The organism is Arsenicicoccus cauae, assembly GCF_009707125.1.
Lineage (GTDB): Bacteria > Actinomycetota > Actinomycetes > Actinomycetales > Dermatophilaceae > Arsenicicoccus > Arsenicicoccus cauae.
In genome coordinates this window covers 1-56,151 of the sequence record NZ_WLVL01000028.1, presented here as the reverse complement: position 1 = coordinate 56,151, position 56,151 = coordinate 1, and the positions used below count along the sequence as shown (strand labels likewise).

The window sequence follows — 56,151 nt, the reverse complement described above, 5'->3', positions numbered from 1 at the left end:
TCGCGGTCGACGTGCCGGAGCACCAGGCCTCGCCGCCACCGTTGAGGCTGGGGTAGTGCCCGGCGTGCACCATCTGGCTGTAGGTCGGCACCGCGAGGACGACGCCGCGCGCGCCGCCGACCGGGCTCACCGGGACGCTCACCGTCGATCCGGTCGGCACGGCCGAGGACATGACGTTGGCCGCCGTGACGGTGGGGGTGGCGGTGGTGCCCGCGGGGCGGTTGAGGGTGATGCGGAGCCGCCAGCTCCGGAACGCGTAGCCGGCCTTGGCGCGGAGCGTGTCCGTCGCGACGTTCGCGTAGGCGTCGGCCTGCCCGTTCACGGTCATGCGGTAGGGCGAGCCGGGCTGGATGTCGGACCAGCGGCCGAGCGAGAACCACTGCGTGGTGGCGCCGCTCGTCGTGGTCGCCTGGACCCACACGGAGATCCACGTGCCGCCGGGGGTGATCGCCCGCCACGACGGGATGACCTGCGTCATCGCGAACTCCGGCGTGTACCAACCGGTGGTCCAGGTGCCGTGGTCGTAGGTCCGGGTCGTGCGGGGGCCGTAGGGGTCGGTGTAGGTGAGCCGTCCCTGCGGGACGCCCATGACGATCGTGCCGGCGGCGTAGCGCGTGCCCGTGTGGTAACCGCCGCTGAGGGCGGAGCCGAGGCAGCGCCAGAGGCGGACGTTGCGAACCGCCGCGGCCTGCGCGGAGGGGCTGCCGAGCGGGAGGGCGAGGGCCGTGGCCGCCGCGCCGGCGCCGGCGAGCACGGTCCGACGCGAGGGGGAGAAGTCGGTCATGCGGGGACTGTATGACGCACAGTCACCATCCGTCACGCAAAGTATTGCGCGTTCACCCGGTTACATCGTGGATCGCGCCCTGGCCGACCCGCACCAGCGCGTATGGCGCCCGCCCGGCGCGGTTCAGGCGGGGGTGCGGCGGCGCCAGGCGGCGATCCCGGCCAGCAGTGCACCCACCGCGAGGAACGGCAGGCCGTAGCGCCAGGTCTCCGCATCCACCCGCGTCGCCAGCAGCAGGCACGAGAGCAGTCCGAGCACGGGCAGGACCACCGGCGCGCGGAAGTGACGCTGCGAGACCTCGTCGCGGCGCAGCACGAGCACCGCGAGGTTCACGGCGGAGAAGACCACGAGCAGCAGCAGGACCATCGTGCTGGCCAGCACCTCGATCGTGCCCGTCAGCGCGAGCAGCAGCGACAGCGCCGTGGTGGCCAGGATCGCGACCCACGGGGTGCGGCGCTGCGGCAGCACCCGCTGGAGCGCCGAGGGCAGCAGGCCGTCGCGCGCCATGCCATAGGCGAGGCGCGAGGACATGATGCCGGTGAGCAGGGCACCGTTGGCGACGGCGACCAGCGCGATGACCGAGAACAGCACCGGGGGTATGCCGCCCGCCGCCTTCACGATCTCCAGCAGGGGAGCGCTCGAGGACGCCAGCTGGTCGGTGGGCACGATCGCGCTGGCGGCGATGCCGACGCCGGCATAAACCAGCCCTGCGACCACGAGGGCCCCGAACAACGCCCGCGGGTAGGACCGGGCGGGGTCCTTGGTCTCCTCGGCGACGTTCGCGCTGGTCTCGAAGCCGGCGTAGGCGTAGAACGCCAGCACGCTGCCCGCCAGCACGGCGCTGATCGGAGAGTGCTCCGCGGTGCCGAGCTGGGTCAGCCGGCTGAGGTCGCCGTCGCCGCGCGCGATGACGACGATCCCGAGGATCACGATGAGCACGAGGCCGCCGACCTCGATGATCGTGGCGACGGCGTTGGCGCCCATTGACTCGGAGATGCCACGCGCGTTCAGCGCCGCCAGCAGGGCAAGGAAGACGACCACGACGCCCACCGTCGGCAGCGTCACGAAGGCCGCCAGGTAGTCGCCCGCGAAGCCCAGCGCCAGCGCACCGACCGAGACGATGCCGGCCGCGAGCATGCAGAAACCGACCAGGAAGCCGACGAACGGCCCGAACGCGCGCGTGGCGTAGTGCGACGAGCCGCCCGCGCGCGGGTACTTCGTGGCGAGCTCGGCGTAGGACGCCGCGGTGAGCAGCGCCAGCAGCAGGGCCACCACCAGCGGCACCCAGACGGCGCCTCCCGCGGTGCCGGCGATCTTGCCGGCGAGGACGTAGACGCCCGCCCCCAGCACTTCGCCGAGGATGAACAGGAACAGGCCGGTCGTCGTGACGGCACGGCGCAGCGTGGGGTTCCCCGAGGACGTGGCCTCGAGGGCGTTCTGGGTGGGCATGCGGTCACCGTACGTGCGCGGCGACGCGCGGAACGCGTTGCCGCGCACCGGAGCCGCGGCGCCTGCCCCGCCGTGCCCCCGCAGCACCCCGCCAGGCCCCGCCACGCCTGGTGCGCGGGGCGAACGTCATACGGCATCTCCCTGCCGCAGGACCGGCCGCCGCACAATGGTCAGCACCGGGGCCACCCACCGGCGCGCACCCGCCGCCGAGACCGGCTCCTCCGTCGAGAGGCACCGACATGAGCGACACGACCGGTCAGCGCGCGACCAACGACGAGGACCTCCGCGACGAGGATCGACGCGACCGGCCGATCGGCGGATCCGACGACACGGCGGGCGACGACGGGGGCCAGGTGTCCGAGACCGGTCTCGGCAGGACGGCTCCCGACGGCGGCGCCGACGCCGTGCCGAGCGAGCACACCACCCCCGGCCAGGACGGAGCCGATGTCTGACGGGCGGGTGACGACGGTCCTGCAGCGCCGCATCGGGGAGGCGGTCCGCGAGAAGGTCGCCGGCGCCGACGCCGTGGCCGCCCACGACCGCATCTGGGGCACGCCGGGCGAGCGGTGGTTCACCGAGGACGACCCGATCTGGCGCGTGCACGGCGACGCGTCGATGTTCGCCGCCGGGATCACGGCCCTGCTGCTCCAGTCCCTGCACCCCTCCGCCATGGCCGGGGTCGCGGGGCACAGCGGCTACCGCGGCGACCCCTGGGGGCGGCTGCAGCGCACCAGCCACTACCTCGCGACCACGACCTTCGGCACGATCGAGCACGCGGAGCAGGCCATCGCCACCGTCCGCAGCGTCCACGAGCGGGTCCGGGGCAAGGATGACCTCGGCCGGCCCTACCGCGCGAGCGATCCGCACCTGCTGCGCTGGGTGCACGTCGCCGAGGTCTGGTCCTTCATGACCGGGCACCAGCGCCACGGGTCGCGACCCCTCACCCCGGCCGAGGCCGACACGTATGTCGCCCAGACCGCCATCCCCGCCGCCCGCCTCGGTGCCGCGGGCCTGCCCGCGACCGTCCGCGAGCTCGAGGAGGCGTTGGCCAGCTACCGGCCCGAGCTGCGGGTGACCCCGGCTGCCCGGGACGCCGCCGACTTCCTGCTGCGCGAGCCGCCGCTGCCGCGTCCGGCGCGTCCCGGCTATCAGCTGCTGGCCCGAGGCGCTGTCGACCTGCTGCCGGGATGGGCCCGCGACGAGCTGGGCCTCGCCCGCCCCGCGCTCGCCGCACCCGCCGGTGCATTGGGCACCCGGCTCGTCCGCTGGGGCCTCAGCGCCGTCGGCTGACCCCCGCCTCACCCTCCTCGCCCCGCACTTGCACCCGCACCAGCCCCGCACCCGCCTCGCTCGGCACAGCCCACCAGACGCCATGGGTCACCAATCACGTCCGAGCCGCCCTTGTGAACGATCCAAAACGTCACTGGTGACCAATGGCGTCGGGGCCTGGGCGGTCTTCGACCACTCTGGTCACCGTCAGGGACTCACCCCAGGCGCTCGGCCGGAGCAGCCGCCGTCGCCACGAAGTGCTGCGGGGCGCCCAGCCCCGCCCGCGCGAACGCCCGGGCCACGGCGGCGGCCACCTGGTCCCCGGTCCCGCGGCGCACCAGCGCGATGGCTGAGCCGCCGAAGCCGCCGCCCGTCATACGCGCTCCCAGGGCACCCTCGGCGCGGGCGGTGTCGGCGACCAGGTCGAGCTCGGCCCCGGTGACCTCGTAGTCGTGGCGCAGCGACGCGTGCGACTCGTCGAACAACCGCCCCACCTCGGTGAAGTCGCCCGCCGCGAGCGCGGCCACGCAGTCGCGCACGCGCTGGATCTCGGTGACCACGTGGCGGACTCGTCGGCGCTGCACCTCGTCGTCGAGCCGCGCCAGCGTCGGCTCCAGCTCCGAGGGCGCGATCTCGCGCAGCGAGGCGATCCCGAGGGTGCGGGCGGCGGCCTCGCAGGCGCTGCGGCGCTCGCCGTACTGCCCGTCGGTGAGGGCATGCGTGGCCCGCGTGTCGACGACGAGCAGCTCGAGGTCGTGCGCGTCGAGGTCGAAGGGCACGAGGCGCGTCGCCCCGTCGCGGCAGTCGAGCAGCAGCGCGTGGCCCTCGGCGCAGCGCAGGGCAGCAGCCTGGTCGAGCCCGCCGGTGGGGGCCTCGGCGATGACGTTCTCGGCGCGCATGCAGACCTGGGCGAGCCGTGACCGACCCTCGTCGGAGTCGAGCAGCCCGAGGCCGAGCAGGTCGGAGGCGGCCGCGCCGACGCAGCCCTCGAGCGCCGCCGAGGAGGACAGGCCCGCGCCGATGGGCACGTCCGAGGCCACGGCGACATCCAGGCCGTGCACCTCGTGCCCCGCCTCGCGCAGCGCCCACAGCACCCCGGCGGCATAGGACGCCCATCCTCCCGGTGTTCCGGGGGCGATCTCGGTGAGCTCGACCTCCACCCGGCCGTCCGGTATGTCGGCGGACACCAGCACGAGCCGGTCGTCACCACGCCGTCGGGCTGCGGCACACGCCCGGTGGGGGAGCGCGATGGGCAGGCACAGCCCGTCGTTGTAGTCGGTGTGCTCGCCGATGAGGTTGACCCGCCCGGGCGCGGCCCACACCCCCTCGGGCTCGGCCCCGAAGGTCTCGCGGAAGGTCTCCTCGGCGCGGTCGCGGACGCTGCTCACGGTGCTCTCCTCACTGGGCGATGCTCATCTCGGGGGTGGGCGGCGGGATCACGAGTCCCGTCGTGATCGTCGCGGTCAGCGCGGTCCGACCGGCGCCACGACCACGTCGGGGACGTGCTCGGACAGGGCGGCCCGGTCCTGATCGGCGAGCAGCGAGTCGGTGACCACGACGTCGGCGCGGCTGAGGGGGACCACGCCGGCCAGCGCCACGACCCCCGCCTTGGTGTGGTCGACGAGCACGACGAGGCTGCGCCCGCAGTCGATCATCGCCTGGGCCGTGGCGACCTCGGCGAGGTTGGGGCAGGTGAACCCGGCCTTCGGGTCGAAGCCGTGGAAGCCGTGGAAGACCAGGTCCACGTGCAGGCTCCGCAGCGCCGAGATCGCGACCGGTCCGACGAGGGCGTGCGAGCGGGTGCGCACGCCGCCGGTGACGACGACCTGGCTGGAGCGGGGCAGCGCGTCGAAGAGCAGGTCGGCGGTGTCCGTGCTGTTGGTCACCACGGTGAGGTCCTCGACGTCCGTCACCGTCGCGGCGAAGGCATAGGTCGTGGTCCCCGCCGAGATGGCGATGGTCATGCCGGGCCGCACGAGCTCGCGGGCGGCCTGGGCGATGGCCTGCTTGGCCGCGAGCTCGCGGGTCGCCTTGGCGGCGAAGCCCGGCTCGTCGCTGGCTCCGGGGCCGAGCGAGGTGGCTCCGCCGTGCACGCGTCGCACGAGGCCGAGCCGGTCCAGCTCCTCGAGGTCGCGGCGGATGGTCATCTCCGAGACCCCGAGCGCGTCCGCGACGTCGACGACCCGGACGGCGCCCGACGCCTGCACCTCCTTGAGGAGGGTGTCCCTGCGCTGATGGGGGAGCACGGCGCTCAGCCCCTCGGGGCGCGGGTCTCGCGGATGACGGCGACCTGGCCGGCCGCCAGCTCGACGCGCCCGTCGACCGGGGCGTCCGCCACGACGTCGTGCCCCGTCGCCGTCACCTCGGCGGGGGTGCCGCCGTGGTTGATCGCGAAGAGCCACGACCCGCGGTCGCCGGTCCGGCGCACGAGCTCCACGCCCGGTGACGCCTCGGCCACCCGGTTGATGCCCGCCTCCTCGCGCAGCCCGTCGAGCAGGCGGCGCCAGCCCGCGTCGTCGAGCAGGGTGCTGACGTATGTCGCCGAGCCGCCCCCCGGGACGCGGCGGCGGGTCACGGCGGGGCCGCCCTCGAGCGGCCCGTCCGCGTAGCGCGCCAGCACCTCGCCGTCGACGGCGTCGAGGTCCTCGGACCAGACCGTGCCGGTGGTGCCGTCGTCGAGCCGGACCTGCTCGCCGACGCGCAGGGGGTAGAACTCCTGGCAGCGCACGCCCAGCAGGTCACGGAACGCCCCGGGGTAGCCGCCGAGGCGGACGTGGTCGTGCTCGTCGACGATGCCGGAGAAGTAGGTGACCACGACGTGCGCCCCGCGCGCGGCGGCGTCGGCGACGGCGGAGGCGTGCTCGTCGCGCACGAGATAGAGGGTGGGCACCACGAGTACGTCATAACCCATGAGGTCCGACCCCGGGTGCACGACGTCCGCCGTGACGTGCAGGTCGCGCAGCGCGCGGTGCACCGCGAGCGCCGCGTCCGGGTAGTCGAGGGCCTCCGACGGCAGGGCGGGCCCACCGGCGGCCCACTGCGCCTCGTAGTCCCACAGCACGGCGACACGTGCCTCCACGCGGCTGCCGAGGAGGTCCGGCATACGACCGAGGACCTCTCCGAGCCGGCGGACCTCGGCGAACCGGCGGGTGTCGGGGCCGGCGTGGGGCAGCATCGCCGAGTGGTACTTCTCGGCGCCGGCCCTCGAGGCCCGCCACTGGAAGTAGCCGACGGCGTCCGCGCCGTGGGCGACGTGGGCCAGGCTGTCGCGCAGCAGCTGACCGGCGGGCTTGGCCGGGTTGACGGCCTGCCAGTTGACCGCGCTGGTGGAGTGCTCCATGAGCATCCAGGGCCGACCTGCGGCGACGCCACGGGTGATCGCCGCCGACAGCGACAGCTCGGCGGTGGGGTCCGCAAGCAGGTCCACCCGGTAGTGGTCGGTGCTGACGACGTCCACGTGCGAGGCCCAGGCGTGGTAGTCGAGGTGCCGGAACCCGGTCATCGTCATGAAGTTGGTGGTGACCGGGACGCCGGGGGAGAGCTCTCGCAGGACCGCCCGCTCGGCGTCGTGCTGGGCGAGCAGCTGGTCGGACTGGAAGCGACGGTAGTCCAGCACCTGCGTGGGGTTGTTGATCGTGGGGGTGGCGCGCGGCGGGAGGATGTGCTCCCAGTCGGTGTAGCGCTGGCTCCAGAAGGCCGTCCCCCAGGAGTCGTTGAGCGCCTCGAGCGTGCCGTGGCGGGCCTGCAGCCACGTGCGGAAGGCCGCCGCGCAGCGGTCGCAGTAGCACGGGGTGTTGTGGCACCCGTACTCGTTGGACACGTGCCACATGGCGAGGGCCGGGTGGGCGTGGTAACGGCGCGCCATCTGGGCCGTGAGCGCGACGGCGTGGTCGCGGAAGGTCGTCGAGCTGGGGCACCAGGCCTGCCGCGAGCCCTGGCCGAGCACGTGCCCCGCACGGTCCACCGGCAGCGTGTCGGGGTGCTCCTGGCTCAGCCAGACGGGCGGGGCCGCGGTCGCGGTCGCGAGGTCGACCGCGATGTCGGCGGCCGCCAGCTTGTCCATGATCGTGTCCAGCCACTCGAACTCGTAGACGCCCGCCTTGGGCTCGAGCCAGGACCAGGCGAACACCCCGAGCGTCACGAAGGTGACCCCCGCCTGCTGCATGAGCTCGAGGTCCTCGTCCCAGGTGCTGCGGGGCCACTGCTCGGGGTTGTAGTCCCCGCCGTAGGCCACCCCGTCGTCAGGCCACTGTCGCATGTTGTCCATCGTGTGAGACTTTGTGCGAGTTGTCAACAGAGGTGCACACAGGTCTTGACAGGGCCTGGCGAGCAGGTGGACGATGAGCGCCACCTGAGCGGAAATGTGTGAGTGTCGGCTCTCGCGTGACAGTGCCGCACATCGCCCTCCCGCTACTTCATCGTCGAAGGAGCCGCCATGCCGCGTCCGTCCTCAGAGGGCGAGTACCTCGCCTCCCTGGTCCCCTCCTCCGTCCGAGCGCAGCAGCTGAGCCGTCGGAGCATCCTCAAGGGCGTGGCCGGTCTGGGGGCGGCAGCCACCCTCCCGTCGCTGCTGGCCGCCTGCGGAGGTGGCGGCGGATCCTCGTCAGGGTCGGCCGGCGGCACCCTGAAGCTCGGCTCGAACCAGTCCGACGCGGTGCCCAAGGCGGCCGTGGAGGCGATCGTCAAGGGCTTCGAGGCCGCCAACAAGGGCATCGACGTCGCGATCAACACCATCGACCACAACTCCTTCCAGGAGAACATCAACACCTACCTGCAGGGCTCGCCGGACGACGTGTTCACCTGGTTCGCGGGCTACCGCATGCGCTTCTTCGCCGAGAAGGGGCTGATCGGGGACGTCTCCGACGTCTGGGGCTCCGGCGCGGCCTACAGCGACGCGGTCAAGAAGGCCTCGACCGGCACGGACGGCAAGCAGTACCTCGTCCCCACGACCTACTACCCGTGGGCTGTCCACTACCGCAAGAGCGTGTTCGACAAGCACGGCTACACGGTGCCCAAGACGCTCGACGAGCTCGTCGCGCTGGCCGGGCGCATGAAGAAGGACGGGCTCGCGCCCATCGCGTTCGCCGACAAGGACGGGTGGCCGGCCATGGGCACCTTCGACATCCTCAACCTGCGCGTCAACGGCTACGACTTCCACGTCAACCTGATGGCGGGCAAGGAGGACTGGTCCGGCGCCAAGGTCAAGAAGGTCTTCGAGGTGTGGCGCCAGCTGCTCCCGCTGCACCAGCCGGACGCGCTCGGACGCACCTGGCAGGAGGGGGCCCAGTCGTTGCAGAAGGGCCAGTCCGGCATGTACTACATGGGCACCTTCCTCGCGCAGCAGTTCGCCAAGGGCGCTGAGCAGGCGGACCTGATGTTCTTCAACTTCCCCGAGATCGACCCGACGATCGGGGCCGACGCCATCGACGCCCCCATCGACGGCTACATGATGTCCAAGCGCCCCCGCAACCAGGAGGCCGCCAAGAAGCTGCTCGGCTACCTTGCGACCGGGCCTGCCCAGGACACCCTGGTCCAGGCGGACCCCTCCGTCATCGCGTGCTCGGACCAGGCCACGACGGCCAAGTACACCCCCCTGCAGAAGGCCTCGCTGGACTTCGTCAAGCAGGCCAAGTCCATCGCGCAGTTCCTGGACCGTGACTCGCGGCCCGACTTCGCCTCGACCGTCGTGACCCCGGCGCTGCAGTCCTTCATCAAGAACCCCGGCGACGTCGACTCGATCGTGAGCCAGATCGAGAAGCAGAAGAAGATCATCTTCACGTCATGAGCACCTCGTCACTCTCGAAGCGACGGGCCTCACGGGCAGGGACCCGGCTGTCAGGTCGGGACCGCACCACCATCGCCCTGATGGTGCTCATCCCCACCGTCGTGGTGGTGGGCCTGGTCTGGCTGCCCGCCATCGCGACCGTGGTGCTGTCCTTCTTCGACTGGGACGGCCTCTCGCCGTTCTCGGAGGCCGCCCCGGTCGGCGGGCAGTTCTACGACGAGGCCGTCAACACCTATCCGGCGTTCTGGCCGGCCATCCAGCACAACCTGATCTGGCTGGCGGTCCTGTTCTTCGTGGCGACGCCGCTCGGGATGTTCATCGCCGTGCTGATCGACCGCGAGTCCCGGGGGACGAAGTTCTACCAGTCGTCCTTCTACCTGCCCGTCGTCCTGTCCATGGCCCTCGTCGGCTTCATCTGGCAGCTGATGTTCTCTCGCGACCAGGGGTTCATCAACGCCGTCACGGGGTGGACGATCGACTGGTACGGCGACTCGAGCTACAACCTGTGGGCGGCCCTCATCGCCACCACCTGGCGCCACACGGGCTACATCATGCTGCTCTACCTGGCCGGTCTCAAGGGCGTCGACCCGTCGCTGCGCGAGGCCGCGAAGGTCGACGGCGCCGGGGAGCGCCAGACCTTCTTCAAGGTCGTCTTCCCCGTGCTCGCCCCCATCAACATCATCGTCCTGGTCGTCACGGTGATGGAGTCCCTGCGCGCCTTCGACCTCGTCTGGGTGATCAACAAGGGGCGCAACGGCCTGGAGCTGATCTCCACCGAGGTGACCCGCAACATCGTCGGCGAGGCCCAACGCATCGGCTTCGGCTCGGCCCTCGCGACGATCATGCTCGTCATCTCCTCGCTGTTCATCGCCGTCTACCTACGCATCGTCATGAAGGAGGAGACGTGAGCACCACGGTCCGAGAGCTCCGGTCCGGCGGACGGCGCCCGATGACGGCCGGCCGGTGGGCGACGCACGCCTTCCTGCTGGTCATGGCCCTCCTGTGGCTGTTCCCGCTCGCATACGCCGTCCTCGCGAGCCTGCGCTCCTACGACTACACCGCGCAGCACGGCTACCTGTCCTTCGGGGGCTTCACCCTCGAGAACTACCGCAACGCCTGGGAGCAGGCCGGCTTCACGCAGAAGTTCCTCAACTCGGTCATCATCACGGTGCCCGCGGTCCTGCTGACGCTGGCGCTGGCGTGCGCCATCGCCTTCGTGGTCGCCAGGTTCAGCTCGCGGTGGAACCTCGTGCTGCTCGCGGTGTTCACCGCGGCCAACCTCCTGCCCCCGCAGGCGCTGCTGATCCCGGTCTTCCGGCTGTTCCAGCGGGTCGAGGTGCCCTTCTGGTTCAGCGACTCCGGCACCCTGCTCGACAGCTACTGGGGACTGATCATCGTCAACGTCGCCTTCCAGACGGGCTTCTGCGCGTTCGTGCTCAGCAACTACATGAAGACCCTCCCCAAGGAGCTCTACGAGTCGGCGATGGTCGACGGCGCCAGCGTCTGGCGGCAGTTCTGGCAGCTGACGCTGCCGCTGTGCCGGCCCCCGCTCGCCGCGCTGGCCACCCTCGAGGTGACCTGGATCTACAACGAGTTCTTCTGGGCGACGGTGCTGATGCAGAGCGGTGACAAGTACCCCGTCACCAGCTCGCTGAACAATCTGCGCGGACAGTTCTTCACCGACAACAACCTCGTCGCGGCCGGATCGCTCATCGTGGCCGTGCCCACCCTCGCGATCTACTTCGCCCTGCAGAAGCATTTCGTCTCCGGTCTCACGCTCGGGGCCACCAAGGGCTGAGGTTCCGAAGGCTCCGAGTTGCCCCCCACGCCCCCTGGACACGAAAGTGGTGCCATGAGCCACGACGGACTCGCACGCGCGCAGCAGGTCATGACCGACGCCGGGGTCCACCCCACGGCGATCCAGGTCTTCAGCCACTACTACGAGGAGCTGGAGGGCGGGGCCACCGGCGTCATCCTCGAGGACTCGATCCGGCCGCTGACCGACCCGCCGTCGCTGGAGGCCGCCGACATCGACGAGGAGACCGCGCGCGAGGCGCTCGGCCGCACCGTCGTGATCAAGCTCAACGGTGGGCTGGGCACCTCCATGGGGATGAGCAAGGCCAAGACGCTGCTGCCCGTGCGGGACGGCAAGTCCTTCCTGGACATCGTGGTGCAGCAGGTGCTGGCGGCGCGCGAGCGCCACGGCGTGCGGCTGCCGCTGCTGCTCATGGACTCGTTCAACACGCAGGCCGACACCTTGGCCGCGCTGGAGGGCCACCCGGAGCTGGCGGTCGATGACCTGCCGCTGGACTTCCTGCAGAGCCAGGAGCCCAAGCTGCGCACCGACGACCTCACCCCCGTCGCGTGGCCGGACGACCCGCAGCTGGAGTGGTGCCCGCCGGGCCACGGCGACCTCTACCCCTCCGTGCTGTCCTCCGGCATCCTGAAGGCCCTGCTGGACAGGGGTTTCCGCTACGCCACCGTCAGCAACGGCGACAACCTCGGCGCGTCCCCGGACGCCCGCCTCGCCGGTTGGTTCGCGAGCTCCGGTGCGCCCTACGCCGCCGAGGTCTGCCAGCGAACGGCCATGGACCGCAAGGGCGGTCACCTGGCGGTGCGCAAGGAGGACGGCCAGCTGATCCTGCGCGACACCGCGCAGACCGCGGACGACGAGATGGTCCACTTCACCGACGAGCACCGCCACCCGTTCTTTCACACCAACAACCTGTGGCTGGACCTGCAGCGCCTGCACGACGAGCTCGTCGCCCGCGACGGCGTCCTCGGCCTGCCGCTGATCCGCAACGTCAAGACGGTCGACCCCAAGAATGCCGACAGCCCCGAGGTCTACCAGATCGAGTCGGCCATGGGCGCCGCGGTCGAGGTCTTCGAGGGAGCCCAGGCGATCGAGGTGCCCCGCAGCCGCTTCCTGCCCGTCAAGACCACCAACGAGCTGATGCTGCTGCGCTCCGACGTCTACGACCTGCGCGAGGACGGCACCCTCGTGATGCAGGTGGACAAGGCCCCGGTGATCTCGTTGGACAGCAGGCACTTCAAGCGGATCGGTGACTTCGAGCAGCGCGTCCCCGGCGACGTCCCCTCGCTGCGTGACGCCACGTCGCTCACGGTCGAGGGCGACTGGTCCTTCGGCGACGACGTCGTGGTCAAGGGTGCCGTCACACTCCCCGACGAGGGCGAGCCCCGCCGCGTCGAGGACGGCGCCGTCCTGCAGGGCTGAGACCGAGGCCGTATGCCGGGGACCGGGCGGTCCCGGCATACGGCCTGTGCTCCCGGGCCACCGCGCCCCGGAGCCGCCCGCACGACCCACTGCCGCCCGGACCACACCCTGCCACCTGCCACAATGAGAGCCATGTCCTCCGAGCCCACCGCGCGCCCACGCACCCTGTCCGGCATGCAGCCGACGTCCGACTCGCTGCACCTCGGCAACTACCTCGGGGCGTTGGTCAACTGGGTGGCGCTGCAGGACGAGTTCGACGCGTTCTACTTCATCGCGGACCTGCACTCGCTGACCGTGGCGACCGACCCCGAGCTGATCCGCCGGCGCACTCGCGTGACCGCCGCGCAGTACCTCGCGGCCGGCGTGGACCCGCAGCGATCGACGTTGTTCGTCCAGAGCCACGTGTCCGAGCACACCGAGCTGGCGTGGATCCTGTCCTGCCAGACCGGGTTCGGCGAGGCCAGCCGGATGACGCAGTTCAAGGACAAGACCGCCAAGGGGCACACCGCCAACGTCGGTCTGTTCACCTACCCGATCCTCATGGCCGCCGACATCCTGCTCTACGACGCGGCCAAGGTGCCCGTCGGGGAGGACCAGCGCCAGCACCTGGAGATCACGCGCGACCTCGCGATCCGGTTCAACCAGCGCTTCGGCGACACCCTGGTCGTGCCCGAGCCGCACATCGTCAAGGAGGGCGCCAAGATCCAGGACCTGCAGGACCCGACCGCCAAGATGAGCAAGTCGGCGGCGAGCGACAAGGGACTGATCAACCTGCTCGACGAGCCGGCCAGGAGCGCCAAGAAGATCCGCTCGGCCGTCACCGACGCCGACCCGCAGGCCGTCGTCCGCTACGACCCCGAGCACAAGGCGGGCGTGTCCAACCTGCTCACCATCAACTCCGTCCTGTCGGGCCGGCCGATCGGTGAGCTCGAGGCGCACTTCGCGGGTCGGATGTACGGCGACCTCAAGAAGGACACCGCCGAGGTGCTCGTCGAGTGGGTCACGCCGTTGCGCGACCGGGCGACGGAGCTGCTCGACGACCCGGCCGAGCTCGACCGCATCCTCGCCGCCGGCGCCGAGCGCGCCCGCGAGGTCGCCTCGGCCACGCTGGGTCGGGTCTATGACGCCGTCGGCCTGCTGCGACCGGCTCGGCGCGGCTGACCGCGGGCAGGAGCAGCCGTGACGGTCATCGGAGTCTCGATCGCCATCCCCGACCCCTGGGGGTGTGAGCTCCAGCGCGCGCGGTTGTCCTACGGCGACGAGCAGGCGCGCGGCATCCCCACGCACGTGACGGTGCTGCCGCCGACCGAGGTGGACGACGCGGCGATGGACGACATCCACGAGCACCTGCTGCGCGCCGCGGGGTCCGTCCCGCCGTTCCTGCTCGAGCTGCGCGGCACGGGCACCTTCCACCCCGTCTCCCCGGTGGTCTTCATCCAGGTGGCACGGGGCATCCCCTCCTGCGAGCAGCTCGAGGCGAGGGTGCGCGACGGGGTCCTGGCGCGCGAGCTGAGCTTCACCTACCACCCGCACGTGACGGTGGCTCACGGCCTGCCGGACGACGCCCTCGAGCGGGCGCACGCCGAGCTCGCCGACTACCACGCGCAGTTCGCCGTCGATGCCTTCTCGCTCTACGTCCAGGGCGAGGACGGCGTATGGCGTCCCATCCGCCGCTACCCGCTCGGGGACGCCGGCGAGGCCTTCGTCGGCTGCGAGAGCTGAGGGGCTGAGGCCGGGACGGGCGCTGCGGCTCAGCGGCGGCGCCCGATGCGCCGCGTGAGCAGGGCTCCGGCCGCCGCCAGCAGGAGCGCGAGCACGCCCGCCCCCCACCACTTCTCGCCGATCTCGCGCAGCCCGGCCGGAGTCGACGCCGGGTGCGACGCGTCGGCCGCGCCGGTGCTCCCGGCGGTGGCCGGCGTGCTCGAGGCAGGCCCCGGCGTGACGGCCGGGGAGGCCGTGGGGGGTGCCGTGGGAGAGCTGCCGGGGGCACCGCTGGTCGCCGGACGCGTGGTGGCCCTCGGGTCCAGGGTGCCCACGCCCCCGACCGTGCCGCCGTGCGCGAAGGCCCAGTCCATCACCGCCCCCACGTGGTGCCAGTCGACCGTGTCGGAGCACATGAAGCTGAGGACGTAGGAGCGCCCGCCCCGCGTGGCGGAGCCGACGAAGGTGCGGTGGGCGCCCGTCGTGTAGCCCGTCTTGACGCCCGTCGCGCCCGGGTAGTGGAGGACGAAGTGGTTGAGGTTGGGGACGGCATACGGCTTGACCACGGTCCCGTCCGCCTGCCGCGCCCCGGGGAAGGGCATCTCCCGGGTTACCACGTAGGCCCGGAAGTCCTTGCGCTGCATGGCTGCCCGGCCGATCACCGCCAGGTCGTAGGCGCTGCTGCGCTGCCCCTGCGCGTCCAGCCCCGACGGGTCGACGGCCACGGTGTCGCGGGCGCCGAGCGCGGCGGCGGTGGCGTTCATGCGCTGCAGGGTGCCCGCCACGCCACCCGGCGCCGACCGCGCGAGGGCATAGGCGGCGTCGTTGGCGGACTGCATCAGCAGCGCGCCGTAGAGCTGGTGCACGGGGTAGGGGTTGCCGGCCACCATGCCCACGCGGGTGCCCTCGGCGGCCTGGTCGGACGCGGTGGCCGTGACGACCCGGCGGGGGTCCAGCTGCGGCATGACGGTGAGCGCCGTCAAGGTCTTGAGCGTGCTGGCTGGATAGAGGTGGGCGTGGGGGGCCTTGGCCGCCAGGATCACCCCGGTCTGCTGGTCTGCCAGCACGTATGACGTCGCGTCGAGCTCGGGGGGCTGCGGTGTGCCGGCGGGCACCGCCGTGACGATGCCGCTCGTCCCGAGCTGGTCGCCGCCGACGGGGTGATCGCCCGCACGGACGGCCGGCGCGGGGTAGTAGCTCGGGCTCGGGGTGGCCGTGGGCGTCAGCGTGGCCGTGGCGCCGGCGCGGCCACGTCGGGTGGGCGGCGCGGGTGGCGGTGGGACGCGGGTGCCGGCGCAGGGGGTGCGGGTGACCGTGAAGGTCGGCGCGGGTGTCGGCGCTGGTGTCGGCGCGGCCGGCGTGGGCGAGGCGGGTGCTGCCTGGGCGAGGCCGCCCAGCGTGAGGGCCGCGCCGAGCGTGGCGACGGCGACCCGGCGCCGGCAGCGGCCCGGTGTGCGGTGGTGCGGCATACGTGATCCCCCCGAGGCCCCCGTGGCTGGAGGCGACATCTCTCGGCACCCTAGCAGCGCCGCCCGCACCCGATCACCCGCCTGTGGCGCGCGCACCGAGGGGTCGCAGGTGTCCGCGACACGCCGTGCTACGCGGCATTCGTGCCCCCTCGGCGCGGGGCGCGAGCCGGGCGCGCGGGCTGGTGGGGCGTTCGTGCGCTCGGAGCTCACGGATGCGTGCGCGGCCGGGCCGTTCAGGCGGCGGTGGCCCCGTGGCGAGCGATGGCGTCCTCGTAGTGCCCCACCAGCTGGTCGACCAGGGCCGCCCAGGACCGCGGCGCGACCTTGGCGAGCCCGGCCGACCCCATCGACTCGCGCAGGGCGGGGTCCTCGACCAGGCTGCGCACGTGCTCGACGATCGAGCGCGGGTCCTCGGGGTCGAAGAGCAGCCCCGTCGTGCCGTGGTCGACGAGGTCGAGCGGACCGCCCATGGCGGGGGCGACGACCGGGAGCCGGCAGGCCGCCGCCTCCTGCAGCGTCTGGCCGAAGGTCTCGCGGGTCCCCGTGTGCGCGAAGACGTCGAACGCCGCGTAGGCGCGGGCCAGGTCGTCGCCCGAACGGCGCCCGAGAAAGACCGGCGGCAGGTTGGGTCGGCCCGCGCTGCCCGCGACGGCCTCGCTCAGCTGCTCGGCCAGGGCGGTGCGCGACGGCCCGTCGCCCACGAGCACGAGGCGCGTGCCGGGGATGGTGGCGACGTCGACGAGACGGTGGATCTCCTTCTCGGGGGCGAGGCGCCCGACGTAGCCCACGAGCACCTGGCCGTCCGGCGCGAGGGCCCGGCGCAGCGCGCGCGACCCGGCGTCCGCGCGCCACTCGGGGCGGAACAGGCCGGTGTCGACGCCGCGCCCCCACAACCCGGTGCGGGGCACCCCGTGGGCGCGGATGTCCTGCAGCGCGGCGCTCGAGGGGGCGAGGGTGAGGTCGGCGAGGGAGTGGATGCGGCGGATCCAGCGCCAGGCGGCCTTGGCGGCGGCGCGGCCGGTGGCGGCGCCGGCGACGTTGCCGTGCTGCTCGAGATAGCTCGGCATGTCGGTCTGGTAGATCGCGACGCACGGCAGCCCCAGCCGGTCCGCTGCGGTCAGCCCCCGCGCACCGAGCACGAACGGCGACGCCACGTGCACCACGTGCGGCCGGAACTCTCGCAGCACGTCCTCGATCTCGCCGGTCGGCAGCCCCACCTGGAACTGCCGCACCGGGATGCTGGTGACGGCCCGGACGGGGAACCCGGCGTAGGTCTCGGGGGCGGGGGAGGGGGCGATGACGACGGCGTCGTGGCCGGTCTCGCGCAGGCGGTCCAGGACCCGGCAGACGCTGGTGGTCACCCCGTTGAGCGACGGGAGGAAGGACTCCGTGACGATGGCGATCCGCACGTCCTCACGATCCGCGACGTCGGTGAGGTGGGGGAGACGGGGTGGGGTGTGTCGGGTGGCGCTCAGGTGTCCTTCGGATGACGTGCCGTATGACGACCCGCCCGATGCTGGCGAAGGGGGCAGGTGAGGGCCGCCCGTTGGCTAGCGTGTGACCCATGTCTGACGAGGCCACCGATCCCCGCCTGTACTGCGTGATCCCCGCCGGTGGTGCCGGCACCCGCCTGTGGCCGCTGTCGCGGTCCGGCCGCCCGAAGTTCCTGCACGACCTGACCGGGTCGGGGCGTTCGCTGCTGCAGGCGACCTACGACCGGCTGGCGCCGTTGTGCAAGGGTCGGGTGCTCGTCGTGACCGGCGCGCGCCACGAGGCGGCGGTGACCTCGCAGCTGCCCCGCGTCGCCGCGGGGGACGTGCTGGTCGAGCCGGGCCCGCGCGACTCGATGGCGGCGATCGGGCTCGCCGCCGCCGTGCTCGAGCGCCGCGACCCCGAGGCGATCCTGGGGTCGTTCGCGGCCGACCACGTGATCGAGGGCGAGGAGCGGTTCCACGCGTGCGTCCGCGAGGCCGTGGCTGTCGCCGCCCAGGGCTACGTCGTGACCATCGGCATCGAGCCCACTTATCCCGCAACCGGTTTCGGCTACGTCCGTGAGGGCGAGGCGCTGGACGTCCCGGGGGCGCCGCGTGCCAGGCTCGTGTCGGAGTTCGTCGAGAAGCCCGACGGCGGCACCGCTGCGGCATACCTCTCCCTCGGCACCTATCGCTGGAACGCCGGCATGTTCGTCGTCAAGGCGTCCGTCCTGCTCGACCTGCTCGCGCAGTACCACCCCGAGCTGGCCTCCGGGCTGCGCGCGATCGCCGCGAACCCCTGGGTCCTCAACCAGACCTGGAAGGAGCTGGACAAGATCGCCATCGACCACGCCGTGGCCGAGCCGGCCGCCGCCGCCGGTCGCGTCGCCGTCATCGCGGGGGACTTCGGCTGGGACGACGTGGGCGACTTCGACTCCCTCGCGGGCCTGCTGCCCGCGGCGGGGGAGACCCCCGACCGGGAGAACGTCGCGGTGCTCGGCCCGGCCGACAACGTCCACATCCGCAACGCCTCGGGCGTCGTCGTCAACCGCTCCGGGCGGCAGGTGGTCCTGCTCGGCCTGGAGGACGTCGTCGTGGTCGACACCCCGGACGTCCTCATGGTGACGACCCGCCGCCAGGCGCAGGACGTCAAGTCGATCGTCGAGCTGATGAAGGAGCGGGGCTACCCCGAGCTCACGTGACCTGGATCGTTCCATCCGCGGCGCGTTAGGCCGGGGGTGCCCGCGACCGGCCGTGACCGCACGACTAGGGTTTGGGCATGGCTGACAGCACCGACAAGCCCACCGCCCGCACCGAGTCGGACCTGCCGTTGGAGGCGGTCTACGACGCGTCGTCGCTGCAGGGTTTCGACCCCGACGACAGGCTCGGCAAGCCTGGGGCCTATCCGTTCACCCGAGGCGTCTACCCGACGATGTACACCGGTCGTCCATGGACGATGCGGCAGTATGCCGGGTTCGGCACCGCCAGGGAGTCCAACCAGCGCTACCACGAGCTGGTCAACGCGGGGACGGGCGGCCTCTCGGTCGCCTTCGACCTGCCGACGCAGATGGGCTACGACTCCGACGCGCCGCTGGCCAGCGGCGAGGTCGGCAAGGTGGGCGTCGCGGTCGACTCTCTCGACGACATGCGCGTGCTGTTCGACGGGCTGCCGCTGGACAAGGTGTCGACGTCGATGACGATCAACGCCCCGGCCTCGACCCTGCTGCTGATGTACCAGCTGGTGGCCGCCGAGCAGGGTGTGGCGGCGGGGCAGCTCACCGGGACGATCCAGAACGACGTGCTCAAGGAGTACATCGCCCGCGGCACCTACATCTACCCGCCGGCCCAGTCGCTGCGCCTGATCTCCGACATCTTCGCCTACTGCAACAAGGAGATCCCCCGCTGGAACACCATCTCCATCTCGGGCTACCACATGGCCGAGGCGGGGGCCACACCGGTGCAGGAGATCGCGTTCACGCTCGCCAACGCCAAGGCGTACGTCCAGGCCGCGATCGACGCCGGCCTCGACGTCGACGCGTTCGCACCGCGTCTGTCCTTCTTCTTCGTCGCCCGCACCACGCTGATCGAGGAGGTCGCGAAGTTCCGTGCCGCCCGGCGCATCTGGGCGCGCATCATGCGCGACGAGTTCGGCGCCAAGAACCCCAAGTCGCAGATGCTGCGCTTCCACACCCAGACGGCCGGGGTGCAGCTGACTGCCCAGCAGCCCGAGGTCAACCTCATCCGCGTCTCGCTGCAGGGCCTGGCCGCCGTCCTCGGCGGCACGCAGTCGCTGCACACCAACTCCTTCGACGAGGCCATCGCCCTGCCGACGCAGAAGGCCGCCCGCCTGGCCCTGCGCACCCAGCAGGTCATCGCCTTCGAGACCGACGTGTGCAAGACGGTCGACCCCTTCGCCGGCTCCTACGTCGTCGAGTCCCTCACCAACGACATCGAGGAGGCCGTCTGGGAGCTGCTCACGAAGGTCGACGACCTCGGTGGTGCGGTGCCGGCGATCGAGCAGGGCTTCCAGAAGTCCGAGATCGAGCGCTCCGCCTACGCCACCCAGCTCAAGACCGACTCGGGCGAGCGGACCGTCGTGGGCCTCAACAAGTTCACGATCGACCAGGAGGAGCACTACGACCCGCTGCGCGTCGACCCGCAGATCGAGGTCGACCAGTGCGAGCGTCTCGCCGAGCTGCGCAAGAACCGCGACAACGGCGCGGTCGAGGCCGGGCTCGACGGGCTGCGCACGGCCGCCGAGGGGTCGGGCACCAACCTGCTCATCCCGATGAAGGAGGCGCTGGAGGCGGGCGCCACGGGTGGTGAGGTGTCCAACGCGCTGCGCGACGTGTGGGGCCAGTACGTCCCGCGCGACGCCTTCTGACCCTCGGCCGGACCCTCGGCCGGACCTCGGCCGGACACGGAGCCCGTGGGCGGTAGCCTTGCCGCCCATGGGCTCCGAGCACGTTCAGCAGGTCGCACCCCCGAGTGACGCACAGGTCGCGGACGAGCTGCGGGCCGACATCTCGGCCTCGGTGGACGCCCTCGAGCCGGAGCTGGTCGAGGTCCGCCGTGACCTGCACGCCCACCCCGAGCTGGGCTTCGCCGAGCAGCGCACGACCACGCGGGTCTCCCATCGGCTCAAGGCCGCAGGCCTGCGGGTCACTCCCGTGCACCCGACGGGTCTCGTGGTCGACCTCGGACCGGCGCAGGCTCGTCGTCGCATCGCCGTCCGCGCCGACATCGACGCCCTCCCGCTGTCCGAGACCTCCGGCCTGCCCTACGCCTCGGTGACCGGTGGAGCCTGCCACGCGTGCGGGCACGACGTGCACACCACCTGCCTGCTCGGTCTCGGCCTGGTCCTCGCGCCGCACCAGGAGTGGTTGCGGGAGCAGGGGTATGCCGTCCGCCTGCTCTTCCAGCCCGCGGAGGAGGTCATGCCGGGTGGGGCCCAGGCCCTGGTCGCCGCAGGCCACCTGGACGACGTGGACCAGGTCTTCGCCCTGCACTGCGACCCGGGCACGGACGTCGGGCAGGTGGGGCTGCGCACCGGCGCGATCACGGCGGCCACCGACGTCCTGACGGTGCGCCTGACCGGCGCGGGTGGCCACACCTCGCGCCCGCACATCACCCAGGACCTCACCTACGCCCTGGCGTCGGTCGTCACCGGGCTGCCCGCGGCGCTGTCGCGTCGCGTCGACCCGCGTGCGGGGCTGGCGCTCGTGTGGGGGTCGATCCACGCGGGGGAGGCGGGCAACGTCATCCCGTCGACCGGCACCGCGTCCGGCACGCTGAGGATGCTGGACGCGGACGTGTGGGACTCCATCGGCCCGCTCGTGGACGACCTCGTCGGGCACCTCGCGGCGCCGTACGGCGTGGGGGTCGAGATCGACCACCGGCAGGGGGTGCCTCCGGTGGTCAACGACGCCGACGCCGTGGCGCACCTCGTCAGCGGCGTCACGACGATGGTCGGGGCCGACGCCGTGGCGCCGACCCCGCAGTCGCTCGGCGGCGAGGACTTCTCCTGGATGCTGCGGAACGTCCCCGGCGCCCTCGCGCGCCTCGGGACGCGCACCCCCGGCGGCCCCACCTATGACCTGCACCGGCCCGACCTGGTCGTCGACGAGCGCGCGATCGCCGTCGGCGTGCGGGTGCTGGCGGGGACCGTCCTGTCCGCGTTGGCGGCCTCTGCATAACAGTTCGTCACCGCTTCGGCGCACTCGGGGCAACCCGACGTCGGCGCGCCGGGGCCGCGGTCTAGGGTTTGCTCATCCGTTCCAACGAAGGAGTCACCCTTGATCCGCATCGTCAAGGTCGCGACCGCGCTCACGGCCGCCTCGCTCGCCCTCGCCGCCTGCGGCAGCCCCAACGACACCGAGTCCGGCTCCTCCGGCACGTCCTCCGGCGCGTCCGGCGGCTCCGCGGTCAAGGTCGGGATGGCCTACGACGTGGGCGGCCGCGGTGACCAGTCCTTCAACGACTCGGCCGCCAAGGGGCTCGACGAGGCCAAGGCCCAGCTCGGCGCCCAGACCAAGGAGTCCGTGGCGACCGCCGGCGAGGCCGAGTCCGCCCGCGAGGAGCGCCTGCAGCAGCTGGTCGAGGCCGGCTACACCAACGTCGTCGCCGTGGGCTTCGCCTACGCCCCGGCCGTCAAGAAGGTCGCGGCGGACAACCCGGAGGCCAAGTTCGCGCTCGTCGACTCCACCGACGCCAAGGCCGCCAACATCCAGAACATCGTGTTCTCCGAGCAGGAGGGCTCCTACCTCGCCGGCGTCGTCGCCGCCAAGAAGTCCAAGACGGGCAACGTCGGCTTCGTGGGCGGTGTCCAGACGGACCTGATCAAGAAGTTCGAGGCGGGCTACGTCGCCGGTGCCAAGGCGACCAACCCCAACATCAAGGTGCAGGTCAAGTACCTCACCCAGCCGCCGAACTTCTCCGGCTTCGCCGACCCGGCCGCCGGCAAGACCGCCGCCGAGGGCATGCTCTCCGCGGGTGCCGACGTGGTCTACCACGCCGCCGGCGGGTCCGGCTCCGGCGTCTTCACCGCCGTCAAGGCCAAGAACGCCATGGCCATCGGCGTCGACTCCGACCAGGCCAAGACCGCCCAGGCCGACGTCCGCGACGTCGTCATCACCTCCGTCGTCAAGCGCGTCGACGTGGGCGTCCTGGAGTTCATCAAGCAGGTCAAGGACGGCAACCTCAAGTCCGGCGAGGCCGTCTTCGACCTCAAGTCCAACGGTGTCGAGCTCGCCACCACCGGCGGCAAGATCGACGACCTCAAGGCCGAGCTCGACAAGGTCAAGGCCGACATCGTCTCCGGCAAGATCGTGGTCCCCACCAAGCCGTGACCGGTCCGGCCTGACCGACCCTCACGCACGTATGCCGCAGCCCGGCCGCCAGACGGACACCCCGACGGCGGCCGGGCTTCGGCATACGGGGTGGATCAGCGGTCCGGCACCCTGGACCCCGTGAACACCGACGGTAGGGTGGGGCGGTCAGCCGCCACGTCCACGACGACGTGACCGAGCAAGGAGCGTGCACCATCGGAACTCCACCCACCTCGGCGAGCGCGGACGCGCCGCCCGCCGTCGCCGTCCGCGGCGTCACCAAGAGGTTCCCGGGCGTGGTGGCCAACAAGGACATCACCTTCTCCGTCCGCAAGGGCAGCATCCACGCGCTGGTGGGGGAGAACGGCGCGGGCAAGTCGACGTTGATGAAGATCCTCTACGGCGTGCAGCGCCCCGACGAGGGCACCATCGAGATCGACGGCCGTGCGGTGAGCTTCCACGGGCCGAGCGACGCGATCGCAGCGGGCGTCGGCATGGTCTTTCAGCACGTCAAGCTCGCCGACAACCTCACCGTCACCGAGAACGTCGTCCTCGGCGCGGAGAAGCTCCACGGCATCGGCGACCGCGCGCAGGCCGAGATCCGGCGCATCTCCAAGGAGTACGGCCTCGGCGTGGACCCGGAGGCGCTGGTCGCCGACCTCGGCGTGGGAGCCCGCCAGCGCGTCGAGATCCTCAAGGTCCTCTATCGCGGCGCCCGCATCCTCATCCTCGACGAGCCCACCGCCGTGCTCGTGCCACAGGAGGTCGACGAGCTCTTCGACAACCTCAAGACCCTCACCGCCGAGGGCCTGACCATCATCTTCATCTCGCACAAGCTCGACGAGGTGCGCGCCGTCGCCGACGACATCACCGTGATCCGACGCGGGACCACCGTGGGCAGCGCGGACCCGCGCACCGTCACCTCCCGCGAGCTCGGCGCGCTCATGGTCGGTCGCGAGATGCCCAGCCCCCAGACGGAGGAGTCCACCGTCACCGACCGCGCCGTGCTCGTCGTGGAGCACGTGCGGCTCGAGCGCCTCGGCGCCCGCGACGTCCTCGACGACGTGTCCCTGACCGTCCACGCCGGCGAGGTCCTCGGCATCGCCGGGGTCGAGGGCAACGGCCAGGACGAGCTGGTCGAGGTCATCATGGGCATGCGCGACCCCTCCGCAGGGCGGGTCTACCTGGGCGGCAAGGACATCACCGACTGGCCGACGCGCCGCATCCGCGAGGCCGGCGTCGGCTACGTCCCCGCCGACCGCCACCGGCACGGGCTGCTGCTCGAGGCGCCGCTGTGGGAGAACCGCATCCTCGGCCACCAGACACAGGCCCCCAACGTGTCCGGGCCGTTCATCAACGCCCGCGGCGCGCAGCGCGACACCACGCGCATCGTGGAGGACTACGACGTGCGGACGCCCTCGATCCACGTCACCGCGGGCTCCCTGTCCGGCGGCAACCAGCAAAAGCTCATCATCGGTCGCGAGATGTCCCATGAGCCACGGGTGCTCGTCGCCGCCCACCCGACCCGCGGCGTCGACGTCGGCGCGCAGGCCGCGATCTGGGACCACATCAAGCGGGCCCGGCACGAGGGGCTCGCCGTCCTGCTGCTCACCGCCGACCTGGAGGAGCTGCGCGGCCTGTCCGACACCATCCGCGTGATCAACCAGGGACGCCTCTCCGAGGACCTGCCCCCGACCACGTCCCCGGCCGACCTGGGCGCCGCGATGACCGGCGGCCGGCGCGACGACCAGCACGCGACGACGGGCGGTTCCGGCATACCGGCTCCTGCCCTGCAGACCGAGCCGACCCACCAGCAGGAGTCCACCCGATGAAGGTCTCGCCCCGCGCCGTCCTGCTCGCGCTCGCGGCGCCGCTGCTCGCCATCGTCGTGGCGTTCGTGATCACGTCCCTGGTGCTCGTCGTGGCCGGGGACCCGGTGGGCGCCGTCTGGACCGAGCTGCTCCGCCAGCCGAGCCCCCGGCTGATCGCCAAGATCGTCAACGGCGCCGTCGTCTACTACCTCGCCGCCGTGGCCCTGGCCATCGGCTTCCGGATGAACCTGTTCAACATCGGCGCCGAGGGGCAGTACCGCGTGGCGGTCTTCGCCGCCGCCGTGTTCGGGGCGCAGGGCTACCTGCCGGGCTGGGCCAACGTCGTCGCCACGACCCTGGTCGCCATGCTCGTCGGCGCCGGGTGGGCCGCGATCGCGGGCTACCTCAAGATCAAGCGCGGTGTTTCCGAGGTGATCTCCTCGATCATGCTCAACGCCATCGCGACCAGCGTCGTGGCCTTCCTGCTGACCAAGGCGCGGGACACCTCGGCCGGCGCCGGCAGCAACGTCACCAACACCAAGCCCCTGCCGCAGGACTCGTGGGTGCCCGGCCTGCAGCTCGTCAGCGGCACGACCACCAAGGTCTACGGCCTGATCGTGCTCGCGCTCGTCGTGGGCCTGCTCTACTGGCTGGTCCTCGGCCGGACGCGGTTCGGCTTCGACCTGCGCGCCGCCGGTCAGTCCGAGAGCGCGGCGATCGCGAGCGGAGTCGACGCCCACCGCATGATCATGTCGACGATGATCCTGTCCGGCGCGATCGCGGGCCTGATCGGGCTGCCGCTGCTGTTCGGCCAGGACCACGCCTACGGCACCAACTTCCAGCCAGGGATCGGTTTCGCCGGCATCGGGATCGCGCTGCTCGGGCGCAACCACCCCATCGGGATGGCCCTCGCCGCGCTGCTGTGGTCCTACCTCGACCAGCAGGGCAACGGGCTGCAGATCAATGCCGGCGTCTCCTCCGAGCTGGTCTACATCATCCAGGGCGTGATCGTGCTGGCCGTCGTCATCGCCTACGAGCTCGTGCGGCGGGCCAACGTCCGGCTCGAGCAGGCCAAGGTCGCCCGCGAGCTCGCGGCCCGGTCGACACCCCCCACGTCCACCTCCATGCAAGGAGCGAGCGCATGAGCACCACCGCCACCCCGGTGACGGAGCGGCCGGACGGGCGCAGCGCCGTGCCCCGTCGTCGCCGGCGCCTGTCCGGACTGCAGATCGCCGGGCTCGTCCTGCTCGCACTGCTGTTCGTCTCGGTGATGCGGGTCGTGACCGGCGAGAACGACCTCGCGTCCTCCGGCGCCCTCGCCGCCGCTCTCGGCCTCGCCGTGCCGATCGGCATGGCCGGCCTCGGCGGCTTGTGGTCCGAGCGGGCGGGCGTGGTCAACATCGGCCTCGAGGGGATGATGATCCTCGGCACCTGGGGCGCGGCGTTCTTCGCGTGGCACTGGGGCGCCTGGGCCGGCATCGTCGGTGCGGTCCTGCTGGGCATGGTCGGCGGCGCGATCCACGCCCTCGCCACCGTCGTCTTCGGCGTGGACCACATCGTCTCGGGTGTCGCCGTCAACCTCATCGGCATGGGCGGCGCCAAGTACCTCTCGGCCCGCGCCTTCACCGGCACCCCCGGCGGTGGCGCGACCCAGTCGCCGCCCCTGCCGCACCTGCCCGACGTGACCGTGCCGGGCCTGTCACCCGCCCTGACCTCGCTCGAGGGCAAACGCATCTTCTTCGTCTCGGACGTGGCCGGCGTGCTGGCGGCGTTCGTCACCAACCTGTCGGTGCTGACCATCATCGCCGGGCTGCTCGTGCTCCTGTCGTGGTGGGTGCTGTGGCGCACGACCTTCGGGCTGCGACTGCGCTCCTGCGGCGAGAACCCCTGGTCCGCCGAGTCGCTCGGCGTCAACGTCTACCTCCACAAGTTCCTCGCCGTGCTGATCTCGGGCGGGTTCGCCGGGCTCGGCGGCGGCTTCCTCGCGCTCGTGGCGGCCAACGTCTTCCGCGACGGGCAGACCGGCGGCCGCGGCTACATCGGCCTCGCCGCCATGATCTTCGGCAACTGGCGGCCCGGGTCGCTGGCCGCCGGCTCCCTGCTGTTCGGCTACTTCGACGCCGTGCAGCTGCGCGGCGGCGCGGTGCACGCCCTGCTGCTGGTCGGCGGCCTGCTGCTGCTCGTCCTCGGCGCCTGGCAGCTGCTGCGCCGCAACCTGGTCGGCGGCGCCTTCGCGATCGCGCTCGGGGCGGTCCTGGTCTGGACCTTCCTCACGACCGACTCGGTGCCCGGCGAGCTGACGAGCGCCGCGCCTTACATCGCCACGCTGCTCGTCCTGGCCCTCGCGTCGCAGACCCTGCGGATGCCGGCCGCCGACGGTGCGGTCTATCGCAAGGGTGAGGTGGGTTGAGCCGTATGCCGTCCCGCGCCGGCGAGGTCGACTGGGACGCCCTGCGCGCGGCCGCCGTCGAGGCGATGCGGCACGCGTACGCCCCCTACTCGTCCTTCCCCGTCGGCGTGGCCGGCCTCGTCGACGACGGGAGGGTCGTGGTGGGCTGCAACGTCGAGAACGCCTCCTACGGCGTCGGCCTGTGCGCCGAGTGCGGGATGGTGTCGCAGCTGCACGCGTCGGGCGGAGGGCGGCTCGTGGCGGTCTCGTGCGTGGACGCCGAGGGTGCGTCGCTCATGCCGTGCGGCCGCTGCCGGCAGCTGATCTGGGAGCACGGCGGCGCGTCCTGCCTGCTCCAGACGCCCCTCGGGGTGCTGCCGATGAGCGAGGTGCTGCCCCAGGCCTTCGGCGCCGAGGACCTGCAGCGCAGGGGTGGGGGTGTCCAGAAGTGACCAGTCGGCGAGGGGAGGGGACGTGACGGGGCTAACGGGGCTGCACCTGCCGGGTGACCTGGACGAGCCGGGGGTGCTCGAGCCCGCCGCCATGTATCCCCGCCTGCACGACGACGAGATCCCCGACGCCGCGGTCATCTGCTTCTTTCCCGACACGGTCCGCGCGGTGGGGGAGCGCGAGGGCTCGGCCGTCGCCTTCAGCTTCACCTCGATCATCGGCGGGCAGCCCTGCTACGTCCGCGAGGTCGCAGGCCGACGGATCGCTTTCTTCTTTCCCGAGATCGGGGCGCCGCGGGCCGTGATGTTCCTCGAGGAGTCGATCGCGCGCGGCATCACGCGGTTCGTGGCGGTGGGGTCGGCGGGGGTCCTCGTGCCCGACCTGGTGATGGGCCATCCGTTCGTCGTGACCTCGGCCCTGCGTGACGAGGGCACGAGCGCGCACTACGGGGCCGTGTCGCCGGTGGTCGAGGCGGGGGCCCTCGGCATACGGGCTTGCCTCGACGCCCTCGACGCGGCCGGCGCGCCGCACGAGACCGGCCGCACGTGGACCACCGACGGCATCTATCGCGAGACCCGGTCCACCGTCGCACGCCGGATCGAGGCCGGGTGCGCGGTCGTCGAGATGGAGGCCAGCGCATTCCTCGCCGTGGCGGCCTACCGCGGGGTCGAGCTGGGACAGATCCTGTTCAGCGCGGACTCGCTCGCCGGGGAGGACTGGGACCACCGCGGCTGGGTCACGGCGGGGGACGCGCACGAGCAGGTGTTCTGGATCGCGATGGACGCGGCCGCCCGACTCGCGGGGGTGCGCCGGGAACGCCTGGGGTAAGGCCCTCGTTGCTCGGACAGGACGACCGACGACACACGGGAGTGACCATGGGATTCCTCGACCGACTGCTGGGCCGCACGCCGCAGCAGGGCTACCAGCAGCACCAGCCGCAGTACGCGCCGCCGCCGGTCGGCTACGAGCAGGTGGGGACGCCTCGGCAGGGCGCGGCCGGTGCGGGGCAGCCGGGCCAGACGGCTCAGTCGGCCGAGGACCAGCAGGCCATCGAACGCTACCGCTACCTGCTGCGCACCGCCCCGCCGGAGAAGGTCGAGGAGGCGCACGCCGAGGCCTTCGCCAAGCTCACGCCCGAGCAGCGCCAGCAGGTGCTGACCGGCCTGTCGCAGTCCGGCGAGACGCCGGCCGGGGACGACCCGCAGTCGCTGGCCCGCGCGGCGACTCGCGCCGAGATGCGCCAGCCGGGGTTCATGGAGCGGACGTTCGGTGGCGCCGGGGTCGGGGGCGGCCGTGGCGGCATGGGCATGGGCGGCATGATCATGGGCTCGATGCTGGGCTCGATCGCCGGCGTCGTGGTCGGCACCGCGGTGGCCGGGGCGATCTTCGATGGCATGGACGGTTTCGGGGACGGCGGGGCGGACCTCGCCGGGGACGGCTTCGGCGACGGGGGCGGGGACTTCGGCGGCGACGGGGGCGGCGACTTCGGCGGAGGCTTCGACGGGTTCGGCGACTTCGGGGACGTCGGCGGCTTCGACTTCTGACGCTCGCCCCCACGCTCGTCGCCCGCTCCCCAGCACACCCGGGGGCGGGCGACGGCCGTGGGCCGGCCCCCGGGTCAGCTATGGTGCAGATCCGGTCGGCGCAGCGAGTCGTATGCCGTCCGCCAGCCGCCCCTCGTCGGCGAGGACCCGCAGCCGGGCGACCACCCGGTCGCGCAGCGCCCATGGGTCGATGGTGCTGACGTAGATCTTGGTGCCGCCCTCGAACCCCGCCAGCGTGGAGACCCGCCACTTGAGGACGATCCGCCAGGGCAGGGGCAGGTCGACGCCGGTGGGGGTGTGGTGCCACTCCTCGTTGCAGGGCACGTGGGCGCCGGTGGCGGCGTGCAGGGCGTGCAGCAGGTCCGCGACGGCGTCGACCTCGTGGCGCTGCTGCCGCCAGGGCTGGCGGGTCGGGGACAGGGAGTGGACCTCGAGGGTGGGGTAGCGGTGCCCGAACCCCGCGTAGGCGATCGCGTGTTCGGTGCGGGCGACCACGAGTCCGGAGCGCTCGGCGAGGGCGGGACCGGCGTCGGCATACAGCGTGGGGTGGCGGCGCAGCCGCTCCTGCTCCTGCTCGGCCTGGGTGCCCAGCTCGTCGACGGCAACGAGCTGCTTGTGCAGGTGGTCGAAGGAGGCGCCGGCGGGCTTCAGCCAGTTCTGGAAGGCTGCGACGTAGCGCACGTTCGGGTTGGCGGCGTAGAGGTCCGCCATGGCGCCGACGGTGAACCGGACGTAGGCGCGGTGCTCCTCGGGGGTGAGCATGCCCGACGAGGCGAGACCGCCCGTGTCGGTGGCGCCGTCGACCAGGTGGCGGCGCGCGACGATCACGTCGTGCCCGCCGCCGAAGAAGGCCTCGGTCCCCGCGAGGCGCTGCTCCTCGTCGAGGAGCTCCCACGCCTCGGGTGACGTCCCGCTGGCGAGCGCCTTGGTGCGGGCGACGGCCAGCACGTGGGCCCGCCCGCCCGGGTCGGCGAGGTAGGCGTCGCGGCGGACGCGTGCCGCAGCGGACAGGGCGACGCCGTGGTTGAGCCGCCAGTAGTCGTAGCTGAGGATCTCGAAGAGGTTGGGCACGCGCCGGAACTCGGCGACCGTGTCGTGAAGCTCCGTGCGAGACAGGCCGGTCAGCGTCACCCACGCCGAGCCCCCTTGCCCGTCATCGGTCCACACGAGCCGAGCCTTCTCCGGGGGCGTCTCGGCGTAGCGCTCCGGGCAGAACGCGCACAGCCGGTCCCGCTCGTCCTCGGCCACGGGTGCCGCGGCCAGGGCGGGTGCCGCCAGCGGCCGGTTGCCGCGCCCCGGGACCGCCCACACCTGCGTGCCGGTGAACGGGTTGATCTGCTTGACCGTCCCGTCCGGCAGCCGCGCGAGGTAGTGGTCGTCGAGGCGGCGGGCGGTCGTCATACGGCCCATCCTGCTCCTGCCCGGCGGCGATGGCGACGGAGGGGGCGAGTCGTGCGAGCACCTAGGCTGTCCCGGTGAACCTGCGCTCCGTCGTCGCCGACACCCGACCGCTGCAGCACGGGGACTTCCGGCGGCTGTGGACCGCCAACATCGTCACCGTGATCGGCGCCCAGCTGACCATCGTCAGCGTGCCGGCGCAGATCTACGCCGACACCGGGTCGTCGGCCTATGTCGGGCTGACCGGGATCTTCGGGCTCGTGCCGCTGGTGGTCTTCGGGCTGTGGGGCGGGGCGCTGGCCGACCACCTGGACAAGCGGCGTCTGCTGACGATCACGACCGTCGGCCTGATCGTGACGACGCTGGGCTTCTGGCTGCAGGCGGCCCTGGGTTCGACGAACGTCTGGCTGCTGCTCGGCCTGTTCGCCGTGCAGCAGGCGTTCTTCGCGGTCAACCAGCCGACGCGCACCGCCGTGCTGCCGTCGATCCTGCCGATGGACCTGCTGCCGGCCGCCAACGCGCTCAACATGACCCTCTTCATGGCCGGCGCGATCGCGGGACCGCTCGTGGCGGGCGCGCTGATCCCGCTCGTGGGGTTCTCGTGGCTCTACCTCGCTGACGCGATCTGCCTGCTGGCCACGTTGTATGCCGTCCGCCGTCTGCCCCCGCTGCCCGCGGAGCGCCATCCGGGGTCACCGTCATCCGCGCCGGGGCTGCGCTCGGTCATCGACGGGATCCGTTATCTCGGAGGGCATCCCGTGCTGATGATGAGCTTCGTGGTGGACCTGATCGCCATGGTCGCGGGGATGCCGCGGGCGCTCTTTCCCGAGATCGCGCACGTCGACCTGGGCGGCGAGGCCGGGGGCGGGCTGGCCTTCGCGGTGCTCTTTGCCGCGATCCCGGCGGGGGCCGTGCTCGGCGGGGTCTTCTCGGGGTGGGTGTCGCGCGTGACGCTGCACGGGCGGGCGGTGGTGCTGTGCATCGTCGCGTGGGGCGTGGCGGTGGCGCTGGCGGGGGCGGCGGTGCTGCCGGCTGGTGGTCGGCTGCACCCGTGGATCTGGCTCGCGGCGGTCGCCCTGGCCGTGGCAGGGGCTGCGGACATGGTCTCGGCGGCCTTCCGGCAGGCCATGCTGCAGAGCTCGGCGTCGCCGGAGGTGCGGGGCCGGCTGCAGGGGATCTTCATCGTGGTGGTGGCGGGCGGTCCGCGGATCGCGGACGTGGTGCACGGCTATGCGGCGGGGCTCGTCGGGGCGGCGTGGGCGACGCTGCTCGGCGGCGTGCTCGTGGTCGTCCTGGTGCTGGTGGCGTCGGCGCTGGTGCCGTCCTTCGCCCGCTACCGCGCCGACCTGCCCCCGGCGGGGGCATCGACCGGTCGTCGTTCGCCAGGCTGATGCACCTGCCCCCGGCGGGTCCGGCGAGGTGCGGGTCCGGCGCCGTCCGGGTCCACGCTGGCCGGCGCGCATATGATCGTGAGGCGGACCGTCGAGTGGACGATGTCGTCCAAGGACCGCCGTGCAGCGGCGAGGGTCACCGGGCGGCCCGGACATGCACATCCGACGTCGTGCCCCTCGGCCGGGACGATCCAGAACCACCCGGCCACGAGGACCAGCGCGAGCATCCAGGCGAGCGCAGCCACCAGGGGCGCCGAAGACGGCGGCCAAGCGGACGACATACCAGCCCTCCGTGCTCGACAAGCGCTGGGGATCTTGTCGGCCTTCTGGCGGCTGGTGGCCTATGCCATCCTCCGTCCGCGCCCCCGGTAGGGTCGGTGCATGAGTGAGCAGCACGATGCCGTCGACGTCATCCGCGCCAAGCGCGACCGGCACCCCCTGAGCGACAGCCAGATCGCCTGGGTGATCGACGCCTACACCCGCGGGGTCGTCGCGGACGAGCAGATGTCGGCCCTCGCCATGGCGATCTTTCTCAACGGCATGAGCCGCGAGGAGATCTCGCGCTGGACCACCGCGATGATCGAGAGCGGCGAGCGGATGGACTTCTCCTCGCTGAGCCGCCCCACCGCCGACAAGCACTCGACCGGAGGGGTCGGCGACAAGATCACCCTGCCGCTGGCGCCCCTGGTGGCTGCGTGCGGCGTCGCGGTGCCGCAGCTGTCCGGTCGCGGGCTCGGGCACACGGGGGGCACGCTCGACAAGCTCGAGTCGATCCCCGGCTGGCAGGCGGAGCTCACCAACGAGGCGATGCTGCGCCAGCTCGAGGACCTCGGCGCGGTGATCTGCGCGGCCGGCTCGGGCCTGGCCCCCGCCGACAAGAAGCTCTATGCCCTGCGCGACGTCACCGCCACCGTGGAGGCCATCCCGCTGATCGCCAGCTCGATCATGTCCAAGAAGATCGCCGAGGGGACGGGCGCGCTCGTCCTGGACGTCAAGGTCGGGTCCGGCGCCTTCATGAAGACCACCGACGACGCCCGCGAGCTCGCCCGCACCATGGTCGATCTCGGGACCGACGCCGGTGTCACCACGGTGGCGCTGCTCACCGACATGTCGACGCCGCTCGGACTGACGGCCGGCAACGCCCTGGAGGTCCGCGAGTCCGTGGCGGTGCTCGCCGGTGGCGGCCCGGCGGACGTCGTCGAGCTCACCGTGGCGCTGGCGCGCGAGATGCTCTCTGCCGCAAGGGTGTCCGACGTCGACCCGGCCGACGCGCTGGCCGACGGCCGCGCGATGGACGTATGGCGCCGCATGGTCGCCGCCCAGGGTGGCGACCCGGACGCCGAGCTGCCCACTGCCGCAGAGCAGCACGTCATCACGGCACCGGAGAGCGGGGTGCTGCAGTCGCTCGACGCCTATGCCGTGGGAGTCGCCGCCTGGCGTCTCGGCGCCGGTCGCGCCCGCAAGGAGGACCCGGTCCAGGCCGGTGCCGGCGTCGAGCTGCATGCCAAGCCGGGCGATCCCGTGACGCAGGGGCAGCCGCTGCTCACGCTGCACACGGACACACCGGAGCGGTTCGAGCGGGCAGAGGCCTGCCTCGAGGGCGCGTGGTCGATCGGGGAGGGGCAGCCTGAGCGGCCCGACGTCGTGATGGAGCGGATCGCATGAGCGGCGTTGCGGCACAAGTGGAGTGGCTCGACCTGCCGCACCTGCGGGCGCGGCGCAGCGCGAAGTGGACGCTCTACGACCGCGACGTGCTGCCCATGCCGGTGGCCGAGATGGACTGCCTGCTGGCGCCGCCCGTCGCCGAGGCGCTCAATCGTGCTGTGGCGCTAGGAGACACGGGCTACCCGAGCTTCGGGCGGGGGCTGCAGGAGGCATTTGCCGGGTTCGTCGCGCGGCGGTGGTCGTGGGAGGTCGACACCGACCAGGTGACGCTGTGCGCGGACGTCTCGGTCGGGATGATGGCGGCGATCTCGGCGCTGCTCGCGCCCGGGGACGCGTTCGTCATCATGCCGCCGGTCTACCCGCCATTCTTTCGCTGGGGCAGCGAGACCGGCATGCGCACCGTGGAGGTCCCCCTGCTGCAGTCGGACTCGGGCTATGCGCTGGACCTCGAGGGCATCGAGCGCGAGCTGCGGGCCGGGGCCAAGGCGGTGCTGCTGTGCAACCCGCACAACCCCGTCGGGTGGGTGCACACCCGCGAGTCCCTCACGGCGCTGGCAGATCTCGTGTCCGGCTACGACGCGGTCGTGCTCAGCGACGAGATCCACGCCCCGCTGACCCTGCTCGGGCACACGTTCACGCCATACCTCACCGTCTCGGACGCGGCCCGCACCCACGGGGTCGCGGTGCACGCGGCCTCCAAGGCCTGGAACCTCGCCGGCCTCAAGGCCGCCCTGATCGTCTCGGCGTCAGATGCCATGCGGGACAGGCTGTCTCGAGGTCTTCCGTACGAGACGCCCTGGCACGCGGGACAGTTCGGCTACCTTGCGTCGGAAGCCGCGTACTTGCACGGCGACCCGTGGCTCGATGCGCTCGTGACCGACCTCGCTGCTCACCACGAGCAGGTGCGCGACGGCCTCCCCTCGGGGGCGCGGATCGCGGTGCCCGCGCAGGCGACCTTCCTGTCGTGGGTCGACGCGAGCGGCCTTGACCTGGGCCAAGATCCGGCGGCGCGGCTGCTGGCGGACGCGCGCCTGGCGGTGGGGATCGGCCGCGAGTTCGGCGCGGCGTGGGGCGATCACATCCGCCTCAACGTCGGCACCGGGCCGCAGGTCATCGCCGAGGGGCTGCGCCGGCTCGGCTCGACGGTGTCCCGTGCGCCGGCGCCCGAGACGCCACGACCGCACGAGGAGACCCGATGACTGACCGGACGACCGGCAAGGTGCTGGCGGTGCTGATCTGCCTGATCGTGCTGGTGCCCCTGGCGCTGCTCAGCCGAGCCGAACCCGTCAAGGTCGGGCTGCCCGCCCTGGTGTTCGTGCTGACCGGTGTGGTCGTGCTCGTCATGAACGCTCGCAAGCCCAGACGGTGACCATCTCCGGCGTACCGGCTCGGGCTCAGTGGCTGAGCAGGTCGGGGTAGGGGTCGGTGAGACGCGGGCGGGCCGAGAGCTCGAGGCGGACTCCTTGGATCTCTGCCACCACATCGAGGTCGTGACGTGTCAGCTCTGGGGTCTGGAACGGCATCGCCGCCTCCTGTCCTGATGTCTCCATCCAAGAGACACCACACAGTGGCCTTTGGATAGAGACATAGCGTCTAGCCGACGTGCGCGGTCGACTGGGTAGGCTCCTGGCATGCCCGAGCTGATCACCGACCCCGTCCGCATCCCCGTCCCCGGCGGCAAGATCATCGACGAGCACGTCGGCAGCGCCTCGACCGGTGACCGCGGCGTCTCCGTCGCCCGGATGGAGGCGCCGGCGGGGTGGTCCGAGCCCTACCAGACGCCTGACTTCGACGAGGTGACCGTCGTGCTGGGTGGCGAGGTCGTCGTCGACCACGACGGCGGCCCCACCAGCGTCGTCACAGGTCAGAGCATCGTGACCCGCGCGGGCGAGCGGATTCGCTATCGGGTGGGCGCGGAGGGTGCGACATACCTCGCGATCTGCACGCCGGCGTTCACCCCCGATGGAGTGCACCGCGACGAGGAGTGAGGTCAGCGTCGCGTTCGGTCCTCCTTGCGCGCCTTGTCCCGGCGGAGGTACTCGAGGGCGATGCCCATCGCGATCCCGAAGGCGATGCCCGGGGTGGTGACCTTGTCGTCCCAGGAGGTCAGCAACCGGACCAGCAGCGTGATCACGGCCCAGGTGGCCATCATGATCGCTCCGTAGGCGGTGCAGCGGGTCCAGCTGAACTCGGTGGGCGGGGTCTTCGCGTCGATCTGCTCCATCCTCATGACCCCACGACAGCGCGGCACCCCTGCGCGTGTCATCCACCCTGAGGCGGATCTCGGGTCCCGCCCCAGTCGGTAGGCCATCCCGCCGGGACCCGCCGGGGGCGGGATCATCAGCCTGGGGGACGAAGGCCGGTCGATGCCTCTACCCCCGGCGGGGGCATCAGCCTGGGGGACGAAAGCCGGTCGATGCCTCTACCCCCGGCGGGGGCATCAGCCTGGGGGACGAAGGCCGGTCGATGCCTCTACCCCCGGTAGGGTCGTGAGGGTGACCAGTCGAGACAGCAGCCCCCCGGCATACGACGTCGACCCGCAGGTCGCCCGAGCACCCAAGGTGCTCCTGCACGAGCACCTCGACGGCGGGCTGCGCCCTGCCACGGTCCTCGAGCTGGCCCGCGAGACGGGGTATGACGCCCTGCCCGCCGACGACGCGACCGACCTCGGGCGCTGGTTCCGCGAGAGCGCGGACTCCGGCTCGCTGGTGCGCTACCTCGAGACCTTCGCGCACACCGTCGGGGTGATGCAGACTCGGGACGCCCTGCGGCGCGTCGCCCGCGAGGAGGTCCTCGACCTGGCCCGCGACGGGGTCGTCTACGCCGAGATCCGTTATGCCCCAGAGCTGCACCTCGAGCGGGACCTCACCCTCGAGGAGGTCGTCGAGGCCGTCAACGAGGGCTTCCGCGAGGGCGAGGCGCTCGCTCGCGAGGAGGGCCGCGAGATCCGGGTCACCGCGCTGCTCACCGCCATGCGCCACGCCGCGATGAGCCGCGAGATCGCCGAGCTGGCCGTGCGCTACCGCCAGCAGGAGGTCAGCGGCTTCGACATCGCCGGCGCCGAGGCCGGCTACCCACCCACCCGGCACCTCGACGCGTTCCAGTACCTCGCCCGCGAGAACGCCCACTTCACGATCCACGCGGGGGAGGCCTTCGGGCTGCCGTCCATCCAGGAGGCGCTCACCTGGTGCGGCGCCGACCGGCTCGGGCACGGCGTGCGGATCGTGGACGACCTCACGGTGGACGGCGTCGCCTACCCGCAGTGGATGGCCGAGCACCACCGGCTGCCCGACGTGCACGACGTGCGGCTCGGTCTGCTCGCGGCCTACGTCCGGGACAAGCGCGTGCCGCTCGAGATGTGCCCCAGCAGCAACGTCCAGACCGGCGCGTCCCCGAGCATCGCGCTGCACCCGATCACGCTGCTCAAGGACCTGCGCTTCCGCGTGACGGTCAACACCGACAACCGGCTGATGAGCGACACGAGCGTGGGTCAGGAGATGACCCTGCTCGTGCGCGACGCCGGCTGGACGATGACGGACCTGCGCTGGGTGACGATCAACGCGATGAAGTCCGCGTTCATCGCCTTCGACCAGCGGCTCGCCCTCATCGACGAGGCCATCAAGCCGGGGTATGCCGAGCTGGTGTGAGCGTTCGCGGGGCGCGTCAGAGGTGGGGGAGGACGCGGTGCCGGGTGGCGGCGTCGCGGACCAGCCGCTCGGCGTCGCGCCGACCCCGCTCGGCCACCACGGTCTGCAGCAAGGCCTCCGGGTGGGTGCCGGGGGGAGGTAGTGGCATGACGTGCTGGGCGACGGTGGCGGCCAGCTCCTGAGCGATGCGGGCCCGGGCCACGTGCTCCAGGCCGTCGCGGCGGTGCAGGAACTGACGCGTCGCCAGCGAGAGCCCGTCCGGCAGAGGGGCGATGTCGGCGGTCGCGGCCCAGGCGGACAGCTCGGGGGCGGGCGGCACGGGCGGTGGCAGCTGCAGCCGGAGGCGGTCCCGGACGGCATACGTGCCTGCGGCGAGGTCGCCGAGCCGCTTGCCGCGCGCGGTGAGCACCACCGCGCAGAAGGCCACGGCGCCGCTCGTGCCCCAGATCTCCAGGAACCCGACGAGCGATCGCGTCAGGCACTGGCGGAAGGCCACCGGGCCGCCGTCGTCGCGGACGATGCACGTGCCGGTGACGAGCCGACCCAGGGAGCGGCCGCGGGTGAGGGTCTCGACGGCGGCGGGCAGGATGACCAGGGTCGTCACGACGGTGGTGAGGACCAGCGCCGCGCCCGCCGCGTCGTCGAGGTCGCCCAGCACGCCGCCGAAGGCGATCGACAGGCCGAGCAGCAGCAGCCCACCCACCGCCACGTCGATCGCGCCGGACGCGACGCGCAGCCCCGGGCCCGCGGCCGGCACGCGCAGGGCCACGGCGTCACCGGTGACGAGGTCGTCCTCGCCCACCCCGATCGTCGGGCGGGCTGACCTGGACGGGTGCATGTCCGGCAGCCTAGCGGGCAGGTCGGTGGACGGCGGTGACCTGGTCCTCGCAGGGCGCGGGCTAGGGTGAGGCCGTGGACCTGGACGCCTACGTCGCGGCCCACCGGGGGGAGTGGGACGAGCTCGACGCGCTGACGCGCCGCTCGCGGCTCTCCGCGGAGGAGGCCGACCGCCTGCTCGACCTCTACCAAAGGGTCGGCACGCACCTCGCCGTCGTGCGCACGAGCGCACCGGACCCTGGTGTCGTGCAATGGCTCTCGGGGGTGCTGGCGCGGGCGCGGCGGCGCGCCTCGGGCACCCGGACCGGGTCGGCGCGGGACATCGCGCGGTTCTTCGGCGAGACCTTCCCGGCGACGCTCTACCACCTGCGCTGGTGGTGGTTGACGACGACGGTGGTGAGCCTGCTCGTGGCGTTCGGGGCGGGCTGGTGGTTCTACCACAACCCCACCCTCGAGAACTCGCTGATGAGCCCGGCCGAGGTGGCGCAGTACGTCAACACCGACTTCGAGAGCTACTATTCCGAGCACGCGGCCACGAGCTTCGCGGCGCGGGTGTGGACCAACAACGCCTGGATCGCCGCGCAGTGCATCGCCATGGGGGTGCTGGGTGCGCCGGTCGTCTACGTCCTGCTGGCCAACGTGATCAACCTCGGGGTCATCGCCGCGCTGATGGTGCGTCACGGGCGGGGCGCGCTGTTCTTCGGCCTGATCCTGCCGCACGGGCTGCTCGAGCTGACCGCGGTGTTCGTGGCGGCGGGGGTGGGGCTGCGGCTGTTCTGGTCATGGGTCGAGCCGGGGCCTCGCAGTCGTATGGCGTCGCTCGCCGCCGCCGGCCGCACCACCGTCGGGGTGGCGATGGGGCTGGTGGTGGTGCTCCTCGTGTCGGGGATCCTCGAGGCCTTCGTGACGCCCTCGGGCCTGCCGACCTGGGCGCGGATCGCGATCGGCGTGCTGGCCGAGGTCGCGTTCTTCGTCTACGTGTTCGTGGTGGGGCGGCGGGCGGCCTTGCGGGGGGTGACCGGTGACGTGGACGCCGCCGACCGCGAGGAGGAGGCCGTCGCGACCCTCTGACCTCGACTCGACCGCCCACCAGGCACAATCGCAGGTGTGGAGGAGACCGAGGCCCAGATCGACGACGTCCTGGCGCTCGAACGTGAGCTTCAGTCGCCGGACGCGCGGCGCAACGAGCGTCGGTTGAGGGAGCTGTTGGCCCCGGGCTTCATCGAGATCGGCGCCTCTGGCCGTCGGTGGGACCTCGAGACGATCCTCGCCTTGCTGGCCGCGGAGTCCGGCGACGGTGACGGCAGTGCCTGCGCCATCGGGATCAGGGACCTCGAGGCGCGGGTGCTGGCGCCGGGCATCATCCAGGTCTTGTGGGACTCGGATCGCGACGGCTGTCGGGCTCGGCGCACGTCCTTGTGGCAGCGCACCGCGAACGGGTGGCGTCAGACCTACCACCAGGGCACCCCGCTGCCCTAGGCCGGGCGCGGTCGCCCTCCCATGGGCGCGGCTCGTCGAGTGGCCGCCTGCGTGGGGCTCGCGCGTGTCGTGAGAGGGCGCGTATGGCGCCCCCCGGTCGCACGGAGCCGCCATTCTTGCCCTTTCGCCGAGGCGTCGGAGACACGTGGGCGGCCGGTCGATGCCCTTACCCCCGGCGGGGGCATCCGCCTGGGGGACGAAGGCCGGTCGATGCCCTTACCCCCGGCGGGGGCATCAGCCTGGGGGACGAAGGCCGGTCGATGCCCCTACCCCCGGTAGGTCAGAGGAGGCCGCGGGACTTGAGCGTGAGGTAGTGGTCTGCCAGGGCCGGCGCGAGGTCCTCGGGCGGCGCGTCCACCACGGTCACGCCGAGCCGGGCCAGCGCGTCGGCGGTCTGCAGGCGCAGCGTCCGCGTCCGCTCGGCGGCGGCCGCGCCATAGGCCTGCTCGGCGGTGCGGCGGGCGGTCGCCATACGGTCCAGGTCGGGGTCGGCGCAGGACGCGATGCACACCCGCTGACGCTGGGTGAGCAGGGGCAGCACGGGCAGGAGCGACTCGGCGACGGCGGCGGGTTCGAGGGGCGTCAGCAGCACCACGAGCGAGGGCCGGCGCGCCTGCCGGGCCACGGCGGCGGCCAGCGCCTGCCAGTCCGCCTCGACGATGGCGGGCTGCACGGTCGCCAGCGCGTCGGACATGGCAGCGAGCATCTCGGGACGAGCCACCCCCGCGAGCTGGGTGCGCACGACGCGGTCGCCCGCGACGAGGTCGACGTGGTCGCCGGCGTGCGCGGCGAGGGCCGTGAGCAGCAAGGAGGCCTCGATGGCCGCGTCCAGCCGGGTCGTGTCGTCCACGCGCCCGGCCGACAGCCGCGAGGTGTCGACGACCAGCGTGATCCGCCGGTCGCGCTCGGGTCGCCAGGTCCGCACGACCAGCTCGCTGCGCCGCGCCGAGGCTCGCCAGTCGATCGAGCGGACGTCGTCGCCCTCGACGTACTCGCGCAGGGAGTCGAACTCCGTGCCCTGCCCCCGCACCCGCACCGCCGAGCGCCCGTCGATCTGCCGCAGCCGCGCGAGCCGGCTCGGCAGGTGCCGCCGCGAGTGGAAGGGCGGCAGCACCCGCACGGTCCCCGGCACGTCGACCGACGCCTGGCGCCCTGCGGTCCCCAGCGGGCCGAGGGTGCGGACGGTGACGAGGTCCGTATGCCGGTCCCCGCGCCGCACGGGCGTCAGGCCCGTCTCGACGACCACCGTGGCGCCGGCGGCCACCGTGAGGCGGTGCCGCTCGCCGGCGGCCCCGGCCGACGGCTGCCATGCGTCGCGCAGCACACCGCGGGCGGTCCGGCGGGACGCGTTGTGCACGTGCAGCCGGCTCGTGGTGGTGGTCGCGGCGCGGATGGTCCCGACGCGGTCGCGGGTGATCGACAGACGGCGCGGCGAGGCGGCCAGCAGCGCGTCGGCCCCGGCCACCACCACGACGAGCACCAGCCACAGCGTGGCGGTGAGGGGCTCGGGGCGCAGCAGCACCGGCACCACGCCCAGCAGGGCGAGCACCACGGCGCGGCCGGTGAGGGTCATCGAGCGCTGCTCACCGCGGCACCGGCACGGCGTCGAGGGCGGTCTGCAGGACGGCGCCCACGGACACGCCCTCGAGCTCGGCCTCGGGCCGCAGCGACAGCCGGTGGGCGAGCGTGGCGTGCGCGAGGGTCTTGACGTCGTCCGGCGTCACGAAGTCCCGCCCGTTGAGCCACGCCCAGGCCCGCGCGGTCGCCAGCAGCGCCGTCGCGCCGCGCGGCGAGGCGCCGAGCGACAGGGACGGCGCGGTGCGGGTGGCACGGCACAGGTCCACGACGTAGGCGACGACCTCGGGGGCGACGCCGACGGTCTGCACGGCCAGGGCCCCGGCGAGCAGGTCCTCGCCCGACGCCACCGCCCGGACTCCCGCGGCGGCCAGGTCGCGCGGGTCGAAGCCGTGGGCGTGCCGCGAGATGACCTCGATCTCCTGGTCGCGCGGCGGCACGGGCAGGACCACCTTGAGCAGGAAGCGGTCGAGCTGGGCCTCGGGCAGGGGATAGGTGCCTTCGTACTCGACGGGGTTCTGCGTCGCGGCGACGAGGAAGGGCTCGGGCAGGGGCCGGGAGGTGCCGTCGACGGTGACCTGCCGCTCCTCCATCGCCTCCAGCAGCGCGGCCTGCGTCTTGGGCGGGGTGCGGTTGATCTCGTCGGCGAGCAGCAGGTTGGTGAAGACGGGGCCCGGCCGGAACGCGAACTCCGTCGTGCGGGCGTCGAAGATCATCGACCCGGTCACGTCGCCCGGCATCAGGTCCGGCGTGAACTGCACCCGCCGCGTGTCGATCGACAGCGCCGTCGCGAGGGTGCGCACGAGCAGCGTCTTGGCGACGCCGGGGACCCCCTCGAGCAGCACGTGGCCGCGGGACAGCAGGCCGATGAGCAGCCCGGTGACGGCGGCGTCCTGCCCGACGACGGCCTTGGCCACCTCGGAGCGCACGGCCTGCAGGGCCTCGCGGGCGCGGGTGTGGTCGGTCATGGGTGGCGTACCTCTTCCTCGAGCTGGGCCAGGTCGGTCGCGGTCGCGGCCAGGTCGGTGTCGGTGGTGGGGTCTGGTCCGGCGAGCAGGTCCCGTATGCCGTCGCGCTCGCGCCCCGTGGCCTGCGCCACGGCCGCGACGACGGCCTCGGCGTCGGCGCCCGCGGGGAGGCCGAGCCGGGTCGCGAGACGTCGCCGGGTGGCGTCGCGCAGGGCGGCAGCGGCGTGGCCGCGTCCGGCGGCGCGGCGATAGAGCCGGCCCCGGGCGACCGCGGTCTCGCTCGCCCGCACGACCACAGGCAGGGGCTCGACGGCGAGTCGTCCGAGGCGGCGGCCGCGCCACCACATGGTGAGCAGCACGGCGCCCCCGAGCAGGAGCAGCAGCGGCATGAACCACGCTGGGGCGATGGAGGGTGCGCCGCGCGGGGTGTCGCCCTCGGCGACGTCGGAAAAGGCCGGGGCATACCACACGAGGTGCCGCTGGCTGCCGAGCAGCCGCAGGGCGAGGGCGGCGTTGCCCTGCTTGGTGACGGTGGCGTTGGTGACCACGTCCGTGGGGGCGAGCAGGTCGGTGCGGGGCTGGCCGTCGGTGGCCGGGATGGTGAGCAGGGCGTGCCCCTCGCCGACGGGGTAGCAGCCGCGGGCCCCGCTGGTGTCCCAGGAGGTGCCGAGGTCCTTGGCCGGGGGACCGGAGGAGGGCTGCTGCGTGGGGTCGCCGCCCAGGCCGGGCGGCAGGTCCGAGCCGCTCGCGTCGTCCGACCACTCCTGCGCGGCCTCGGTGATCTGCTCGCTGGTCATGACGGCGTAGCCGACGCTGCGCGCGGAGATGTCGGGGGAGGCCGCAGCAGCCCGGTCGGTGCAGCGGGCGCCCTCGGGGTCTTCGCTGCCCGAGCGGGTCAGGGTGACGGGCAGGTCGAGGTCATGCAGGGCGGTGCGGGGCAGCCCCAGCAGGACCAGCCGACCGGCGTCCTCCCGCCGTTCGTCGACCGCCCACATCGCCTCGGTCGTCAGCGCCCCGGTGGCGGACACGACCAGGGTGGTGTCCGCGTCGACGCGGGCCCCGGCCAGCTCCTCGCGCGTGCGGACCACGTCGACCTCCACGCCCTCGCGGCGCAGGACCTCGGCGACCGCCTTGGTGCCCTGGGCGTCGGCGGTGCCCGGGTCCATCGGCGCGCCGCTGCCCTCCGGCAGGCTGCGCCACACCGCCAGGGCCAGCAGCGCCAGCAGCACGACGACCCCGACCACCCGCGTGCGACGGCTCGTGGGGCGCCGGTCGCGCTTGCGGGGCCCCAGGATGACGTCGAGACTCATCGCGCCGCCCGCAGCTCTGATGCGAGCACCAGCGTCTCCTCGGCGTCGCTCGCGCTGGTGCGTTGCGGCTCGCCCGCCCCGGGGACCGGGCCGTCGGGATGCCCGTAGCACGCGGCGTCGAAGACCTCCGCGGACCGGCGGGCGCGGTCGGCATACGGCGGGAGGGCCGCCGCGGCGGCGCGGCCGACCTCCTGGGCGGTGCGCCCGGGGGCGTCGTGGAGGACGTCGCGGTCGTCGAGGGCGACCACGAGCGCCCGGAAGGCCGCCACCACGGCCCGGTCGTGGGCGCCGCCGTCCAGGTGCGCGCGCGCCTCGGCGAGGTAGTCGACGGCCGACCACGACGGGTCGGTGAGGCCGCCGGCGCGGCGGCGGCGTTCCTCGGCGACGGACCTCAGGTCGCGCAGCTTCCACGCAAGTAGGGCGATCAGCATGAGCAGGAGGGCGACGAGCACGGCCACGCCGACGCTGGGGGTGGCGCCGGGTACCCCGGCGAAGAGGTCGTCGAACCACCCCAGGACGATCTCCAGCAGGGACGGGCGGGGGTAGCCGGTGCGGGCCAGCTCCTGCTCCAGGAGGCGGCGCGCCTCGTCGGCGCTCGGCTCGACGGGGACCGAGGAGACGTGCAGGGGCAGACCGCGCGCACCGGGCACGCCGTCAGCGCTCCAGGCTCGCTCGCCGGTCCACGGCCCGCGCCAGCTCGACGTCCAGGCCCTCGCGGCGGATGCGCTGGTCGATGTAGAGCAGCGTGCTCACGGTCGAGGTGATCGGTGTCGTGACGGCGCCGACGAGGATCTGCGCCAGCCCCACGATCACCATCATCAGCACGAACCCGAAGGTCAGGCTGTCCGAGCTGCCGGTGGACGTCGCGAAGACGGCGACCATGCCGATCACCATGATGGGCAGCGTGAGGGCCACGCTGGCGAACCCGACGACCAGGCTGGTGAGCAGTTGGATGCCGAAGATCCGCCAGAACGCGCCACGGCTGAGGTCCCAGCTGCGGCGCAGCGAGGCGAGCACGCCGATCCGCTCGAGGATGAGGGCCGACGTCGCCAGGCTCAGCCGGACGTAGACGAAGACCAGGAAGGGCAGCAGGGCCAGGACCCCGAGGAAGGCGAGCGCGCCGTCGACCTGGGCCAGGAGGAAGGCGAGGAGCAGGGCGAGGCCGGCCCCGGCCACCCACAGCAGGCCCGTGACCAGCAGGTAGAGCAGGCAGCGGCCGATCTGCGGGCGCAGCTCGCGCCAGGCCTCGCCGATCGTGGCGCGCTCGCCGATGACGGCGCGGGACACGACGATGCACAGCACCAGCGTCGCGATCCCCGCGAGCAGGCTGGACGGGACCTGCACGAGGTTGACGACGACGTTGGCGCCGCCGCCGTTGTCGGGGTCGGTGAGGTCGCCGAGCTGCTGTGCGCCACCCCGCAGGAGCCACGCGACGAGCGGGATGATCAGCAGCAGCCCGATGAGCTGCAGGGCCAGGGACAGCCCGATCGTGGCGCGCGGGTTGAACCGCAGGATCTTGAAGCCGGCGCCGAGGATGTCGCCGAGCTGCAGCGGTCGCAGCGGGACGATCCCCGGGCTGGCGACCATGGGCATCGAGGGATAGCTGCCCGGGGGTGGTGCCTGCCCGTATGCCGGACCCTGCCCGTAGGCCGGCGGCTGCCCGTAGGCCGGAGGTTGCCCGTAGGCCGGCGGCTGCTGACCCTGACCGGGCTGGTAGGGCGGTGGGGGAGGAGCGTCGCCGGTGGGGTCGTAGGGCATCGGCGCGGGCGGCATCGGCGATGACGGCGGTGGCGTCCAGGGCGTGCTGCCCGCGGCCCGGTCGCCGTCGCCGCGGCCTGGTGCCGCCCACTGGTCGTCGCTCATGCCGCCCCCTCGGTGCGTCCCCCGCGCGTGCTCGCCGCCACGCTATCAGCGCAGGTCGGCGGCACGGCGACAGGCCTCGCCCGGGGTGATCGGCGTGGCGCCGAGCGCGACCTGGTGAGCGACGATCGCGGGCTCGGCCCGGCGCAGCGCGAGACCCCGTCGGACCAGCGTGACCGGCGGCTTGCGGCGTTCCTTGAGGTCGCGGGCGAGGCGCAGCGCGAAGGTCACCCACGGGGTGCGGCGTACGCACCAGGCCTGCGCGAGCAGGCCCCGGTCGCGCAGCGCCCCCACGAGCTCGGCGGCAAAGATGCCCTCGGCCACGACGAACGCCCCCGCGGGCAAGGTGATGCGCACGCCCTCGATGCGGCGGGACCGCGCGATGTCGTAGCCCGGGACGTGGACCTCGCCGGTGCGGACGAGCGTCTCGAGCGCGGTGAGGGCCGCGTCGGCGTCCCAGCTCGCGGGGTCGTCCCAGTCAGGGATGCCGAGATCGTCCTGCAGCGGCAGCCTGGGGTCGTCGCCGTCGAGGTAGAAGTCGTCCAGCCGCAGCGTCGGCCAGCCCAGCTCGTGGCGCAGCCGGTCCGCGAGGCGGGACTTGCCGGCGCCGCTCGGGCCGCAGGCGACGACGACGCGGGCCAGACCCGCCGGGCGGCCCTCACCGGTGTGGTCGTCGGTGCGCCCGGCGGACGCGCGGGGCTCGGAGCCGGGGGCCTGCCCACTCACAGCGCGGTGAGGGCGGCCATGTCGACCTTGATGGCGGCCAGCCGCTCGGCGGCGGTGGCCCGGGCGCGCGCGAGATCGCCGGCGCCGTCGACGGGTTCGATGGCCTCGAGGTAGACCTTGACCTTGGGCTCGGTGCCGGACGGCCGCACGATGACGCGGCTGTCGTCGGCGAGGTGGTAGCGCAGCCCGTCGGTGGGCGGCAGCCCGCCGACGCCGGCGGCGAGGTCGTCGAGCCGCTCCACGGGGGACCCGGCGATGGTCTCGGGGCGTTCGCCGCGGAGCCGCTCCATCAGGGCGGGCATCAGCGCGAGGTCGCTGACCCGCACCGACAGCGCGTCGGTCGCGTGCACGCCGTGGGCGACGGCGAGGTCGTCGAGCACGTCGAGCAGGGTGCGGCCCTCGGCCCGCAGCTGGGCGACGAGCCCGACCACCAGCAGGGCCGCCGAGACGCCGTCCTTGTCCTGCACGGCGTCCGGGTCGACGCAGTAGCCGAGGGCCTCCTCGTAGCCGTAGGCCAGGCCGGGCACCCGAGCGATCCACTTGAAGCCGGTGAGTGTCTCGCGGTGCTCGAGCCCGGCCGCGCGGGCCATCGCGCCGAGCAGGCGGGAGGACACGATCGAGCTGGCGAGCACCCGTCGCTCGGCGTCGGGCCGCGCGCTCAGCCGCGCGATCATCGCGTGCCCGAGCAGCGCGCCGAGCTCGTCGCCCCGCAGCATCCGCCAGGTGCCGTGGTCGTCCACGGCGACGGCGCAGCGGTCGGCGTCGGGGTCGTTGGCGACCACCACGTCCGGGTGCACCTCGGCGGCGAGCGCGAGGGCCGCGTCGATGGCGCCCGGCTCCTCGGGGTTGGGGAAGGTCACCGTCGGGAACTCCGGGTCGGGCTGCTCCTGGCTCGAGACCGCCTGCGGCGCAGGGAAGCCCGCGCGCTCGAAGGTCATCCGCAGGGTCTGCGAACCCACGCCGTGCAGGGCCGTGTGGACGACGGCGACGTCGCGGGGGGCGTCGGGGGAGACGACGGCGGCGGCGCGCTCGACATACGCCTGCAGCAGCTCGTCGCCCAGGGTGTCCCAGCCGTCCTCGGCCATCGGCACGGACCCAGTCGACGCGACGGCGGCGATGTGCGCGGCGATCTGCGCGTCGACCGGCGGCACGATCTGCGAGCCGTCGCCGAGGTAGACCTTGTAGCCGTTGTCCTGCGGCGGGTTGTGGCTGGCGGTCACCATGACCCCGGCGTCCGCCCCCAGGTGCCGTATGGCGAACGCGAGCACCGGCGTCGGCAGCGGCCGGGGCAGCACCATCGCCGACCCGCCCGCGGCCTCGACCACCGCCGCGGTGTCACGGGCGAAGACGTCACTGTTGTGGCGAGCGTCGTAGCCGATGACCACGGCGGGGTCCGGCCGCCCGCCCTCGGCCTGCAGGTAGGCCACGAGCCCGGCGGCGGCGCGGATGACGACGGCGCGGTTCATCCGGCGCGGGCCCGCACCGAGCGCTCCGCGCAGGCCCGCGGTCCCGAACTCCAGCATCCCGGCGAACCGGTCGGCCAGCTCGGCGCGCGCGGCCTCCCCGTCCCCTTGGCCCTCGCCGACATCCCCGGCACCGTCGTCCCCGCCGGCCTCGGCCGCCGCGATCAGCGCGTCGAGCTCGGCGCGGGTGGCCGGGTCCGGGTCGTCGTCGCGCCAGGCGCGGGCCGCCGCGAGGAGCTCGTCGGTGGCGGGTCCGCAGGTCGAGCCGGCGGCGGGGGAGGTGGGCAGGGTCGGCATACGGCTCAGTCCTCGGTGGCGATGCGGGTGACGACGTCGGCGAGCAGGCGCCCGCAACGGGCCGCCGCGGCCTGACCGGCCTCGATGACCTCCTGGTGGGACAGCGCCTGGTCGCTGGTGCCCGCGGCAGGGTTGGTGACCAGGGAGATGCCGAGGATCTCCAGGCCGGCGTGGCGGGCGGCGATCGCCTCGAGCGTCGTGGACATGCCGACGAGGTCGCCGCCGAGGATGCCGGCCATGCGGACCTCCGCGGGGGTCTCGTAGTGCGGCCCGCGGAACTGCACGTAGACCCCCTCGTCCAGGGAGGCGTCCACCTCGCGGGCCAGCGCCCGCAGCCGCGCGCTGTAGAGGTCGGTGAGGTCGACGAAGGTCGCCCCCTCCAGCGGAGAGGCGGCGGTGAGGTTGAGATGGTCGCTGATGAGCACCGGGGTGCCGGCGGCCCACTCGGGACGCAGCCCGCCGCAGCCGTTGGTGAGCACGACCTGGCGGCAGCCGGTGGCCGCGGCGGTGCGGACGCCGTGCACGACCGCCCGCACCCCCTTGCCCTCGTAGAAGTGGGTGCGGGTGCCGTAGACGAGGGCGCGACGGTCGGTGTCGCCCAACGAGACCGAACGGATCGTGCCGCTGTGGCCGACGACGGCGGCGCGGGAGAAGCCGGGCACGTCGGCGTTGTCGATGACCGCGCGGGTCTCGCCGATCAGATCGGCCGCGCCGCCCCACCCGGACCCCAGGACCAGCGCCACGTCATGCCGCTCGACACCGGTGCGCTCGGCGATGACGGCCGCGGCCGCCCGGGCCACCTCGAAGGGGTCGACGTCGGGGTCGCTCAGGTCCATGCGGGTCTCGCTCATGGGCTCACCCTACGGGGACGGCCGCCGCGCGTCCGAGCCCCGGCCCAGCCCGAGCTGCCGGCGTGGGTACCACGCGCACATGGGGGCCGACGCGCTGTGGGAGGTGTATGCCGCGCACCCCTGGCTCGCGACCTTCCCGATCGAGCGGGCTCCGCGCTGCCGCCACCCCGCCCTTTCCACCGGCGGTGCTCGCCCGGCGACGGCGCAGGAGGAGCTGCGGTCCGTCATACGGCGTCTGCTCGGGTGAGCCGAGGACCAGCCAGGATGGTTGGATGGGGGCCGTGATCGAACGCAACCAGTCAGTCGTCATCCTCGGTGGAGGGCCCGGCGGCTACGAGGCCGCCCTCGTCGCCGCCCAGCTCGGAGCGACGGTCACCGTCGTGGACCGTGACGGACTCGGTGGCGCGGCCGTCCTGTCGGACTGCGTCCCCAGCAAGGCCCTCATCTCGACCGCGAGCTTCATGACCCGCATGGAGGACTCGCGGGCCCTCGGCGTGCACTACCAGGACCCGAGGACCCACCGGGAGTCCGACCTGGAGGGCGATGACGTCACCGTCGCCGACCTGCCCGCGGTCAACGCCCGGATCCTCGCGCTGGCCCGCAAGCAGAGCGAGGACATCGAGGCCCGCCTCCTCAGCGAGGGGATCACCATCGTGCGCGGCGTCGGCCGCGTCGCCGGTCCGGGCCGGGTCGTCGCCACGCCCGCGGACGGCTCGGCCGAGCAGGAGCTGACCGCCGACGTCATCCTCGTCGCCACCGGAGCGACGCCGCGCGTGCTGCCGACCGCCCAGCCCGACGGCGAGCGGATCCTCACGTGGAAGCAGATCTGGGACCTGCCGGACATCCCCGAGCACCTCATCGTGGTGGGCTCCGGCGTCACCGGCGCGGAGCTGGCGCACGCCTACCTCGCGCTCGACAGCACGGTCACGCTGATCTCCTCGCGCGACCGGGTGCTCCCGGGGGAGGACCCCGACGCGGCCCGCGTCATCGAGGACGTCTTTCGCCGCCGTGGCATGAACGTCCTCAACCGCTCCCGCGCCGCCTCCGTCGAGCGGCACGGCGACCGCGTTCTGGCCACCCTCACCGACGGCCGGACCGTCGAGGGCTCGCACTGCATCATGGCCGTCGGGTCGGTGCCCGCCACGGATGGTCTCGGCCTCGAGTCGGTCGGCGTGCAGCTGGCCGACTCCGGGCACATCGAGGTCGACCGGGTCTCGCGCGCCTCGGTCAACGGCATCTACGCCGCCGGCGACTGCACCTCGGCGCTGCCGCTCGCGTCGGTCGCCGCCATGCAGGGGCGCACCGCCATGTGGCACGCCCTCGGCGACGCCGTCCACCCGATCAGCCTGACGGGCGTGTCGGCCACGATCTTCACCGACCCCGAGATCGCCACCGTGGGGGTCTCGGCCCAGCAGGTGGCCGAGCAGCGCCTGGACGTGCGCGAGGTCACGATGCCACTCGCCACCAACGCCCGCGCCAAGATGGACCGCTTCACCGACGGATTCATCAAGCTGTATGCCCGCAAGGTCTCCGGCCTGGTGATGGGGGGCGTGGTCGTGGCGCCGAAGGCGTCGGAGCTGATCTTTCCCGTCGCCCTCGCCGTCGAGAACCGCCTCACCGTCGACCAGATGGCGCAGACCATCACGGTCTATCCCTCGATCAGCGGGTCGCTCGCGGAGGCCGCCCGCCGCCTGCACACCAGCGAGTGACCTACCGGGGGCAAGGGCATCGACCGGGCTTCGTTCGCCAGGCTGATGATCCCGCCCCCGGTAGGTCTGCTCGGTCAGCCGACCTGGCCGGGTCCGCGTCCCGTGGTGTCAGCTTCGGGACGGACCGTGGTCGTGTCGAAGGTCTCGCCGGTCGACGGCCGGACCGTGGGATCGGTGGTGCCAGCGGGCTGACCGGCCGGCGAGGTCCCGGACCTGCCGTGCACCAGCTTGTCCTTGGCCAGGTCACGGCCCTGCTGGATCTGGCGGCTGAACCGACCCTTGGTGCCCTTGTCGACGAGGCCGCCCACCTTGTCGAGCCCGCCGGACACCTTGTCCGGGTTGTCCTCGATGTACTGCTTCGCCTTGCCCGCAGCCTGGCTGGCCGCCTTGCCGGCCTTGCCGACGATGTCGTTGAACTTCACCATGCTCGCTCCTCGTCCGGACCGCCGACGGCGGTGTCGTGATGCTCAGCGAGTCTAGGCACGCGAGGGTTCCCGCAGGACCCCAGGTATCGCGCCGCCCCGACCCGGGTACGGACAACCGGCGGGGGACGGATCGCGTCCCCCGTCATCACCCCTAGGAGGCAGCATGTCCAAGGTCGCATTCCTCGTCGCCAGCGAAGGCATCGAGCGCGTGGAGCTGACCGACCCCTGGCAGGCCGTCAAGGATGCAGGCCACGAGCCGGTCCTGCTCAGCCCCGAGCCGGGTGAGGTCCAAACCTTCGACCACCTCGACAAGGCCGCGACGCAGGCCGTCGACGTCGTGGTGTCCGACGCCGCGGTCGGCGACTACGCCGCTCTCGTGCTCCCCGGCGGCGTCGCCAACCCCGACGCGCTGCGCCTGGACGAGGACGCCGTCGGGTTCGTCAAGGAGTTCATGGGGTCGGGCAAGCCGGTCGCCGCGATCTGCCACGCCCCGTGGACCCTGATCGAGGCGGACGTCGTGCGCGGCAAGCGGCTCACGTCCTGGCCGAGCCTGCAGACCGACATCCGCAACGCCGGGGGCGAGTGGGTCGACGAGGAGGTCGTGACGAGCGACAACCTCATCACCTCGCGCAAGCCCGACGACATCCCGGCGTTCAACAAGGCCGTCGTGGCGGCGCTGGCGGGCTGAGCCACCCCGTCCGACGGCGGGCCTGTCGGCATACGACCTCTCGGGGCTCGTATGCCGACAGGCCCGTTGCACGACCAGCCACCGTCTCCCCGCCTCGGTGCGGCCGATCGACGCGCCCCCGAGCCTCGGCGCGGCCATGCCCCCGGAGACGCCCCCGTCACGCCTCGGAGACGCCCGCCCCACAGATCCGCCGGGGGTAAGGGCATCGACCTGGCGAACGAAGGCCGGTCGATGCCCTTACCCCCGGTAGGTCAGGCGGGGTCCTTGATCTCCATGAGCACCGCGCCGTTGGAGACGGTCTCGCCGACGGCCGCCGAGATGCTCGCGATGGTGCCGGCCTTGTGGGCGTTGATCGGCTGCTCCATCTTCATCGCCTCGAGGACGAGCACGAGCTCGCCGGCCTGCACCTCCTGGCCCTCCTCGACGGCGATCTTGACGATCGTGCCCTGCATGGGCGCGGTGAGGGAGTCGCCCGACGCCGCGCCGCCGCCGGCACGACCGCCCGAGGCACGCCGCGGAGCCTTCTTGCGGGCGGCGCCGCCCCCGCCGCCACCGAGCGACAGGGTGCCGGGCAGCGACACCTCGAGCCGCTTGCCGCCGACCTCGACGACGACCTTCTGGCGCTCCTCGGTCTCGGGGGCCTCGGCCCCGCCGCCGGCGAACGGCTCGATGTCGTTGTCGAACTCCGTCTCGATCCACCGAGTGTGCACCGTGAACGGCGCGTCCGGCTCGCTCGGGGCGAAGGCCTCGTCGCGAACCACCTTGCGGTGGAAGGGAAGAACTGTCGGCATGCCCTCGATGACGAACTCGTCCAGGGCGCGGCGGGCACGCTCCACCGCCTGCTGACGGGTGCGGCCGGTGACGATCAGCTTGGCGAGCATGGAGTCGAAGTTGCCGCCGATGACGTCGCCCTCGACGATCCCGGTGTCCAGGCGCACGCCCGGCCCGGCCGGCGGCTCGAAGACCGCCACGGTGCCCGGGGCGGGCAGGAAGTTCCGGCCGGCGTCCTCGCCGTTGAGACGGAACTCGATGGAGTGCGCGTGGGCCGGCAGGTCGTCGTAGCCCAGCTCCTGGCCCTCGGCGATGCGGAACATCTCGCGGACCAGGTCGATGCCGGTGACCTCCTCGGACACCGGGTGCTCCACCTGCAGGCGGGTGTTGACCTCGAGGAAGGAGATGACGCCGTCCTGGCCGACGAGGAACTCGCAGGTCCCGGCGCCGTAGTAACCGGCCTCCCGGAGGATCGCCTTGGAGGCGCGGACCAGCTCGGCGTTCTGCTCGTCGCTGAGGAACGGCGCGGGGGCCTCCTCGACGAGCTTCTGGTTGCGGCGCTGCAGGGAGCAGTCGCGCGTCGACACCACGACGACGTTGCCGTGCTGGTCGGCCAGGCACTGGGTCTCGACGTGCCGCGGCTTGTCCAGGAAGCGCTCCACGAAGCACTCGCCGCGCCCGAACGCCGTGACCGCCTCGCGCACCGCGGAGTCGAACAGCTCGGGGATCTCCTCCATGGTGCGGGCGACCTTGAGGCCGCGCCCGCCGCCGCCATACGCGGCCTTGATGGCCACGGGGAGACCGTGCTCCTGAGCGAAGGCGACCACCTCGTCGGCCCCGCCGACCGGCTCCTTGGTGCCGGGCACCAGCGGCGCGTCGGCCTTGGTCGCGATGTGGCGGGCCTTGACCTTGTCGCCGAGGCCGTCGATCGCGGCGGGCGGCGGCCCGATCCAGATCAGCCCGGCGTCGATCACGGCCTGCGCGAAGTCGGCGTTCTCCGAGAGGAAGCCGTAGCCCGGGTGCACGGCGTCGGCGCCGGACTGGCGGGCGATCTCCAGGAGCTTGTCCTGCACGAGATAGGACTCGCCGGGCGTCGACCCGCCGAGGGCATAGGCCTCGTCGGCGACCTTGACGTGCAGCGCATCTCGGTCGGGCTCGGCGTAGACGGCCACGGACCCGATGCCTGCGTCCTTGCAGGCTCGGGCCACGCGGACGGCGATCTCGCCGCGGTTAGCGATCAGGACTTTGGTGATGGACGCCATGGCTCGGACTCTACTGCCGCCCACCCTCGGGGGCTTGCCGACGGGTGTGTGATCTGCGTCAGACGGCGGGTGGTGTGCGACGTCCGGCGTCGGGCACCTCGCGGCATAGGCTGGCCGTATGACGCAGACCACAGCCCCACAGATCACGCTCAACGACGGCCACGCCATCCCGCAGCTCGGCTTCGGGGTGTGGCAGGTGCCCGAGGACCAGGTCGTCGACGCGGTCACGCACGCCCTGGCCACGGGCTACCGCCACCTGGACACGGCCGCCGCCTACGGCAACGAGGAGGGGGTCGGTCAGGCGCTCGCCGCGTCGGACGTGGCCCGCGACGAGGTGTTCGTCACCACCAAGCTGTGGAACGACGCGCACGGCCGGGACCGGACGCTGCGGGCGTTCGACACCTCGATGGACAAGCTGGGCCTGGACGTCCTGGACCTCTACCTCATCCACTGGCCGGTCCCGTCGGCAGACGCGTACGTCGAGACCTGGAAGGCGCTGCTGGAGCTGCGCGACTCCGGGCGGGTACGGTCCGTCGGCGTCTGCAACTTCCACGTCCCGCACCTGCAGCGTCTGGTCGACGAGACGGGGGTCGCCCCCGCGGTCAACCAGATCGAGCTTCACCCCTACCTGCAGCAGCGCGAGCTGCGCGCCTACGACGCCGAGGCGGGCATCGTCACGGAGGACTGGAGCCCCCTCGCCTCCGGCAAGCAGGTGATGCAGGACGAGACGATCCGGGCGATCGCCGACGAGGTCGGGGCGACGCCCGCCCAGGTGATCCTGCGCTGGCACCTGCAGCTCGGCTCCGTGGTGATCCCCAAGTCGGTGACGCCCGCGCGCATCGAGGAGAACTACGGCGCGCTGCGGCTCGAGCTGACCGAGGACCAGATGGAGCGGATCGGCGACCTGGACCGGGGGATGCGCACCGGGCCCGAGCCGGACGAGTTCGCGGTCGGCGCGGTCACCGACTGAGGGCCGACGGTCCTCCCCGCGACACGCTCCCGCAGCACCGGGGACGTTCGTGCCCACGTATCGAGCACGAACGTCCCCGGTGTGCCGGGCTGTGGTGGGCGGCGCAGCTCGACGCGTCAGCTCACTTGCCGAGCAGCCAGATCAGCAGCAGGACGATGAGGACGGCGACGGCGACGTCGCGCGAGGCCGAGAGCGGCGCGGCAGCCAGCGCGGCAGCGGTGTGCAGTGCGGTCATGCCAAACATGTTGCCACGTGGACGCCCTCGCGGCGGACATGCGCGCCGATCAGGCCGTATGCCGTGGGAGCGTGCACAGCTGCTGCACTCCTGAGGCGCCGAGGCGGACCGATCGCTAGCGGCACAACGGGATTCGTGAGCGCGTCGGGGGCCCGTGCAGCAGTCGTGCACGCGGGGCCTGCCGAGCCGAGCCCGATCAGTCCCTGCGCTCGCCGGTGCGTCGTCCGCCCCCGCGCGTGAGCAGCCACAGGAGCAGCAGGACGAGCATGGTGGCCCCGATCGCGCCCGGGTTGGCGTCGCCGCCGAGCCCGGCCAGGCCGCCTCGCCCCCACCAGCCGCTGCCCGGCGCGGACCAGCCGGAGCCGGCGGACCGGGCCGAGCCCACGGCGGCGGACACGATGCGGGTGAGGTCGTCCCCGGTGGCGTCCTGGTAGGTGCCGCCCGTCGCCTCGGCCACGCACCGCAGCTGACGGCGGGCGGCGGGCTCAACCTCCAGGCCGACCGTGTGCACGTGCAGGTCGATGCCCTGCCCGGCGAGGCTCCTGGCGACCAGGCACGGGTCGGCGGAGCAGGACTCCTCGCCGTCCGAGACCAGCACGACCGACCGGCGACCGGTGCTGCCGAGGTCGCCCGCCACCTGCTCGAGCGCGTAGCCGATGGGGGTGTCGCCGTGCGGCGAGAACGCGTCGATCGCCGTCGTGAGGGCAGGACGATCGAGAGGCCCCACCGGCGTCACGAGCCGCGTGTCGGTGCAGGCGCGTGAGCCGGGGGCGGCCCTGCCGGCGACCTTGACCCGTGAGCCGTAGACGCGGAGGCCGACCTGGGCACCGTCCGGCAGCTCCTGCACGAGGGAGCGCAGCGCGTCCTGGGCGCCCTCCATGCGGGTGCGCCCCCGCCCGTCGCGCTCGGCCATGGACCCCGAGGAGTCGAGCACGAGCAGCAGGCGGGCGTCACCGGAGCCCGCCGTGTCGCCCGCCGCGTCGCCCGCTGCAGAGCCGACCTGACCCGCGGAGGACGCCGACGTCGCCCGGGCCACGGCCCCCGACGCGGTGCCCTGCACCGCCGACGTGACCGTGCTCGTGCTGGTGGTCGTGCGCGTGGCGTCGGAGCAGCCGGCGAGCACCAGCGTCGCGGCCGACAGCGCGGACAGCGCCGACAGGACCCGCGCCGTGGCGGCGACGGGGGCGTGACGGTGGCGGGACGGCATACGGTGCATTGTGCCCGGGCGAAGGTGACGAATCGGGCATCGTGCGGTCACGATCAGGTCATGGGCGCGAACCTCGCGGTGAAGTGCCGCAGAGCCGGCGGCTCCTCCACGATGCGTGTCCCGGCGGGTTGCCGGCGCGCGGCTCATGGCGCCGGTCCCCGAGTCGGTGATCAGGTCGATCAGCACGTCCTCGGCGCGCAGCTGGAGGAGGTTGTGGTGCGCCTCGGCGGCCTTGGGGCGGCGCTCGGCGGCGGTGGTCAGGCGCAGCGGCCCCACGCTGTGGCTGCGGAACGGCTCGATGACGGTGCGGAGCTGCGGCTCGTGGCAGACGCCGGTGTCCATGGCCCCTTGTGCCAGGGGCCTGCGACAACCCCTCGGCCAGGGTTCGTGCCAGGCCGTATGCCGGTGCGCGGGGAGTCAGGTGCGCGCGGAGTCAGCCCCGCGCGAGGATGCTCCTATGGATGTCAAGCGGCGGTAGCGAGGTGTCCGGGCTCGATGCGCTCCCGGGTGAGGACGTAGTAGATCTCGCGGGCGATGAGTCGTTTGAGGCAGCGGATGATGTCTTTCTTCGAGAGTCCCTCGGCAGTGCGGCGGTGCAGGTAGGCCTGGGTGCGGGGATCCCAGCGCAGCCGGCACAGCACGATCCGGTAGAGCGCGGCGTTGGCTTGTCGGTCACCGCCTCGGTTGAGCCGGTGTCGGTGGGTCTTGCCCGAAGAGGCTGGGATCGGAGCC

At 72.8% G+C, this 56,151-nt stretch carries 53 protein-coding genes (1 of these 53 only partly in view); 30 read left to right on the top strand and 23 right to left on the bottom strand.

Features of this window, described 5'->3' with window-relative positions; genetic code table 11:
* Together GGG17_RS07885 and GGG17_RS07880 are read right to left on the bottom strand one after the other, a co-directional pair.
* On the bottom strand, positions 1-784 hold the 5' portion of the coding sequence (locus GGG17_RS07885; RefSeq protein ID WP_154593190.1) for a C39 family peptidase. The gene continues 512 nt to the left of window position 1, outside the view; 784 of the gene's 1,296 nt are visible here — the first part of the coding sequence; it begins with the start codon at positions 782-784; the stop codon falls past the left edge of the window.
* 123 nt (positions 785-907) lie between these two features.
* Entirely contained in the window at positions 908-2,233 is a 1,326-nt protein-coding gene (locus GGG17_RS07880; RefSeq protein WP_154593189.1) for an APC family permease, read from the bottom strand.
* A gap of 239 nt (positions 2,234-2,472) precedes the next feature.
* On the opposite strand from GGG17_RS07880, the gene GGG17_RS07875 reads away from it, so the two are divergent.
* A complete protein-coding gene (locus GGG17_RS07875; protein ID WP_154593188.1) occupies positions 2,473-2,685 on the top strand; it encodes a hypothetical protein in 213 nt (70 codons plus the stop codon).
* Entirely contained in the window at positions 2,678-3,523 is an 846-nt protein-coding gene (locus GGG17_RS07870; RefSeq protein ID WP_154593187.1) for an oxygenase MpaB family protein, read from the top strand. Before GGG17_RS07875 ends, GGG17_RS07870 begins: the two co-directional genes overlap by 8 nt.
* 194 nt (positions 3,524-3,717) lie before the next feature.
* Here the strand turns inward: GGG17_RS07870 and galK are convergent, their stop codons facing one another.
* From galK to GGG17_RS07855, 3 genes are all read right to left on the bottom strand, one after another.
* Positions 3,718-4,890, bottom strand: a complete 1,173-nt coding sequence (gene galK / locus GGG17_RS07865; protein WP_311966513.1) for a galactokinase — start codon at positions 4,888-4,890, stop codon at positions 3,718-3,720.
* A gap of 75 nt (positions 4,891-4,965) precedes the next feature.
* Positions 4,966-5,748, bottom strand: coding sequence for a DeoR/GlpR family DNA-binding transcription regulator (locus GGG17_RS07860; protein ID WP_311966512.1), 783 nt, complete (start codon positions 5,746-5,748; stop codon positions 4,966-4,968).
* A 5-nt stretch (positions 5,749-5,753) separates the two neighbouring features.
* Positions 5,754-7,760: a beta-galactosidase gene (locus GGG17_RS07855; protein ID WP_154593186.1), complete on the bottom strand. Its 2,007-nt coding sequence runs from the start codon at positions 7,758-7,760 to the stop codon at positions 5,754-5,756.
* A 177-nt stretch (positions 7,761-7,937) separates the two neighbouring features.
* On the opposite strand from GGG17_RS07855, the gene GGG17_RS07850 reads away from it, so the two are divergent.
* The 6 genes from GGG17_RS07850 (at position 7,938) to GGG17_RS07825 (ending at position 14,244) form a co-directional block, all read left to right on the top strand.
* Positions 7,938-9,287 carry an ABC transporter substrate-binding protein gene (locus GGG17_RS07850; RefSeq protein WP_154593185.1) on the top strand — a complete coding sequence of 450 codons (1,350 nt, stop codon included), beginning with the start codon at positions 7,938-7,940 and terminating at the stop codon, positions 9,285-9,287.
* A gap of 80 nt (positions 9,288-9,367) precedes the next feature.
* Entirely contained in the window at positions 9,368-10,195 is an 828-nt protein-coding gene (locus GGG17_RS07845) for a carbohydrate ABC transporter permease (protein ID WP_230082809.1), read from the top strand.
* On the top strand, positions 10,192-11,085 hold the full coding sequence (locus GGG17_RS07840) for a carbohydrate ABC transporter permease (RefSeq protein WP_311966511.1): 894 nt from the start codon (positions 10,192-10,194) through the stop codon (positions 11,083-11,085). Before GGG17_RS07845 ends, GGG17_RS07840 begins: the two co-directional genes overlap by 4 nt.
* 54 nt (positions 11,086-11,139) lie before the next feature.
* On the top strand, positions 11,140-12,522 hold the full coding sequence (locus tag GGG17_RS07835) for a UTP--glucose-1-phosphate uridylyltransferase (RefSeq protein WP_154593183.1): 1,383 nt from the start codon (positions 11,140-11,142) through the stop codon (positions 12,520-12,522).
* Between the two features lie 132 nt (positions 12,523-12,654).
* On the top strand, positions 12,655-13,683 hold the full coding sequence (gene trpS / locus GGG17_RS07830) for a tryptophan--tRNA ligase (protein ID WP_375804508.1): 1,029 nt from the start codon (positions 12,655-12,657) through the stop codon (positions 13,681-13,683).
* Between the two features lie 18 nt (positions 13,684-13,701).
* Complete coding sequence (locus tag GGG17_RS07825) at positions 13,702-14,244, top strand: 2'-5' RNA ligase family protein (protein ID WP_311966510.1); 543 nt, start codon at positions 13,702-13,704, stop codon at positions 14,242-14,244.
* A gap of 29 nt (positions 14,245-14,273) precedes the next feature.
* Here GGG17_RS07825 and GGG17_RS07820 read toward each other — a convergent pair whose 3' ends face one another.
* Both GGG17_RS07820 and GGG17_RS07815 read right to left on the bottom strand, forming a co-directional pair.
* A complete protein-coding gene (locus tag GGG17_RS07820) occupies positions 14,274-15,692 on the bottom strand; it encodes a D-alanyl-D-alanine carboxypeptidase family protein (protein WP_154593181.1) in 1,419 nt (472 codons plus the stop codon).
* A gap of 233 nt (positions 15,693-15,925) precedes the next feature.
* Positions 15,926-17,101: a glycosyltransferase family 4 protein gene (locus tag GGG17_RS07815; RefSeq protein WP_311966509.1), complete on the bottom strand. Its 1,176-nt coding sequence runs from the start codon at positions 17,099-17,101 to the stop codon at positions 15,926-15,928.
* 155 nt (positions 17,102-17,256) lie between these two features.
* Between GGG17_RS07815 and GGG17_RS07810 the strand changes: the two genes are divergently transcribed.
* From GGG17_RS07810 to GGG17_RS07765, 10 genes are all read left to right on the top strand, one after another.
* Positions 17,257-18,366 carry a mannose-1-phosphate guanylyltransferase gene (locus GGG17_RS07810; RefSeq protein ID WP_154593179.1) on the top strand — a complete coding sequence of 370 codons (1,110 nt, stop codon included), beginning with the start codon at positions 17,257-17,259 and terminating at the stop codon, positions 18,364-18,366.
* Positions 18,367-18,443: 77 nt separating this feature from the next.
* Positions 18,444-20,048 carry an acyl-CoA mutase large subunit family protein gene (locus GGG17_RS07805; RefSeq protein WP_154593178.1) on the top strand — a complete coding sequence of 535 codons (1,605 nt, stop codon included), beginning with the start codon at positions 18,444-18,446 and terminating at the stop codon, positions 20,046-20,048.
* 67 nt (positions 20,049-20,115) lie between these two features.
* Positions 20,116-21,360, top strand: a complete 1,245-nt coding sequence (locus GGG17_RS07800; RefSeq protein ID WP_154593177.1) for an amidohydrolase — start codon at positions 20,116-20,118, stop codon at positions 21,358-21,360.
* 99 nt (positions 21,361-21,459) lie between these two features.
* Positions 21,460-22,512, top strand: a complete 1,053-nt coding sequence (locus tag GGG17_RS07795) for a BMP family lipoprotein (RefSeq protein ID WP_154593176.1) — start codon at positions 21,460-21,462, stop codon at positions 22,510-22,512.
* A 170-nt stretch (positions 22,513-22,682) separates the two neighbouring features.
* Positions 22,683-24,323 (top strand): ABC transporter ATP-binding protein, encoded by a 1,641-nt coding sequence (locus tag GGG17_RS17140; protein WP_288798746.1) that lies wholly within the window; start codon positions 22,683-22,685, stop codon positions 24,321-24,323.
* Complete coding sequence (locus tag GGG17_RS07785) at positions 24,320-25,447, top strand: ABC transporter permease (RefSeq protein WP_154593175.1); 1,128 nt, start codon at positions 24,320-24,322, stop codon at positions 25,445-25,447. The genes GGG17_RS17140 and GGG17_RS07785 overlap by 4 nt, the downstream gene beginning before the upstream one ends.
* A complete protein-coding gene (locus tag GGG17_RS07780) occupies positions 25,444-26,712 on the top strand; it encodes an ABC transporter permease (protein WP_154593174.1) in 1,269 nt (422 codons plus the stop codon). Before GGG17_RS07785 ends, GGG17_RS07780 begins: the two co-directional genes overlap by 4 nt.
* A 5-nt stretch (positions 26,713-26,717) precedes the next feature.
* On the top strand, positions 26,718-27,143 hold the full coding sequence (locus tag GGG17_RS07775; protein ID WP_154593173.1) for a cytidine deaminase: 426 nt from the start codon (positions 26,718-26,720) through the stop codon (positions 27,141-27,143).
* Between the two features lie 22 nt (positions 27,144-27,165).
* Positions 27,166-27,969, top strand: a complete 804-nt coding sequence (locus GGG17_RS07770; RefSeq protein WP_288798743.1) for a nucleoside phosphorylase — start codon at positions 27,166-27,168, stop codon at positions 27,967-27,969.
* A 47-nt stretch (positions 27,970-28,016) separates the two neighbouring features.
* Positions 28,017-28,685, top strand: coding sequence for a hypothetical protein (locus GGG17_RS07765; RefSeq protein WP_154593172.1), 669 nt, complete (start codon positions 28,017-28,019; stop codon positions 28,683-28,685).
* A gap of 78 nt (positions 28,686-28,763) precedes the next feature.
* On the opposite strand, the gene GGG17_RS07760 is transcribed toward GGG17_RS07765, so the two are convergent.
* Complete coding sequence (locus GGG17_RS07760) at positions 28,764-30,086, bottom strand: DUF4921 family protein (RefSeq protein ID WP_154593171.1); 1,323 nt, start codon at positions 30,084-30,086, stop codon at positions 28,764-28,766.
* Positions 30,087-30,160: 74 nt separating this feature from the next.
* Between GGG17_RS07760 and GGG17_RS07755 the strand changes: the two genes are divergently transcribed.
* From GGG17_RS07755 to GGG17_RS07740, 4 genes are all read left to right on the top strand, one after another.
* Positions 30,161-31,474 carry an MFS transporter gene (locus GGG17_RS07755; protein ID WP_311966508.1) on the top strand — a complete coding sequence of 438 codons (1,314 nt, stop codon included), beginning with the start codon at positions 30,161-30,163 and terminating at the stop codon, positions 31,472-31,474.
* Between the two features lie 381 nt (positions 31,475-31,855).
* The gene (locus GGG17_RS07750) at positions 31,856-33,139 is read left to right on the top strand and encodes a thymidine phosphorylase (RefSeq protein WP_154593170.1); all 1,284 of its coding nucleotides are present in this window, start codon (positions 31,856-31,858) and stop codon (positions 33,137-33,139) included.
* On the top strand, positions 33,136-34,338 hold the full coding sequence (locus GGG17_RS07745) for a MalY/PatB family protein (RefSeq protein ID WP_154593169.1): 1,203 nt from the start codon (positions 33,136-33,138) through the stop codon (positions 34,336-34,338). The genes GGG17_RS07750 and GGG17_RS07745 overlap by 4 nt, the downstream gene beginning before the upstream one ends.
* Positions 34,335-34,508, top strand: a complete 174-nt coding sequence (locus GGG17_RS07740; RefSeq protein ID WP_154593168.1) for a hypothetical protein — start codon at positions 34,335-34,337, stop codon at positions 34,506-34,508. The genes GGG17_RS07745 and GGG17_RS07740 overlap by 4 nt, the downstream gene beginning before the upstream one ends.
* A gap of 25 nt (positions 34,509-34,533) precedes the next feature.
* On the opposite strand, the gene GGG17_RS16880 is transcribed toward GGG17_RS07740, so the two are convergent.
* Positions 34,534-34,662: a hypothetical protein gene (locus tag GGG17_RS16880; RefSeq protein WP_283809780.1), complete on the bottom strand. Its 129-nt coding sequence runs from the start codon at positions 34,660-34,662 to the stop codon at positions 34,534-34,536.
* Between the two features lie 108 nt (positions 34,663-34,770).
* Between GGG17_RS16880 and GGG17_RS07735 the strand changes: the two genes are divergently transcribed.
* Positions 34,771-35,127: a cupin domain-containing protein gene (locus tag GGG17_RS07735; RefSeq protein ID WP_154593167.1), complete on the top strand. Its 357-nt coding sequence runs from the start codon at positions 34,771-34,773 to the stop codon at positions 35,125-35,127.
* A 2-nt stretch (positions 35,128-35,129) separates the two neighbouring features.
* On the opposite strand, the gene GGG17_RS07730 is transcribed toward GGG17_RS07735, so the two are convergent.
* Positions 35,130-35,369 (bottom strand): hypothetical protein, encoded by a 240-nt coding sequence (locus GGG17_RS07730; protein ID WP_154593166.1) that lies wholly within the window; start codon positions 35,367-35,369, stop codon positions 35,130-35,132.
* Between the two features lie 265 nt (positions 35,370-35,634).
* On the opposite strand from GGG17_RS07730, the gene GGG17_RS07725 reads away from it, so the two are divergent.
* Positions 35,635-36,786 carry an adenosine deaminase gene (locus GGG17_RS07725; RefSeq protein ID WP_289032942.1) on the top strand — a complete coding sequence of 384 codons (1,152 nt, stop codon included), beginning with the start codon at positions 35,635-35,637 and terminating at the stop codon, positions 36,784-36,786.
* Between the two features lie 16 nt (positions 36,787-36,802).
* Here GGG17_RS07725 and GGG17_RS07720 read toward each other — a convergent pair whose 3' ends face one another.
* Positions 36,803-37,624 carry an RDD family protein gene (locus tag GGG17_RS07720; RefSeq protein ID WP_154593164.1) on the bottom strand — a complete coding sequence of 274 codons (822 nt, stop codon included), beginning with the start codon at positions 37,622-37,624 and terminating at the stop codon, positions 36,803-36,805.
* A 74-nt stretch (positions 37,625-37,698) separates the two neighbouring features.
* Here GGG17_RS07720 and GGG17_RS07715 point away from each other — a divergent pair, with 74 nt between their 5' ends.
* Both GGG17_RS07715 and GGG17_RS07710 read left to right on the top strand, forming a co-directional pair.
* Entirely contained in the window at positions 37,699-38,694 is a 996-nt protein-coding gene (locus GGG17_RS07715; protein ID WP_311966507.1) for a stage II sporulation protein M, read from the top strand.
* Between the two features lie 36 nt (positions 38,695-38,730).
* Complete coding sequence (locus GGG17_RS07710; RefSeq protein ID WP_311966506.1) at positions 38,731-39,102, top strand: nuclear transport factor 2 family protein; 372 nt, start codon at positions 38,731-38,733, stop codon at positions 39,100-39,102.
* Positions 39,103-39,382: 280 nt separating this feature from the next.
* Here GGG17_RS07710 and GGG17_RS07705 read toward each other — a convergent pair whose 3' ends face one another.
* The 8 genes from GGG17_RS07705 to GGG17_RS07670 are packed head-to-tail and all read right to left on the bottom strand — an operon-like array spanning position 39,383 to position 48,152.
* Positions 39,383-40,675, bottom strand: a complete 1,293-nt coding sequence (locus GGG17_RS07705) for a DUF58 domain-containing protein (RefSeq protein WP_154593163.1) — start codon at positions 40,673-40,675, stop codon at positions 39,383-39,385.
* Positions 40,676-40,685: 10 nt separating this feature from the next.
* Positions 40,686-41,645, bottom strand: coding sequence for an AAA family ATPase (locus tag GGG17_RS07700; protein WP_154593162.1), 960 nt, complete (start codon positions 41,643-41,645; stop codon positions 40,686-40,688).
* A complete protein-coding gene (locus GGG17_RS07695; RefSeq protein WP_154593161.1) occupies positions 41,642-42,955 on the bottom strand; it encodes a DUF4350 domain-containing protein in 1,314 nt (437 codons plus the stop codon). Before GGG17_RS07695 ends, GGG17_RS07700 begins: the two co-directional genes overlap by 4 nt.
* Complete coding sequence (locus GGG17_RS07690; RefSeq protein WP_154593160.1) at positions 42,952-43,605, bottom strand: DUF4129 domain-containing protein; 654 nt, start codon at positions 43,603-43,605, stop codon at positions 42,952-42,954. The genes GGG17_RS07695 and GGG17_RS07690 overlap by 4 nt, the downstream gene beginning before the upstream one ends.
* A 4-nt stretch (positions 43,606-43,609) precedes the next feature.
* Complete coding sequence (locus tag GGG17_RS07685; RefSeq protein WP_154593159.1) at positions 43,610-44,818, bottom strand: DUF7847 domain-containing protein; 1,209 nt, start codon at positions 44,816-44,818, stop codon at positions 43,610-43,612.
* A gap of 45 nt (positions 44,819-44,863) precedes the next feature.
* Complete coding sequence (locus GGG17_RS07680) at positions 44,864-45,541, bottom strand: uridine kinase family protein (RefSeq protein ID WP_311966505.1); 678 nt, start codon at positions 45,539-45,541, stop codon at positions 44,864-44,866.
* On the bottom strand, positions 45,538-47,301 hold the full coding sequence (locus GGG17_RS07675; protein WP_154593157.1) for a phospho-sugar mutase: 1,764 nt from the start codon (positions 47,299-47,301) through the stop codon (positions 45,538-45,540). The genes GGG17_RS07680 and GGG17_RS07675 overlap by 4 nt, the downstream gene beginning before the upstream one ends.
* A 5-nt stretch (positions 47,302-47,306) precedes the next feature.
* Positions 47,307-48,152 (bottom strand): purine-nucleoside phosphorylase, encoded by an 846-nt coding sequence (locus GGG17_RS07670; protein WP_154593156.1) that lies wholly within the window; start codon positions 48,150-48,152, stop codon positions 47,307-47,309.
* 79 nt (positions 48,153-48,231) lie between these two features.
* Here GGG17_RS07670 and GGG17_RS07665 point away from each other — a divergent pair, with 79 nt between their 5' ends.
* Both GGG17_RS07665 and GGG17_RS07660 read left to right on the top strand, forming a co-directional pair.
* Entirely contained in the window at positions 48,232-48,399 is a 168-nt protein-coding gene (locus GGG17_RS07665) for a hypothetical protein (RefSeq protein WP_154593155.1), read from the top strand.
* 25 nt (positions 48,400-48,424) lie between these two features.
* Positions 48,425-49,861: an NAD(P)H-quinone dehydrogenase gene (locus tag GGG17_RS07660; protein ID WP_154593154.1), complete on the top strand. Its 1,437-nt coding sequence runs from the start codon at positions 48,425-48,427 to the stop codon at positions 49,859-49,861.
* A gap of 74 nt (positions 49,862-49,935) precedes the next feature.
* Here GGG17_RS07660 and GGG17_RS07655 read toward each other — a convergent pair whose 3' ends face one another.
* On the bottom strand, positions 49,936-50,286 hold the full coding sequence (locus tag GGG17_RS07655) for an antitoxin (protein ID WP_154593153.1): 351 nt from the start codon (positions 50,284-50,286) through the stop codon (positions 49,936-49,938).
* 163 nt (positions 50,287-50,449) lie between these two features.
* Here GGG17_RS07655 and GGG17_RS07650 point away from each other — a divergent pair, with 163 nt between their 5' ends.
* Positions 50,450-50,974: a type 1 glutamine amidotransferase domain-containing protein gene (locus tag GGG17_RS07650; protein WP_154593152.1), complete on the top strand. Its 525-nt coding sequence runs from the start codon at positions 50,450-50,452 to the stop codon at positions 50,972-50,974.
* 251 nt (positions 50,975-51,225) lie between these two features.
* Here GGG17_RS07650 and GGG17_RS07645 read toward each other — a convergent pair whose 3' ends face one another.
* Complete coding sequence (locus GGG17_RS07645) at positions 51,226-53,007, bottom strand: acetyl/propionyl/methylcrotonyl-CoA carboxylase subunit alpha (protein WP_154593151.1); 1,782 nt, start codon at positions 53,005-53,007, stop codon at positions 51,226-51,228.
* A 118-nt stretch (positions 53,008-53,125) separates the two neighbouring features.
* On the opposite strand from GGG17_RS07645, the gene GGG17_RS07640 reads away from it, so the two are divergent.
* The gene (locus tag GGG17_RS07640; protein ID WP_154593150.1) at positions 53,126-53,977 is read left to right on the top strand and encodes an aldo/keto reductase; all 852 of its coding nucleotides are present in this window, start codon (positions 53,126-53,128) and stop codon (positions 53,975-53,977) included.
* A gap of 431 nt (positions 53,978-54,408) precedes the next feature.
* Here the strand turns inward: GGG17_RS07640 and GGG17_RS07635 are convergent, their stop codons facing one another.
* The gene (locus GGG17_RS07635) at positions 54,409-55,761 is read right to left on the bottom strand and encodes a VWA domain-containing protein (RefSeq protein ID WP_154593149.1); all 1,353 of its coding nucleotides are present in this window, start codon (positions 55,759-55,761) and stop codon (positions 54,409-54,411) included.
* A gap of 122 nt (positions 55,762-55,883) precedes the next feature.
* Positions 55,884-56,151: transposase (locus tag GGG17_RS07630; protein ID WP_154593148.1), on the bottom strand; the 268-nt coding region annotated here is incomplete at its 5' end.

What these genes read in the sequence shown, in the direction of transcription:
- GGG17_RS07880 (WP_154593189.1), bottom strand. Translation starts at nt 2,233, where the DNA reads ATGCCCACCCAGAACGCCCTCGAGGCCACGTCCTCGGGGAACCCCACG.
- GGG17_RS07875 (WP_154593188.1), top strand. Translation starts at nt 2,473, where the DNA reads ATGAGCGACACGACCGGTCAGCGCGCGACCAACGACGAGGACCTCCGC.
- GGG17_RS07870 (WP_154593187.1), top strand. Translation starts at nt 2,678, where the DNA reads ATGTCTGACGGGCGGGTGACGACGGTCCTGCAGCGCCGCATCGGGGAG.
- GGG17_RS07855 (WP_154593186.1), bottom strand. Translation starts at nt 7,760, where the DNA reads ATGCGACAGTGGCCTGACGACGGGGTGGCCTACGGCGGGGACTACAAC.
- GGG17_RS07850 (WP_154593185.1), top strand. Translation starts at nt 7,938, where the DNA reads ATGCCGCGTCCGTCCTCAGAGGGCGAGTACCTCGCCTCCCTGGTCCCC.
- GGG17_RS07845 (WP_230082809.1), top strand. Translation starts at nt 9,368, where the DNA reads ATGGTGCTCATCCCCACCGTCGTGGTGGTGGGCCTGGTCTGGCTGCCC.
- GGG17_RS07835 (WP_154593183.1), top strand. Translation starts at nt 11,140, where the DNA reads ATGAGCCACGACGGACTCGCACGCGCGCAGCAGGTCATGACCGACGCC.
- trpS (WP_375804508.1), top strand. Translation starts at nt 12,655, where the DNA reads ATGTCCTCCGAGCCCACCGCGCGCCCACGCACCCTGTCCGGCATGCAG.
- GGG17_RS07820 (WP_154593181.1), bottom strand. Translation starts at nt 15,692, where the DNA reads ATGCCGCACCACCGCACACCGGGCCGCTGCCGGCGCCGGGTCGCCGTC.
- GGG17_RS07810 (WP_154593179.1), top strand. Translation starts at nt 17,257, where the DNA reads ATGTCTGACGAGGCCACCGATCCCCGCCTGTACTGCGTGATCCCCGCC.
- GGG17_RS07805 (WP_154593178.1), top strand. Translation starts at nt 18,444, where the DNA reads ATGGCTGACAGCACCGACAAGCCCACCGCCCGCACCGAGTCGGACCTG.
- GGG17_RS07800 (WP_154593177.1), top strand. Translation starts at nt 20,116, where the DNA reads ATGGGCTCCGAGCACGTTCAGCAGGTCGCACCCCCGAGTGACGCACAG.
- GGG17_RS07785 (WP_154593175.1), top strand. Translation starts at nt 24,320, where the DNA reads ATGAAGGTCTCGCCCCGCGCCGTCCTGCTCGCGCTCGCGGCGCCGCTG.
- GGG17_RS07780 (WP_154593174.1), top strand. Translation starts at nt 25,444, where the DNA reads ATGAGCACCACCGCCACCCCGGTGACGGAGCGGCCGGACGGGCGCAGC.
- GGG17_RS07775 (WP_154593173.1), top strand. Translation starts at nt 26,718, where the DNA reads ATGCCGTCCCGCGCCGGCGAGGTCGACTGGGACGCCCTGCGCGCGGCC.
- GGG17_RS07765 (WP_154593172.1), top strand. Translation starts at nt 28,017, where the DNA reads ATGGGATTCCTCGACCGACTGCTGGGCCGCACGCCGCAGCAGGGCTAC.
- GGG17_RS07760 (WP_154593171.1), bottom strand. Translation starts at nt 30,086, where the DNA reads ATGACGACCGCCCGCCGCCTCGACGACCACTACCTCGCGCGGCTGCCG.
- GGG17_RS07750 (WP_154593170.1), top strand. Translation starts at nt 31,856, where the DNA reads ATGAGTGAGCAGCACGATGCCGTCGACGTCATCCGCGCCAAGCGCGAC.
- GGG17_RS07745 (WP_154593169.1), top strand. Translation starts at nt 33,136, where the DNA reads ATGAGCGGCGTTGCGGCACAAGTGGAGTGGCTCGACCTGCCGCACCTG.
- GGG17_RS07740 (WP_154593168.1), top strand. Translation starts at nt 34,335, where the DNA reads ATGACTGACCGGACGACCGGCAAGGTGCTGGCGGTGCTGATCTGCCTG.
- GGG17_RS16880 (WP_283809780.1), bottom strand. Translation starts at nt 34,662, where the DNA reads ATGCCGTTCCAGACCCCAGAGCTGACACGTCACGACCTCGATGTGGTG.
- GGG17_RS07735 (WP_154593167.1), top strand. Translation starts at nt 34,771, where the DNA reads ATGCCCGAGCTGATCACCGACCCCGTCCGCATCCCCGTCCCCGGCGGC.
- GGG17_RS07730 (WP_154593166.1), bottom strand. Translation starts at nt 35,369, where the DNA reads ATGAGGATGGAGCAGATCGACGCGAAGACCCCGCCCACCGAGTTCAGC.
- GGG17_RS07720 (WP_154593164.1), bottom strand. Translation starts at nt 37,624, where the DNA reads ATGCACCCGTCCAGGTCAGCCCGCCCGACGATCGGGGTGGGCGAGGAC.
- GGG17_RS07705 (WP_154593163.1), bottom strand. Translation starts at nt 40,675, where the DNA reads ATGACCCTCACCGGCCGCGCCGTGGTGCTCGCCCTGCTGGGCGTGGTG.
- GGG17_RS07700 (WP_154593162.1), bottom strand. Translation starts at nt 41,645, where the DNA reads ATGACCGACCACACCCGCGCCCGCGAGGCCCTGCAGGCCGTGCGCTCC.
- GGG17_RS07695 (WP_154593161.1), bottom strand. Translation starts at nt 42,955, where the DNA reads ATGAGTCTCGACGTCATCCTGGGGCCCCGCAAGCGCGACCGGCGCCCC.
- GGG17_RS07685 (WP_154593159.1), bottom strand. Translation starts at nt 44,818, where the DNA reads ATGAGCGACGACCAGTGGGCGGCACCAGGCCGCGGCGACGGCGACCGG.
- GGG17_RS07675 (WP_154593157.1), bottom strand. Translation starts at nt 47,301, where the DNA reads ATGCCGACCCTGCCCACCTCCCCCGCCGCCGGCTCGACCTGCGGACCC.
- GGG17_RS07670 (WP_154593156.1), bottom strand. Translation starts at nt 48,152, where the DNA reads ATGAGCGAGACCCGCATGGACCTGAGCGACCCCGACGTCGACCCCTTC.
- GGG17_RS07665 (WP_154593155.1), top strand. Translation starts at nt 48,232, where the DNA reads ATGGGGGCCGACGCGCTGTGGGAGGTGTATGCCGCGCACCCCTGGCTC.
- GGG17_RS07660 (WP_154593154.1), top strand. Translation starts at nt 48,425, where the DNA reads ATGGGGGCCGTGATCGAACGCAACCAGTCAGTCGTCATCCTCGGTGGA.
- GGG17_RS07655 (WP_154593153.1), bottom strand. Translation starts at nt 50,286, where the DNA reads ATGGTGAAGTTCAACGACATCGTCGGCAAGGCCGGCAAGGCGGCCAGC.
- GGG17_RS07650 (WP_154593152.1), top strand. Translation starts at nt 50,450, where the DNA reads ATGTCCAAGGTCGCATTCCTCGTCGCCAGCGAAGGCATCGAGCGCGTG.
- GGG17_RS07645 (WP_154593151.1), bottom strand. Translation starts at nt 53,007, where the DNA reads ATGGCGTCCATCACCAAAGTCCTGATCGCTAACCGCGGCGAGATCGCC.
- GGG17_RS07640 (WP_154593150.1), top strand. Translation starts at nt 53,126, where the DNA reads ATGACGCAGACCACAGCCCCACAGATCACGCTCAACGACGGCCACGCC.
- GGG17_RS07635 (WP_154593149.1), bottom strand. Translation starts at nt 55,761, where the DNA reads ATGGACACCGGCGTCTGCCACGAGCCGCAGCTCCGCACCGTCATCGAG.